Below are 57,671 nucleotides of genomic sequence, written 5' to 3'. Positions count from 1 at the left end.
TGAACCCGCCCCCGCCGCCCTGCCCCCGGTGCGGGAGCTGAAGGTGACGGAAGCGGCGGCGCTTGATGCGCTGCTCGCCAGCGAAGAAACGCCCTTCGTCGTGCGCGGGCTGGTCGCCGACTGGCCGCTCGTGAAGGCGGCGCGGCAGGGTGATCGGGCGGTGCGCGCCTATCTGGCGGACAAGGCCCGTCCGATCGACTTCACCGTCTCGATGGCTGGCCCCGACATTGGCGGCCGGCTATTCTATGACGATGCGATGGGCGTCAATTTCCGCATGGGCAAGGGGCGCCTGCCCGACATTTTCGCTGGTTTCGACAAGGCGGAAAATCTGCCGGCCGATCAGGTGCCGACCGTCTATTTGGGCTCGGTCGACGTCCATCAGTTTTTCGACGGCGTCGCGCAGGATAACGGGCTCGATTTGGGCGCACGCACGCCCCTCCTGTCGCTATGGATCGGCAATGCGACGCGGATCGCGGCGCATAATGATTTTCCCGGCAATCTGGCGTGCGTAGTGGCGGGGCGGCGGCGCTTTACCCTGTTCCCGCCCGATCAGTTCGCCAATCTCTATCTTGGTCCCATTGACATCACCCCGGCCGGGCGGCCCATTTCGATGGTGGATTTCGCCGCGCCCGACTTCACCCTTCATCCGGGATTTCGCGACGCGATCGCCCATGCGCAGGTCGCCGAGTTGGAGCCCGGCGACGCGCTCTTCATCCCATCTCTCTGGTATCATCATGTCGAAGGGCTGGCGCGCTTCAACATATTGATGAACTATTGGTGGCGCGACAGCCCACGCTATCTGGGCCAGCCCAACAACGCGCTGCACCATGCGATCATGACGATCCGCGATTTGCCCGACCATGAACGCGCCGTGTGGCGGGCCATGTTCGACCATTATGTCTTTTCCGGCGGCGCGGACGCGCGCGACCATGTTCCCGCGCAGGGTCAAGGCGTGCTCGCCCCGCTCGATGCGCAATCTGCCGCCCGCATGCACCAGTTTCTGCTGAGGAGCCTGTCGCAATGACACAGCCGTCCCTCCCCCGCCGCATCGTCGTTGCCGGTGGTGGCACCGCCGGCTGGATGACCGCCGCCGCGCTCGCCCGCACGCTGGGTCCGGTGGCGCAGGTGACGCTCATTGAAAGCGAACAGATCGGCACGATCGGCGTAGGCGAAAGCACCATCCCACCCCTCGTCGCCTATAACCGCATCCTGGGCATCGACGAAGCCGATTTCATGCGCGCGACCCAGGCGACCTTCAAGCTGGGCATCCAGTTCGAAAACTGGCGCGTGCCGGGCGAAAGCTATTTCCACAGCTTCGGCGGCACCGGCAAGGATCACTGGTCGGCGGGCTTTCAGCATTTCTGGATGCACGGCGCGGCGCAGGGCCATGACGCGCCCTATGATGAGTATTGCCTGGAATTGAAGGCGGCGATGGCGGGGCGCTTTGCTCACCTGCCCGACGACCGAATGAATTATGCCTATCATCTCGATTCCGGCCTCTATGCCAAGTTCCTGCGCGCCATGGCCGAAGGCGACGGCGCGACCCGGATCGAAGGGCGCATCGTCGCGGTCGACCTTGATGGCGCAAGCGGCGATATCGCGGCGCTGCGGCTGGACGGCGACCGGCGGATCGAAGGCGACCTGTTCATCGACTGCACCGGATTTCGCGCGCTGCTGATCGAAGGGGCGCTCCATGCCGGCTATGACGACTGGACCCACTGGCTGCCCTGCGACGGCGCGGTCGCAGTCCAGACCGCCAGCGTGCGCGCGCCCGTGCCCTATACCCGCGCGATCGCGCATGACGCGGGCTGGCAATGGCGCATCCCGCTCCAGCACCGGCAAGGCAACGGCATCGTCTATTGCAGCGCCTTCATGGAGCCGCAGGCCGCGCAGGATCAGCTGCTCGCAACGGTCGAGGGCGACCGGTTGGTGCAGCCCAACCCCATCCGCTTCCGCACGGGCGCGCGGCGGCGGCAATGGCATCGCAACTGCGTCGCGGTGGGCCTTTCAGGCGGTTTCATGGAACCGCTCGAATCCACCTCCATCCACCTTATCCAGCGCGCAGTGCTGCGCATTCTGCGCATGCTGCCCGCCGGCGCCATCAGCCCGCGCGACATTGCCGAATTCAATGATCAGCAGATGGCGGACATGGAACAGATACGCGACTTCCTGATCCTGCATTACAAGGCGACCGACCGCCGCGACACGCCCTTCTGGCGGCATTGCGCGTCCATGTCCGTGCCCGACAGCCTGACGCACAAGATGGAGCTGTTCCGCGAAACCGGCCGCGTCTTCCGCAAGAATGAAGAATTGTTCGCCGAAAACAGCTGGGTGCAGGTCATGATGGGACAGGGGATCACGCCGCAAAGCTATCATCCCGTCGCCGCAAAGCTGCGCCCGCAGGAACTGAAGCATCTGCTTACCGCGCTGCGCGATCAGGTATCCCGGACCGTCTCCGCCCTCCCCGACCATGGCGCCTATGTCGCGCGCTATTGCGGTGCTCAGGATGTGGCGGCGGCATGATGATGCGCGCGCTCCTCCTCGCCGCCACGCTGATGGCCAGTTCCGCCGCCGCGGCCCAGGCACCCAGGGAGGGCGCCGGCTGGTCGCTCGTCTGGTCGGACGAATTTGACGGCGCGTCACTTGACGCCGCCAAATGGAACCTTGCCGACAATTGCTGGGGCGGCGGCAATGCGGAACGGCAATGCTACACCCCCGCCCCCGCCAATCATCGCGTCGCAGATGGCCTGCTGTCGATCATCGCCCGGCGCGAAACGCATAGCGGCCCCGCCTTTCCGCCCGACCAGCGCACCACGCCGGAAAAACGGCAGGCGACCAACACAAAGCCGTTCACCTCTGCGCGCCTGTCCACCGATGGCAAGGCCGGCTGGCTCTATGGCAAGGTGCAGGTGCGCGCAAAATTGCCGCAGGGTCAGGGGACATGGCCCGCCATCTGGATGCTGCCGGAAGGCTGGGACTATGGCGCCTGGGCGGCCTCGGGCGAAATCGACATCATGGAGGCGGTCAATCTTGGCACGCCCTGCCCCTCCTGTTCCGGCGGGACCGAAAACCGCGTACTCGGCACCATTCATTTCGGCGGGCAGCCGCCGCGCAACCGCTATATCGGCGATGAAACCGCCATGCCGGGCGCGCTCGATGGCTTCCATGTCTATGAGGTCGAATGGGACGCCGATGGCATGACTTGGCGCATCGATGGCGTCGATTATGCCCGGCGCGCGCCGCATGAGTGGCACAGTCTTGGTTCCGACGCCCCCGGCGCGCCCTTTGACCGGCCTTTCCACCTGATCCTCAATCTTGCCATTGGCGGTCACTTGCCCGAAGGACGCAATGACGGGGGCGTCGACAGCGGCGGCTTCCCCAAGATGATGCAGGTCGATTGGGTGCGCGTGTGGCAAAAGGACGCGCGCGCCAAGGCGCCGAGCGGGGGGCGATAAGGCATTTATGGCGCGGCGGCGGCTGGCGGTCACGATCAAGCATGTTGCTGCCGATGCCCAGGTGTCGTTGCAGACGGTCAGCCGCGTCATCAACAATGAACCCAATGTCCGCCCCGAAATGCGCGAACGGGTGCAGGCGTCGATCGACCGGCTGGGCTATGTTCCCTCGATCGCCGCCCAGCGGATGAGCGGATCGCGATCCTATCTGATCCTGGCGCTCAACGACCGGGAACGCACCATTGCCGACTGGCGCGCACGACAAGGCACCGACTGGGTCGATCAGATGCTGCTGGGCGGGATGCTGGAATGCGCGGAGCATGGCTATCGCCTGATCTTCGAACTCGTTGACACGCATGAGGATCATCTGGAACGCGAACTGGGCGCCGCGCTCGCCGCGCTTCAGCCCGACGGCGCGATCCTGACGCCGCCCCATAGCGACAATCAGGAAATATTGCGCATCCTCACCCGCCACCATGTCCCCTATGCCCGCATCGGCGCACTGGGGGATGAAGACGGCCATTGCCCTCCAGGCGTGCGGGTATCGATGGATGACGAAGGCGCCGCGCGGCTAGCGACGGGGCACCTGCTGGCGCTTGGCCATCGCCGCATCGGCTTTATCGCCGGGCCGGCGGAATATCGGCTGGCGGGCTGGCGCGTCGATGGCTGGCGCGCGGAAATGACGGCGGCGGACCTCTCCTGCGACGGGCTGCTGGAAGCGGGGGATTTCAGCTATGCCTCGGGGGCGCGGGCGGCGCGCGCGTTGTTGGAACGCGAAGCACCGCCCACCGCCATCATCGCCAGCAATGACCAGATGGCGCTCGCCACCATCGAAGCGGCGCGCGACGCCGGGCTGGACATCCCCCGCGACCTGTCCGTGGTCAGTTTCGACAATACCCCGCTCGTCCGCTTCACCACGCCACCGCTCACTGCCGTGGATCAACCGATTTCAGAAACCACCGCCACGGCGGTCCGCCTGCTCATCCAGGCCCAGCGTGATGGCGCGCCCCCCCCGCCGCCGGTCCTGCTGCCCATGTCCCTCGTCGAGCGCGGATCGACCGCCGCACCGCGTGACTGATCGCGTGCCGCTCGTCAGCGGCCGGGGCTTTCTGCCGCTTTACGCTTTGGCTTGGGCGGGCGCGGCGATCGCCTACACGCCTTTCCTCACCATCCTGCTGCCCGTCCGCATTGAATTGATCGCCGGCCCCGCCAGCGTCCACTGGCTCGCCGTCACGACATTCATCGGCGCGATCGCCGCCAGCATCGCCAACATCCTGTTCGGATGGGCCAGCGACCGCAGCGGCACGCGGCGTCCTTGGGTGCTGGCCGGACTGCTTCTGTCGGGCGGGCTGCTGATGCTGGTGCCGCACGCCACCACCTTGCCTGTCCTCACCGCGCTCATCATTGGATGGCAGGTGGCGCTCAACATGATGCTGGGTCCGCTCGCCGCCTGGGCTGGCGATGTCGTGCCTGACCGGCATAAGGGATTGCTAGGCGGGCTGCTTGCCTTCGCGCCGGCGTGCGGCGCGCTGACCGGCGCGCTGGTGACGATCCCCGGCTTTGCCGATCCGTCCGCGCGGCTGACATGGGTCACCGCCATCACCGCCGCCTGCATCGCGCCGATCATCCTCTTTGGCGCAGGCCGCGCGCCGGGACATGAAACGCAAAGCCCGGCCCAAGCCGCAGCCCCCATTCCGATGTTGCGCGCGATGGCCACCCGCATGTGGTTCGCGCGGCTGCTCATCCAGATTTCCGAAGCCGCGCTCTTTGCCTATCTCTATGTCTGGCTGCGCGGCATTGACGCCGGGTTCGGCGACGCCGGCGTCGCCCGGTTGCTCGCGATCGTCCTGCTGCTCGCCGCGCCGGCGGCTCTTGCGGCTGGCTACGCCGCCGACGCCAGGCGCCGTCCGACGTCACCCTTGCAAATCTCCGCGGTGGTGGGCGCGGTCGGGCTGGCGCTGATGGCGCTCGCCACGACAGGCGGGGCGGCCGCAACGGGCTTCCTGGTCTTTGGCGTATCGACCAATATCTTCCTTGCCCTGCACAGCGCGCAAACCCTGCGCGTCCTGCCCGATGCGCGCTATCGCGGGCGGGACCTTGGCCTCTTCAATCTCACCAACACGGTGCCTTCTCTCATCATGCCTTCGCTGACGTTGGGGCTGGTGCCGCTGCTGGGTTTCCCGGCGCTCTTTGCCGTCATGGCGCTGCTGGCGCTGGGCGCGGCCTGGCTGTTGCGCGGTGTGTCTATCGGCGCGTCTGATCGGCAGGCTTGATTTTCCTGCGTTGAGGTGACAGGACTTAATATTGAGAACGTTCACAAGATAAAGTCAGGAAGGATGTCCATGCGCCTTGCCGCTCTGTTCCTCACCAGCGCCCTTGCGCTCACCGGCGCGGCATCCGCGCAGCAGGCGCCCGCCGTAGCTGCGGCGGCCCGTGCCAATCCGGCCGCTTGGCCTCAGGCGCACAGCCCCGCCGCCATCACCGACCCCGCCACGGAAAAGGCGATCGACGCGCTGCTTGCGCGCATGACCATCGAACAGAAGGTCGGCCAGGTGGTGCAGGGTGACATCAGTTCGGTCACACCAGCCGACCTCGCCCGCTATCCGCTCGGCTCTATCCTCGCCGGCGGCAATAGCGGGCCCTATGGCGATGAACGCGCTGACGCCGCCACCTGGGCCAGGATGGTGAACGACTATCGCGCCGCCTCAATGAAGGCAGGCGCGGGCGTCCCCATCCTCTTTGGCGTGGACGCCGTGCACGGCCATAGCAATGTGCCGGGTGCGACCATCTTTCCGCACAATATCGGCCTTGGCGCGACCCACGACCCCGATCTCATCCACCGCATCGGACAGGCGACCGCCGCCGAAATCGCCGGGTCGGGGATCGAATGGACCTTCGCGCCCACGCTCGCCGTGCCGCAGGATCTGCGCTGGGGTCGCAGCTATGAAGGCTATGCCGCCGATCCAGCACTGGTGAAGTCCTATGCCACTGCCATGGTGGACGGGCTTCAGGGCAAGCTGGTGTCAGGCAAACCGCTTGGGTCCCTGCGCGTCGCTGCCACCGCCAAGCATTTTCTGGCCGATGGCGGGACGAAGAATGGCAAGGATCAGGGCGACGCCCAGATTTCCGAAACCGAACTGATCCGCACCCATGCGCAGGGCTATCCCGCCGCGATCGACGCGGGCGCGCTCACCGTCATGGCCAGTTTCTCCAGTTGGAACGGCGTCAAGAACCATGGCAATGCCACCCTGCTGACCGATGTGCTGAAAGGGCGCATGGGGTTTGAAGGGCTGATCGTGGGCGACTGGAACGGCCATGGCCAGATTCCCGGCTGCACCGTCACCGATTGCGCCGCCGCGCTCAACGCTGGGCTGGACCTCTATATGGCGCCCGACAGCTGGAAGGGTCTGTTCGACAGCCTGGTGCGCGACGTGCGCGCGGGCAAGGTTTCGCAGGCGCGGCTCGACGACGCCGTCCGGCGCAACCTGCGCGTCAAGTACAAGCTCGGCCTGATGGGCAAGACGCAGGTCGAACGCGGCGACCCGGCGCAGCTGGGCGCGCCCGATCACCTCGCCATCGCGCGCGAAGCCGTGGCAAAATCGCTGGTGCTGCTCAAGAATGAAGGGTCGGTCCTGCCGATCAAGCCTGGCGCGAAGGTTCTGGTGGCAGGCGCTGGCGCGGACAATATGGCGATGCAGGCGGGCGGCTGGACCATCACTTGGCAGGGGACCGACACGACCGCCGCCGACTTCCCGCGCGGCCAGACGATCGGGCGGGCGATTGCGGACGCAGTGAAGGCGGCTGGCGGCAGCGCGCAAATCAACGCAGCCGGCGACGCGCAGGGCACGCCTGACGTCGCCATCATCGTCTTTGGCGAACATCCCTATGCCGAATTCCAGGGCGACGCCGAAAATCTGCTGTTCAAAAATGGCGACAAGGAATTGGCGTTGCTTAAAGCCATGAAGGCGCGCGGCATCCCGACCGTGGCCGTCTTCCTGTCAGGCCGCCCGCTGTTCATGGGGCCGCAGATCAACGCCGCCGACGCCTTCGTCGCCGCCTGGCTGCCCGGCACGCAGGGGCAGGGCGTCGCCGACGTGCTGGTCGCGGGCAAGGATGGCAAGAGCGCGCGCGACTTCACCGGCCGCCTGCCCTTCGCCTGGCCTGCGGACGCGCGCTCACCCGTCGCCGCGCCGCTTTTCCCGATGGGTTATGGCCTCGACTATGCCCACCCCCATGCGCAAGGTCCGGTCAACGAAGACCCGAAGGTCAAGCAAGGCCCCGCCGCCAGCGACAGCCTGTTCCTGCGCACCGGCAAGGTGGTCGATCCCTGGCGGCTCGGCATCGACAGCAGCGTGTCGGCCCGCGCCGTGGACATCTCCGCGCAGGAGGATGCGCGCCAGTTCGTCTGGACAGGTCCCGGCGCCATCGCGATCGACGGCCCACCGGTCGACATGACCCGGCAGCTGAACGGCGCCTTTGCCCTGCGCATCGACTGGCGCGTCGACGCGGCCAAGGGCGTGCCGGTCACGCTGAGCCTGGGCGGCGCGCGCCTCGACATCAGCGACAAGGTGGCGGCGCTGCCGGTTGGCCAGCCATCCAGCCTGATCGTCCCCCTGCGCTGCTTCGCGGACGCCGGCGCGACCTTCGACGCGGTCGGCACGCCGCTGCGTCTGTCGGCGAACGCAGGCCTGTCGGTCAGCATCCGCTCGATCCTGACCGAAGGCGTCGGCGAAACCCCCACTTGCCCGCCGGTCGCCAAATAGGCGCGAACCTTATAGTCGCTCGCGCATCGCGTGGGCGACGGTGTCCAGCCAGTCGACCACCGCGCGCACGCGCGGCAGGCGTTGCAGGTCGGCATGGATGACCAGCCAGTAGCTGCGCCACACCTCCGCCTCGCCCGGCAGCAACCGGACGAGGCGGTCGTCGGCGTCGGCGGCAAACAGGTGGAGCACGCCCAGTCCCAGTCCCGCCGCTACCGCCGATTGCTGCGCGGCGCTCGAACTGGCGCGAAAGGCAATGGGGGCGCCCGACACGATCTGGTCCAGCGCCATCATCTCGGGGAAACCGGCCAACTCCTCGATATAGGACACGAAAACGTGACGGCTGAGGTCCGCGCGGCTTTCGGGCAGGCCGTGGCGGGCGACATAATCGCGCGAAGCATAGAGCCCCAGCCGATAGTCGGTCAGCTTGCGCGCCACCAACCGCCCGCGCGGCGGCGGCTTCAACATGACGGCAATGTCGGCCTCCCGCTTGGACAGGCTGGCGGCGCGGCTTTCCGACGCCAGCTCCAGCGTCAACCGGCCATGCGCGTCGCGCAACGAGCCGACATGAGGCGCGGCGAAATAGGCGGCAAAGGCTTCGGGTGTGGCCAGTCGCACCACGCCTTCGACATCGCGGTCCCGCCCCGCCACGCTCGCGGCGGCGGCCAGCAATTCGCTTTCCACCCGCTCGGCATGGGGAACCAGCGCAAAAGCCGCAGGCGTGGGCGTGACGCCGCGGGGCGAGCGGTCGAACAGGCGCGCGGCCAGCACGGTTTCCAGCGCGTTGATCCGCCGCGCCACCGTGCTGTGGTCGATTCCCGCCCGCCGCGCCGCCGCCAGCATATTGCCTTCGCGCATCACCGCCAGGAACAGGCGCAGGTCATCGGAATTGAGCATGGGCATTTCCGCACAATCAATGTGTTCCCATACCGGTATCGCTGCCAAACGGGAAAGTCTATCATCGCCGCGAGACATAAGGAGAGGAACAGCCATGCGCTCCATCACCCATTTCATTCACGGCTCGGCCGCGTCGTCCACCGGCGGGCGTGCGTCCGACGTGCTCGATCCCTCGACCGGCGCGGTGCAGGCGCAGGTCCATCTGGGCGACGCCGCCCTGCTCGACCAGGCGATCGAGTCCGCGAAAAAGGCGCAGCCCGACTGGGCCGCCGTCAATCCCCAGCGCCGCGCACGCGTGCTGTTCCGCTACAAGGAACTGATCGAAGCGCATATGGACGAACTCGCCGCGCTCCTGTCGTCCGAACATGGCAAGGTGATCGCCGACGCGAAGGGCGATGTGCAGCGCGGGCTGGAAGTCGTCGAATTCGCCTGCGGCATCCCGCATCTGCTCAAGGGCGACTATACCCAGGGCGCGGGTCCGGGCATCGACGTTTATTCGATGCGCCAGCCGCTCGGCATCGTCGCGGGCATCACCCCGTTCAACTTCCCTGCGATGATCCCGCTGTGGATGGGCGCGATGGCGATCGCCTGCGGCAACGCCTTCATCCTCAAGCCCTCCGAACGCGATCCGTCGGTCCCGGTGCGCCTGGCGGAACTGGCGCTGGAAGCGGGCCTTCCCGAAGGCATTTTCAACGTCGTTCATGGCGACAAGGTCATGGTCGACGCGATCCTCGACCATCCCGATGTCAAAGCGGTCAGCTTCGTCGGGTCGTCCGACATCGCCAATTATGTCTATCAGCGCGCCGCCGCCAACGGCAAGCGCGCCCAATGCATGGGCGGGGCCAAGAATCATGGCATCATCCTGCCCGACGCGGACATGGACCAGGCCGTCGCCGATATCGTCGGCGCGGCCTATGGCTCGGCGGGCGAACGCTGCATGGCGCTGCCGGTGGTGACGCCGGTCGGCGAAGCGACCGCGCAGGCATTCCGCGAGAAACTCGTTGCCGCGATCGAAACGCTGCGCCCCGGCATCCCCAGCGACCCGCAGGCGCAATATGGCCCGCTCGTCACCGCCCAGCACAAGGCGCGCGTCGAAAACTATATCCAGATGGCGGCGGACGAAGGCGCGGAAATCGTGGTCGATGGACGCGGCTTCTCGCTCCAGGGCTATGAAGAGGGCTTCTACCTCGCCCCGACGCTGATCGACCGGGTCACGCCGCAGATGAAAAGCTATCAGGACGAAATCTTCGGCCCCGTGCTTCAGATCCTGCGCGCGGAAACCTTTGAGGAAGCGCTTAGCTATCCGTCCAAGCATCAATATGGCAATGGCGTCGCCATCTTCACCCGCAATGGCGATTATGCCCGCCGCTTCGCCGCCGATGTCGAAGTCGGCATGGTCGGCATCAACGTGCCGATCCCGGTGCCGGTCGCCTATCACAGCTTTGGCGGCTGGAAACGGTCGGGCTTTGGCGATCTCGACCAATATGGCGAAGATGGCGTGCGCTTCTACACCCGCACCAAGAAGATCACGCAACGCTGGCCCTCGGGCGGCGCGGTGATCGACCAGAGCTTCGTCATTCCGACGATGAAGTAAGGCGGCAAAGGGGGTGCGCGCCGCTGGCCGCGCCCCTTCGATCCGTTTGACGCGGCCGGCGACGCGCCGTAACGGCCATCGCATGATCGCGCTGCTCTCCCCCGCCAAGACGCTCGATTTCGAGCGCACCCTGCCTCCACTCGAACCGACCACGCCGCAATTTGCGGATGAAGCGCAGAGCCTTGCCCGTTCGGCCGCGCGATTGAGCCAGAAACGGCTGGCGGAGCTGATGCACATCTCGCCCAAGCTGGCCAAGCTCAACGCCGACCGCTTTCGCGACTTCCCCGACCTGCCGCAGCGCCCTGCCCTCTTCGCCTTTGCCGGCGACGTCTATACCGGGTTCGAAGTCGATACGCTGGAAGAAGCGGGCGTCGCCTTCGCGCAGGATCATGTCCGCATCCTGTCGGGACTTTATGGCCTGCTTCGCCCGCTCGACGCGATCCGCCCCTATCGGCTGGAAATGGGCACGCGCTGGGCGCCCCGGCACAAGGCGCTGACCGACTGGTGGGACGATCGCATCGCCAACTATCTGCGCGACGAAATTTCGGCGGAGGGGTCAGGGGTGGTCCTCAATCTCGCCAGCCAGGAATATTTCGCAGCCGTCAAGGGTCGCCTGCCCGACGTGCGCATCGTCGACGTCGATTTTCGCGAACCCGGCCCCGATGGCCCGCGCTTCGTCAGCTTCCACGCCAAGAAGGCGCGCGGCATGATGGCGCGCTGGATGTGCGAACATCATGTCACCGACCTAGACGCGATGCGCGGCTTCGACAGCGATGGCTATCGCTTCGATGCCGCCGAAAGCAGCGCCGACCAATGGCGGTTCGTGCGGTCATGAGCGGCGCTGCGGTCATCATCGGCGCATCCGGCGGCATCGGCGGAGCCTTCCGCGCGCTGCTGGAAGAGGAAGGCGCCTTTGACCAGGTCCATGGTTTTGCCCGCTCCTTTAACGGCGCAAACCATGTCGACCTGCTCGACGAAGCCAGCATCGCCGCGGCGGCGGCGCAGATCGCCTCCGGCCCCGCGCCCACGCTGGTGCTTGTCGCTACCGGCCTGCTGCATGAAGGGGATCATGGGCCGGAAAAGGCGCTAAGGGAGCTTGATCCGCAGTGGCTGGCGCGCAGCTACGCCGTCAACGCCATCGGGCCGATGCTGGTTGCCAAGCATGTCCTGCCACTGATGCCGCGCACCGGGCGCACCGTCTTCGCCGCCCTGTCGGCGCGGGTGGGGTCGATCAGCGACAATCGCCTGGGCGGCTGGCACGGCTATCGCGCGTCGAAGGCCGCGCTCAACATGATGATGCGGAACGTCGCTATAGAGGAAAAGCGTCGCAACGACCGCTCGATCGTCGTGACCCTGCATCCCGGCACCGTCGATACCGGGCTTTCCCGTCCGTTTCAGGCCAATGTCCCCGACGGTCGCCTGTTCGATCCCGAACGCGCCGCAATGCAGTTGCTCGACGTGGTCGAAGGGCTGAAAGCCGCCGACAGCGGCAAGCTGTTCGACTATCAGGGGGAAGAAATCCCGTTCTGACCGCCCTATCCCCGCTGGACGGTTCGCGCGCCGCGCGGTAGGCGATGAAACCGGCGTTGCAGACTGACGTCTGACCGGCGACCGGCTTTATGGGGCATGGCATGGAACAGGCGGAATTGCTGCGGCGCATGTGGGGCCGGGTCGAGTTGTGCCGTCGGCTCGCCATGACTACCACCGATCCGCACACTGCCGACGCGCTTATCGAAATGGCGAATGAGGGCGAGGCAGATATCCGGCGATTGATGGCCGAGCCGGACCATCATCCCCCCATGGCGTCGCCGCCCGCGCGATAGGCGATGCACCATCGTCGCATCAGTCCTGGTCGGTAAGGGGCGGGGCATCCTGCGCCTTTTCCGGCCGGATATAAATGGACGCCAGTTGCGGCATCGCTGCCTTCAATTGTGTCTCGATCGTTTCGATCAGCGCTTCGCCTTCGCCCATCGACAGATCATCGGCGAAATCGGCGCTGATCGCAACGAACACGGCGTCGGGCGCGGTATGGATGGTGCGGACATGATTGACGGACTGGATGGCGTCATAGCCTTCCAGCAGCGCGCGGACCTGTGCGATGATGGCCGGGTCGGCGCTTTCGCCGATCAGCAGCCCCTTGGCCTCGCGCGCCAATAGCAGCGCGACCAGCGCCAATATGCCGCCAATCACGATAGACGCCAGCCCATCGATGCGCGCATCGCCGACATAGTGGCTGACCGACACGCCGATGCCGGCGACGACCAGCCCCAGCAGGGCGGCGCTGTCCTCGAACAGGACGATGAAACCCGCCGGATCCTTCGACCGCCGCACCGCCGTCCACCAGGGCGTATCGCCCCGCTTGGCGTCGAATTCACGCACCGCGATTGTCCAGGATGCGCCTTCCAGCAACAGGGCAACGCCCAACACGACATAGTTGATCGTCGGATCTCGCAGCGGTTCTGGCTCGCGGATATGGACGAAGCCTTCGTAGATCGACACGCCTGCGCCCAGCGCAAAGATCAATATGGCGACGATGAACGCCCAGAAATACAACTCGCGGCCATAGCCGAAGGGATGGGCGTGGTCCGGCCCCTTGCGCGCCCGGCGCTGCCCGTAAAGCAACAGCAGCTGATTACCGGAATCGACCAGCGAATGGACGCCCTCGGTCAGCATGGAGGACGAACCACTGATCCCGGCTGCCACGAATTTGGCGATAGCAATGCCGACATTGGCGGCCAGAGCGCCGTAGAGGACGATATTCTCGCGCATGCCGCCCCCCTTCGCCATGGATCAGCGCCGATGGCCGGGAACGGGCGTGAACGGGATCGCAACCATCGGGATCATCATGGCGACGGCAATGATCCGGCATGGCAAAGGGTTCCGCTCTCTGGCGTCCAAATCCTGGCTCACTGCGCCGCGGGGTCGGCATAGGGCGCGCCGCAGCCGCTTAATCCTTGGACTTATGCTCAGGCTTGCCCTTACGCTTGGTCGAGGCCATGTCTTCCAGTTCCTTCTCGCTCATGGATTCCACCATGGACCGGGACGCGCCCTGAAGCTCGCTCTTGGGTGTGTCGCCACGCTTGGCCGAAAGCGCTGCGCCGGCGGCTTTTTGTTGTGCGGCTGATTTCGCTGGCATGAACCATCTCCTTCGATCGCCCCGCTCCCACCACATCAATGGACGAACCGCCGCCTTGTTCACTTCGGCTAGACAAAAGCCCACGCTATCCCAAAATGAGATAAATATTGTTAGTTAGCTAACGAACTAACTCGGCAATTTTTCTTTTGTCGCCTTTGCTGTCCGCGTTCGTCAGCATGCCATTATGGATCGAAAGCCCCTGCCTCTGGTTTGGCAATCAATGGACATCTCGATCAACCCGGAATGGCAGCGGCTTCTTCCCTATGCGCTGGGCGGGGCGGTCGTCCTGTTACTCCTCTTCAACATCCCCTTCATTGGCCGCATCCTGCGCGCACTGCTTTCCATTGGCCTGCTCGCCATCGGCCTACTCATCCTCGCCCAGCGCGCGCCTTTCGATCCCGCCCTGTCGCAAATCCAGTCGCGCCTGGGTTGGGCCGATCAGGAGACGCAGGGAAACACCGTCCGCATCCGCATGTCCCCGGACGGCCACTTCTGGGCGAGAGCGACCGTCAACGGCGTCCCGCGCCGCATGCTCATCGACAGCGGCGCGACCGTGACCGCAATTTCTCAGGATACCGCCCGCGCCGCGTCAGTGGCCCCGCAAAGCGGGATCGTCCCCGTCCTGATGCGCACCGCCAACGGCACCGTGCGTGTCGAAACAGGAACGATCGACCGGCTTGAAATCGGCGGCCTGAAAGCACGGGATCTCAGCGCCGTCATCTCGCCAGCCCTGGGTGACGTGGACATATTGGGCATGAACTTCCTCACCCAACTCGCATCCTGGCGCGTCGAGGGTCGCACCCTCATCTTGGAGCCTTCCGCGCCCGCCGCCGGTTGACACACCGCTCGCCGTCCATGATGTCCTCTGACCCGATGCCTGCCACCGGGAAATGTTGCGCCAGATTAAGGTGATTTCAATGCTGATTCGTTCGCCAGGCTGATATGGGTGGCTCATGACTACCGATGCCTCGCGCAGCCCCGTTGCCTCCCCCCCTTCCTGGAGCGAGGCGGAGCGTATGGCGGCACTCGACAGCTATGCCATTCTCGACACCCCGGCCGAACCTGATTTCGACGATCTGGTGCTGCTCGCCGCTCAGGCACTTGATGTGCCGATCGCGGTCATCAACCTGATTGCCAGCGACCGGCAATGGTTCAAGGCGCAAATCGGGCTTGCCGCCCGCGAAATGCCGCTCGAAGTGTCGATCTGCACGCATGCGCTCGCGCAGGATGATGTCCTGGTCGTGCCCGATACCAGGTTGGACGACCGGTTTGCCGACAACCCGCTTGTGACGGCTGACGATGGCCTGCGCTTCTACGCAGGGGCCTTGCTGCGCACGCCCGAAGGCATTCCCATCGGCACGTTGTGCGTTCTTGACCGAAAACCCCGGCCTGGCGGGATCACGGACCAACAACGCCATCTGCTCAACCTGCTGGCGCGGCAAGCCACGACCCAGATGGAATTACGCCGGATCGTTGCCCTCACCGATCGGCGCGCCGACGATTTGCGCAGTATCGAAGAGCGGTATCGGCTGGCTGGCCGTGCCACCAACGACGCCATCTGGGACTGGAATCTCGGCACCGATCATGTCGAATGGAACGAGGCGTTAGAACGGGCTTACGGGTTCGACCGGGCTGAGGTTGAACCGTCCGGCGCGTGGTGGATCGCGCATATCCATCCCGACGACCAGGATCGTATTGCCACAGCCATACATGACGCCATCCACAGCAAGGCCATTCATTGGTCGGACGAATATCGCTTCGGCCGCGCCGATGGCAGCTACGCGCCGGTGCTGGATCGCGGCTTCATCATTCGGGATGCGTCAGGCCGGGCGACCCGAATGATCGGCGCGATGCTGGACCTGAGCGAACGCCGCGATCGCGAGGTTGCGCTCAAAACCAGCAATGAACGGTTCGAGGCTGCGGTCGCAGCCATCGACGGCTATCTGTGGACCAACAGCGCGGACGGAAAAATGCGCGGTCCCCAGCCGGGCTGGGCCCAACTGACCGGGCAAAGCCAGGAGGCCTATCAGGGCTATGGCTGGGCTGAGGCTGTCCATCCCGACGATGCCCAACCCACGATTGACGCCTGGAACGAAGCGGTCGCCGCGCGCAAGATGTTCATTTTCGAACATCGCGTCCTGTGCGCCGACGGCCAATGGCGGCGTTTCTACATTCGCGCGGTGCCGATGTTCGATCCGGACGGCAATCTGCGCGAATGGGTGGGCATCCATACGGACGTGACATTACAGCGCGAGCAGGAAGACAGCCTGGCCGCCAACGAAATGCGCCTGCGCTTCCTGGACGATCTCAGCCGGGAAATCACGGTCGCCGATGATGCTGACACGGTCATGGCCATCACGACCCGGATGGTCGCGACCCATCTGGGCGTGTCCAATTGCGCCTATGCCGACATGGATGAGGATGAAGACGGGTTCACCATCCGCGGTGATTGGGCGGCGACCGGCTCCTCTTCGATCGTGGGCCGTTATCGGTTGAGGGATTTCGGCGCGATGGCGCTGGAACGGCTTCATGCCGGGCTGCCGCTGATCATCAACGACAATGCCCGCGATCTGCCCGCGCACGAAGCCAGGACATTCCAGGATATGGGGATCGCGTCGACGATCTGTCTTCCGCTGATCAAAGGCAACCAGTTGACCGCGCTCATGGCCGTCCACGATGCCCGGCCGCATGACTGGACTCCATCGGAACTGCGCCTTATCGCATCGGTGGCGGAAAGATCCTGGGCGCATATCGAGCGGGTGCGCACCACCGTCGCCCTGGCGGAACTCAATGCCAGTCTGGAGCAGCGGGTCGAGGAACGATCCCGTCAACTTCTCGCGACGGAAGAAGCGTTGCGGCAGGCGCAGAAAATGGAAGCCGTCGGCCAGTTGACCGGTGGCATCGCGCATGATTTCAACAATATGTTGACGGGCGTGATCGGTTCGCTGGACTTGCTTCAACGGCATCTGGCCGCCGGGCGCCAGGATCGCATCGATCGCTATATCGACACGGCGATGACGTCGGCGCAGCGTGCAGCCTCCCTGACGCAGCGCCTGCTCGCTTTTTCCCGCCGCCAGTCTCTCGACGTGACAGCCGTGAATGTCGGTGACCTCGTCACCGGCATGGAAGACATGCTGCGGCGAACGATGGACGAGAATATCCGGTTGGAAGTGCACCTGCCCGAAGCGACATGGCTGGCCAAAACCGATCACAATCAGCTGGAAAGCGCGTTGCTGAACCTCGCCATCAACGCCCGCGACGCCATGCCCCATGGCGGCACGCTGACCATCGCTGCGCGCAACACGCCTTCGAACGAGGCGACGGGCCTCGACGCGGACGACATGCAGGCGGATGACTTCGTGGAAATCAGCGTCTCCGACACCGGCACGGGCATGAGCGAGGACGTGCTGGCCAAGGCCTTCGATCCCTTCTTCACGACCAAGCCGATTGGCGCGGGTACGGGCCTTGGCCTTTCGATGGTCTATGGTTTCGCCCGCCAGTCGGGGGGCCAGGTCCACATCACGTCCGCTCCGGAAGAAGGGACCACGATACGGCTCCTGCTTCCCCGTCACGTCGGCGAGAAGGAAGAAGCTGGGAGTGAGACAGTCGAGGTGCGCCCGGCAGAGCCGGGCGAGTGCGTGCTGCTGGTCGAGGATGATCCATCGGTCCGGCTGCTGGTCTGCGACGTGCTCGATGATCTGGGATATGAAGTGTGGCAGGCGCCCGATGGTCAGACGGCCATCACGCTGGCCCAGACCATGCCGCGTATGGATCTGCTGATCAGCGATGTGGGCCTACCCGGCATGAATGGCCGCCAGCTCGCCGATATTTTACGAGGCGACCGCCCTGACCTGCGCATCCTGTTCATCACCGGCTATGCCGAACGGGCAACGGTGCGTAGCGAATTTCTGGGCCAGGGCATGGAGATGATCGCCAAGCCCTTCGCGATCGACGTCCTGTCCGCCAAGATTCGCGAAATGATTGAGGCACCCGCGCCTGCGGCTTGACCGCCGGTGAACCTATGGTCGTGGTTTCGGGTTTAGAGGGAATGCCCGGCCTTTCCTCCCCCGAACCCTATATCCTGTGGCTTACCGGCGCAGGCATATTGATAACCCTCGTCGCATGGTTGCCGCTGGCCTTGAAGCGACTTCCGCTGTCGCTGCCCATCATCTGCATGGCCGCTGGCGCCGCAATATTCCTTATCCCCCCCATCACCTTCAGACCTTTGCCGACTATCCTGCCCGATGTCGCAGAACGGCTGACCGAGTTCGTGGTCATCATTGCGTTGATGGGGGCTGGGCTGAAGCTCGACCGGCTTTTCAGCTGGCGACGCTGGAACGTCACCTGGCGGCTATTGGGCATCACGATGCCGCTTTCGATCGCAGCGATCACGCTCATCGGCGTTTACGGGCTCGGCATGTCGCTGGCCATGGCCCTGCTGCTGGGCGCCTGCCTCGCGCCGACCGATCCGGTACTGGCGGCCGACGTACAGGTTGGACCGCCCAAAAGCGGCGAAGAGGACGAGGTCCGCTTCGGGCTGACATCTGAAGCCGGGTTAAATGATGGCCTGGCCTTCCCTTTCGTCAATCTCGCCATTGCGCTGGCGGCCGTGGCCGCTGGTTCGGACGAGCCGTGGTTCCGCAACTGGCTGCTCCACGACGTCCTCTGGGAGATCGGCGTCGGATTGATCGCCGGCTGGGTCATCGGCCGCCTGTTTGGCTGGCTGACATTCCATGTGCCCGCGAAAAATCGCTTGGCGCAAACCGGCGACGGGCTGATCGCGCTAGCCGCGACGCTCATATCCTATGGCGCTGCCGAAATGGTGGACAGCTACGGATTTCTCGCGGTGTTTGTTACCGCCTTGACCCTGCGCCGTTCGCATCGGGACCATGATTTCCAGCGCGAGATGCATGCCCTGACCGAACAGGTTGAGCGGCTGGCGATGATGGTGGTGCTAATCCTCTTTGGCGGTGCGCTTGTCAGCGGGGTGCTGGCGTCGCTCCAATGGGTGGACCTGATGGCCGCGATCGCGATCATCCTTCTGGTGCGCCCCGCCGCGGGTCTTGTCGGTTTGATCGGCCTGCCGGCCGAAAGGAGCGAGAAGATGACGCTCGCCTTCTTCGGCATCAGGGGGGTGGGGTCCTTCTATTATCTTGCGTATGCGATCAACGCGGGCGGCTTTGGATCGGGCGAGCGTCTATGGGCGATCGTCAGCTTGGTCGTCCTGCTTTCCATCCTGCTGCACGGCCTGAGCGTCACGCCGATCATGCGGGCCATGGATCGGCAGCAGGGCCGCGATCCGGACGGACCTTCTGCCTGCCCGGAAAGTGTCTAACCTAAGTTTGATAGCGCATATCTGTCCGGAACGCGGTTTTCAGGCGGGGTGTTTACGAAATTCAGGAGATCAGCATGAAACTGGATTTCGACCCATTCCTGGGAGCGACCGCCGCCCCATTTGCCATGACGCGAACGCCCTATTCGATCCGGGGCGAAACCGATCGCCTGACCGACGTGCTGATGTGCCCGCCGCATTTCCTGGCGCCTGTTCCCTGCTGCGCGGTGACGCGTCACAATATTGCGCAAGGGTTCGTTGCCAGTATTGACGAGGCGCAACGTCAGCATGCCGAACTTGTCCGCCTGCTCGAGACTTCCGGCGTACGGTGTCATATGCTGACGGCCGATCCGGCCCTCCCGGATATGTGCTTTACACGCGATGTCGGCGTATCCACGCCCTGGGGTATGGTGGCGCTCAATCCGGCCATGCCTCACCGCCAGCTTGAAATCGACCGGTTGATTCAGTTTCTTGGCGCCTCTGACACGCCGGTGCGAAGCGTTCGAGCAGGCACGATCGAAGGCGGCGACATTTGCGTCGCTCGCGACGGTCTCCTGCTGATCGGCATGTCAGGTGAACGCAGCACGGCTGCGGGGATCTTTGATTTTTCTGCCCCATTTCAGGCTGCGGGCTGGGACGTGCTCATTTGCCCCTTTCATGCCGACAATCTGCACCTCGACACCATATTCTGCATGGTCGACCAGAATGAAGCGATTGCCTGCATCGACCTTTTGGACCCTGAATTTCTGGCCGCCGTAAAGGCGCGGGGCATTTCCATCATATCTTTGCCAGACAGCGCGGCATCGACGCTGGACTGCAATATTCTTTCGCTGGGCGACAGACGCATTGTTGCGCGCATGGATGGTGTGGTCGCGCCCATCTTGCGCGGCGCTGGCTATGAGGTGTCCGAAGTCGATATTTCCCAGTTCGCAGCCTGCGGCGGCGGCATCCATTGTCTTACGCAGCCGCTGCGCCGTGTGACGCAATGACAGCGGGAACGTTCGGGTTGAAGCGACGTTTTCCTTAGAACGAAACAGGAACAATGGAGCCGTGGCCGTGACCCAACCTTTAGACAATCCGAAACTCGACGAACATCCCGGCTCGAATGCCGAAAAGGATCCCGATGACTGGGTATCGGGCGATGACCCCATGACCGGTGCGCAGGCGTCCTATCTGACGACCCTGTGCGAAGAGGCGGGGGTCGAGCCGCCTGCCGCCACGCTCAGCAAGGCGGACGCCTCGAAACGGATCGACGCGTTGAAAGCGCAACTCGGCCGAGACTGAGGGATCTTCATATCAGGAACCGACTATCATTTTGCAGCATCGCAGCGAGACCGCCCTGAGGTGTCCGATGCTTGGGGCTCCTTCCCGAACATTGCGCGATGCTGCCTCTATGCCTAGGGTCGGCGAATGATCTCTTTCTGTTTGCTCGGGCACATGGGGACGCTGACGGCCGCCTCTGCCTCAATTACACTGGCAGGTCTTGTTGAACTGAACCCAAAGGGGCGCTGGTTTGACTAAGTGCGCCGCGCCGCCTTTTGCCACGCGACGATATGCCGGGATCGAGCTTGGCGGCACCAAATGCATCTGCACCCTCGCGTCGGGACCAGACGACATATTGGACCAACGCACGATCCCCACCCGGCGGCCTGAAGACACGTTGTCGGCGATAGTAGCTGTCCTGCAAGAATGGCATGATGGCAAAGGATTTGACGCGCTGGGGATCGGGGCATTCGGTCCGATCGATATCGACCCTGGTTCGCTCAGCTACGGACATGTTCTGGCGACACCGAAACCTGGATGGCCAGGCACTGACCTTATTGAGGCGCTGGCGAGGCCCTTCAACATCCCCTGCGCCTTCGATACCGATGTCAACGGCGCGGCCATGGCTGAAATTCGCTGGGGCAGCGGGCAGGGCTTGCGCGACTTTGCCTATGTCACGGTCGGAACCGGTATCGGCGTTGGCTTGGTCGTTCATGGTTTCCCTACGCGCGGCATAGGTCATAGCGAAGCGGGTCATATTCGCGTTCCGCCTATGGCCGGCGACGACTTTTCCAGTCTTTGTCCTTATCATGACGATTGCGTCGAAGGGCTCGCCGCTGGTCCCGCCGTCATCGCCCGGCTCCAAGGTCGCTCCCCTGAAAATATTGCGCGCGACGATCCTGTGTGGGATCCTATTGTCGACAGTCTGGCCAAAATGGTTCATGCTCTTGTCTGCACCGCAGGACCTGTGCGCATCGCCATGGGGGGCGGGGTGCTGGCGCACCAGCCCCATCTGCTTGAAAGGATCGAGGGGCGCTGCGCGACAGCCTGAATGGCTATATGGCTCTTCCGATGGACCAGCCCTATATCGTCGCACCGGCACTGGGAAACCAGGCGGGACCATTGGGGACCATCGCCCTGGCCATAGCGGCGCAGGAAAAGGCTTTCATGTGACATCCCATCGACTGACTCCTCATATCGTCGAGAAGCCTTGGGGCCGGAAGGATATTCCCGCGCTCTATGAAGCGGCTGCCGGCCAGCGCATTGGCGAGGTTTGGTTTATCGGCCCGGAGGATCGCGACCAGCCCCTGCTGGTCAAATATTTGTTCACCAGCGAACGGCTTTCGATCCAGGTTCATCCCGATGATGATCAAGCCCGCGCCCGAAACCTGAGCAGCGGAAAATCCGAATGCTGGTACGTGCTCGAAACGCAAGGGGACGCCCGGCTGGGAATAGGCCTGGTGCGTCCTGTCAGCCATGATGTTTTGCGGTCCGCGGCCCTGGATGGATCGATCGAGGATCTGATCGATTGGAAGCCGGTAAGGCCCGGCAGTTTCTACTATATCCCGGCTGGCACCATTCATGCGATCGGCAGCGGCATTACCCTTGTTGAAATTCAGCAGAATAGCGACGTCACCTACCGCCTATATGATTATGGCCGGCCAAGGGCTCTGCATCTGGATGACGGAATTTCGGTGAGCCGGCCGGAACCCTATATCCTGAATGAGCAGCATGTCGCGCCGACGGCGGACCTCGTCCTCCTCGACCGTTTCGTCGCCCCCTTCGCTGTAGAGAGCAGGATTGGCAAGGCGGGCGACACCCTCCAGTTCGAGCAAGCCGAAACCTGGTTTACGCCGATTTCCGGATCTGGTTTAATCGATGGCCGGCCATGGCGCGCCGGCGAGTGTTGGTTGATCGATGGCCCTGCGCAGGTCAGGCTTGATACGGATATGCACGCCTTGATCGCCAGACTCTGATGCTGAGTTTCGGCGGCAGTATGATGATGTCGCTTTCATAGACGAACAGCCCACTCTGCTTATCCCGCGCGATCGGGGTAATCCTCCGGCTTTACCTTGCTGACCATCGGACGATGCTCGACCTTTTCAGGCGGCTGGCCACCCGATGTCCGGGTGTCGGCCTTTTCATGGCCGGGGAGCGCCTCTTTCAGGGGACCTTCCGGCGTGTTCGCCCTGTCCCCATCTGTGACTTTTTCTCCGTCATCATATCTTCTCCTACGCCTCTTCGGCGCTGCCCGGCTCTGCCATGTTCCGGTGTTGGCCCGCGAGGATCGATGCGGGCGTCACATGCGCTGCTGCTGCCTGCACCTTGTTCTTCCAACCGGAAACGATATGCGCCTTGCCCGCCATCAGCGCGTCCCAACCATCCTGCGCCACCTTGGCCGGATCCGCTTTTTCGCGGGTGCCGACATCGGTATCGAGCATATCGGCGCGAGCGAAGAATTGGGTATCGGTCGCGCCAGGCATCAGCGTCGTGATCGTCACGCCATCCGCATCCTTGATTTCATCACGGATCGCATCGGCGAAATTGTTGATGAAGGACTTTGTGCTATTGTACACTGCATTGAAGCTGCCGGGGATAAAGCCGGCGATCGATCCAGTGATGAGGACCTTGCCGGCGTTCCGCTGGACCATTGGGCGCAGCATCCTCTGTAACAGATACACAGTGCCGGTGATATTGGTGTCGATCGAACGTCGCCACAAAGCGACGTCCTGTTCCAAAAAAGCGTGTCCCGTGCCCATTCCCGCATTGGCGCAAAGCAGATCCACCGAACGGTCGCCCGCTGCCTCCAGCAATTGGTCGACGCCGTCCAGGGTGGCGAGGTCGGCCTGAAGCGAACGGACGTAGCCACCATGTTGCCGAAGCGCGTCGGCAGCAGCGTCGATCCGCGGTTCGTCCGCGACGACAAGCAGGTCATAGCCCTCCCGCGCCGCGATTTGCGCCAGTTCCAAACCGATGCCGGTCGATGCGCCAGTGATGATCGCGAAGGGTTTCATGGTCAGCGTCACGCGGCGGGCAGGCTGGCAAGACGGTCGATATGCGCCTGCACCACCTTGGCGACGGCACCGGCGGTCTGCTTGAGCGCTGGCGTGTCCCCATCGCGGGCATAGCCCTGATGCAGCGCCAAAGCGGCGTCATGAGCCATTCGCTGGTTCCGCACATAGACGCTGTCGAAGCGCCCAGCGTCCGCAGCCTTGATCTCCTCGAGCATCTGCTGCTGGTTGGCCATCAGCTTGGGGGGCTGTACGGTCACGCCTGCCTTCTGGGCCGCGGCCTTGATGTCGGCGGTCGACTTTTGATGCTGGTCGATCATCATCTGGGCGAAATCGCGCACCGCCTTATTCTGGCTCTTTTCGAGCGCGGCCTTCGACGACTCGATCTCGAACAGGTCGGCCGCGCCCGCTTGTGCGACATAGCCAGCCGCATCAATAGGCACGGCCACGGGGGCGTTCGGCATCATCGCGCTGGCATTGTTGCCGGCCATCGTCATAGCGTTGCCACCCGGCATCGCCGCATTGCCAGTGGCAGCGGTTTCGTCGGCGGGCTGCTGCTGACACGCAGCCAGCGCAAGGGCCGGCAGCGTCAGGATCAGGGGTGTCATCTTCATCCTGCTTCTCCTTCTCTTTTTCAGGCAGCCTGAGACAGGTCCATGCCCGGTTTCAACACGACCTTGGTCACTTCATCCTGCTTGTCATGAAACATGCGATAGCCCTCGGCCGCCTGTTCCAGCGGCATGCGGTGTGAGATGAGGAAGGTGGTGTCGATCTTGCCTTCCATGATCGCGTTGAGGAGCCCGGGCAGATAATGCTGCACATGTGTCTGACCGGTCTTGAGCGTCAGTCCTTTTTCCATGAACGCGCCAAGTGGAAACTTATCGACGAAGCCGCCATAGACGGCGGGCATGGACACCCGCCCGCCCTTGCGGCAGGCGAGGATCGCCTGCCGGATGGAATGGGTGCGATCCGTGCCGGTGAAGGTCGAGACCTTGATCTGGTCCCATATATTGTCGGCGAAGAAACCATGCGCTTCCAGGCCGACCGCGTCTATGCAGGCATCGGGACCGATGCCGCCGGTCATTTCCAGCAGCGCTTCATAGGTCTTTACCTCTTCAAAATTGATCGTGTCCGCGCCGAAGCGCTTCGCCAATTCAAGCCGGTGCGGGAAATGATCAATCGCGATCACGCGTTCTGCGCCCATGAGGAAGGCGGACTGGACGGCAAACAGTCCGACCGGGCCGCAACCCCAGACCGCCACCGTGTCGCCCGGCTCGATCTGCGCATATTCGGCCGCCTGCCATCCGGTGGGCAGAATATCGGAGAGGAAAAGGACCTTGTCGTCCTCCACCCCGTCCGGGATGACGATGGGCCCGACATCAGAGAAAGGCACCCGGACATATTCGGCCTGCCCACCGGCATAGCCACCGGTCATGTGACTGTAACCAAACAGGCCTGCCATCGGCTGTCCATAGGCCGCCTGGGCAATATCCTGATTGTCGGCGGGCAAGCCATTGTCGCAGGCGGAATATTGGTGCTTCGAACAATGAAAGCAGGACCCGCAGGAGATGGTGAAGGGCACTACGACGCGCTGCCCTTTACGCAAGGTGGAGCCAGAGCCGGTTTCCACCACCTCGCCCATGAACTCGTGACCCAATATATCCCCCGCCTTCATTGACGGAATATAGCCATCGTAGAGATGCAGGTCGGAACCGCAGATAGCCGTTGAGGTAATGCGGATTATCGCATCGCGCGGATTCACGATCTCTGGATCGGGCACGGTATCGACCCGGACATCATGCTTGCCATGCCATGTTAGTGCACGCATCAGTTCATCTCCTCGGCCCGTTGCGCCCTGGTCCAGGCGCCGGTTGCCACCTCCCCTGTTTCCATCAATTGCTTGAAGCGGCGGAGATCGCGGCGAACCTGAATTGCCGGCTCGCGCTGAAACAGCTTGGCAATTACCTTGCCCACGATGCCCGCAGGCGGATCGTAGAGAAGCGTCGCAGTAACCCAGGTGCCGCGACCGCCCGGCGCATCGCGAAATTCGACGCGGCCGCTGTTGGCGACGTCTGCACCCTCTTCCGAAGTCCAGCCGATGACTTCACCCGGCCTGTCCTCCGTGACGGCGGCAACCCATTCCACGGTGCGGCCAGCCGGCGCTTTCACCGTCCAGCGGTAGCGATTGCCGCCCATCGGTTCGACCCGCTCCACATTCTCCATGAATTGAGGCAGCCGCTCCAGCGTGCGCCAATAGTCGTAAAGCGCCTGACGCGGGCGATTGATCGTAACGGTCTTGCCGACCAAGCTGTCGCCCTTGGGCGCGCTCATTTCCTCTGCGGCTACCGCAGCCCGACCTGAATCTTTCGATGTGGTGACGGGTGCATCCTGACGGTGAATATCTGTAAGGCCCGTGCCCATGCTTCCGGCTCCTTGCTCAATGCGATGGCAGTCAAGCGGCCAAAGGCGCGGGCCTGTTCCTTGCCGACGCGATAAAAGCCCAGAAAGCGAAACATCGTTAACATGCCTTAGTGGGCCAGGACGTCAGGCTGCGAACGGGGCCGTCCAAGCCTTCTTTTTTTTTGGAGAGAAGTGCGTCATGATCTGATGCGATGATGACGGACGGTGTTAGTTTGGTATCGAGCAGGCCCACATCTGGTCATCGGCATTTCAGCCTGTTCCGACTGGCAAACCACCATGGCGGTTGTGTCGTGGGCACAGGCGCGTTGAGCGAACTGGCGTTGGGCTGAAGCACTTATGGTCGGCGACGTTAGGGCATGGCGCGGTCATCGACCTTACGGCTGGTCCAGGGCAGCGGGCGAAATTCGGCAATCCGGGTGAGGGCGCGCCAGTCGGGAATATGGATATTGCGGCGGTGGCGACGGATGAGCCCTTGCATCTGCATTGCACGCAGCGTGCGATTGACGTGAACCGTGGTTATGCCGGTGGCGTCCGCAATGTCCACCTGCGACATTGGCAAGGTGATCGAACAGCCATCCGCGCCCCCGCCAGGATGGCTGCGCATCACCAGTTCACACAAGAGATAGGCTATCCGCGCCCGTGCTTCCCGCCGCCCAACGTTGGATATCCAGGCCCTGTAAATAGAAATATCCGCTGCTATTTCACCGCAGATAGCCCGTAAGATGCTGAACCGTTCCTGACTGAGCGCCAGAATGGCCTCCGTTTGCACAATTGCGACGCGAACGCGCGTGAGCGCCTGAACGAAATCCTCCGATGTCGCAGGCGGGGTTATCGGCAGGTTCAGAAAGTCGCCGGGTCCGTGCATGCCCACTATATGGCGCAACCCATCAGCCGAAATGCGATGGCGGTGTGCGACCCCAGACAGCTGGACATGCCAGCCCATGATCAACTCGCCTTCCTCGACGACATAGCCACCCGGACCGACCAACCGTTCCTGATAGGGTAGCGCCAGCAAAGCTCTCTGATCGTCCGCTGAAAGCTGCGCGCGTGCCCCCAGCCGCTCGACAAGCGGCGCCAGAGCGTGATTATCCGCCATCATTCAGCAGCGGTTGCGCAGTGGCAGGTCGCAACAAAGGATATGGGGTCGGCTTGCGAGATGCGCGCCCCGCTATCATGCGAAAGCACTGGACCGAACCCATATATCGATGTTCAGACCATCCCAGTGGCCCCTTGTGGCATCCATTCCCTGTTATTGTCATGCCCTGTCATCTTGGTCGCGCTGATCACTGACGCCTCTGCCGACGGGGATCCAAAGCTCCGGCGACAATAAGCGCATCACCTTGCGTCAGGCCGGGCCGCACCGACGCTAACATAAGCTAAATCACTGGAAATATTTACGTCCGCGGTTACACAGGGTCATGAGGTCCCAGTGCCGCAAGGTCGCGCAACGCGCCCAGGTCAGGAATACGAAGCCATTTGGAATGGAATTCCAACACACCCTTGGCGCGCATGGCTTGAAGCGTCCGGTTGACGTGAACCGCCGTCAAACCCGTGGCATCGGCAATGTCGGTTTGCGTCAATGGAAGCGCGCATTGCTGCCCATAGGCTAGCCCTGCCCGGCGCATGCGCTCGAACAATTCCAGCAAGAGATGCGCGAGCCTTTCGACCGCAGTCTTGCGTCCCAAGCTGACGAGCCAGCCCGATTGCCTCTCAATAGATTCCGCTAACCGCAATCCGGCGCCTCTGGACCGATCCAGAGGCTGCATGTCGCCCAGCGGCCGTCGCACGGCACGAACATTGGTGAGGGCAACCACGGCATCATGACACACACCCGATAGCGGCCATATTGGATCGCAAAGATCTCCAGGCAGGTAAAGTGCGGTGATCTGGCGCCGACCATCTGACAGCAGGCGATGGCGACAGGCCCAGCCCTCCAAAATATCGTAAAAAGCCTCCGGTCGCTCATTTTCCCGTGCTAAAAACTGATGCGGACGGAAGAAGGCCAGATCATCGCTCGGCGCTACTTGGCTCAACATGGGCTTCCCCTGAAAAGCCCCCCAAGCCGACACCCTATCTAACGAGCCGCGACACTGGATTCACATATGTTTCAAAGTAGCGAAAATGCGCTCGGTCGTGCCTCAGGATGCTTGAACCGACATTTACCGACTTGTTAAAGAATACTCTTCTTCCACCCAGGTTAATTATGGAAGGAACAGCAAGCGCTCTGAAATCGCTATCCCAGCAAGAGGTGCGATATGGACGACGACAAAAAATCCAGGGATAAACATTCCGATCCGCTGCGCAAGCAGGATGCCGACGAGGTTCAGGAAGTAGCCGAGGACGTCAATCCGTTGGCACCCCCGGTTAACATCAAACCGGGAAGCTGAACGATGACGTTCACGACATCCGAAGACAAGGCGCAACAGCCTTTCTTACCGCGAGACATGAAGCATGTCCGTTGCGAACGCGCAGCCGACACCCAATATTGGACGCATCGCTTGGGCACCAGCAGAGCGGCGCTTGAAGAAGCGGTTGAGCGAGTGGGACATAATATAGGTGCGGTCAAGGCCTATCTCGACCGGCACCGGGGCAAGCCTGCCTAATCCGCCCGCAGCCCTCTTCAGCCCTGAACATTGTGGATAGCCATGACCGTCTATCACCTTCATCTCTTTAACGACGACGATGTCTTGGATGAAGAGGGACAGGACTTTGCTGATCTTGATATGGCCGAGCGGGAAGCGATCCGCAACGCGCGCGATGTCATCGCCGAACATGTGCGACATGGCCACCCTATCAACCTCAATCATCGCGTAGAGATCGCCGATGCGAATGGAACCATATTGAAAGTCGTGCAATTTGGCGATTGTGTCTGTTTTGCGCGCTGACTCCGCTATGTCGGTCTCGTTCAAAGTGATGTAGCCCCTGCGGTAACACCAGCCCTCGGAGCCACATCTATGTCTGCCCATCAAGCGCTTCAGCTATTCGTGCGGAAACTATCCGAACGCTCCTGCCTCAACCAGGAAGAACGGCGCACGGTGTTGGAACTAGAGGGACAGGAGGTCGAATATGCTCCCCATCGCGATATTGTGCGACCAGGGGAACTAACGGATTTCTGCTGCTTGATCATATCGGGTATGGCGGCACGGTTCGGCCAATTGCCTGATGGGACGCGCCAGATTACCGCCGTTTATATTGCCGGAGATATGTGCGACCTATATTCGCTGATGCTTCCCAAGGTCGAATGGGCTTTGCAGGCCTTGTCCAGCCGACTCGTCCTGCTGAAGGTGCCCCATCGCAAGATGCAGGACATTGTTCATGCCTATCCAGCCGTCGCTGAAGCCTTTTGGCGCGACTGCGTGGCTGACGCGTCCATCCTGTCGCAATGGGTGGTGAATATCGGGCGGCGCGACGCCCTGATGCGCACAGCACATCTATTCTGCGAGCTGGGGTTGCGGATTGAGATCGCCGGATTGGGGCGCCGCACGGCGTTCCAGTTGCCCGTTATTCAGTCTCAGATGGCCGACGCCCTGGGCATCACGCCGGTGCATATGAACCGCGTCATCCGCGCACTACGGCAGCAAGGCCTGTTGACGGTGCAAGGCCGCGACGTCCAGGTCCCAGATTGGAACGCACTCGCCCATGCAGGCGGATTCGAAAGCGGTTACCTGGCGATCGACCAGCGATGGCGCACGCTTGCCTAAGCCTTCCGCCGTCAGCGAAGCGGACACAAGAACAGAATTAGTCCAGACCCGCGCGAGCCAGCAGCTTGCGCGCCTGAAGGAGATGGGGGGCATCGATCATGCGGCCGTCCAGCAACAAAACCCCCGCATCAGGGGATTGGGCAAACGCATCAATAACCGCACGGGCATGCTGTATCTGCTCTGCTGATGGCGTGAAGGCGGCATTGATGATCGGCACCTGCGCGGGATGGAGAGCCATCATTCCGGTGAAGCCATCATATGCGCCGCGTGCGGCATAAGCCTTTAGCCCCAAGTCGTCTCGGATCGCGGGATAGACGGTTTCGATCGCGGCGACACCGGCTGCATGCGCACCGAACAGGATGAGATTGCGCGCCATCTCGTAGGGACTGGTATAGCGGCCATCATCATGGCGACTGCTGACCGCACCAATCGCGGCCGGCAGGTCCTCCGCGCCCCACGTAAGACCACAGAGGCGGTCGGCCACTTCGCCATAGCCGCCAAGACCGAACAGTGCGCGCGGTGTTTCCGTGGCGATGGGCAGGATTTTGACATTTGGTGCAAGGCGCGCCGCCAGCGCGTGGACCGTTTCGGCACCCTCGCTCTTGGGCAGCATGAGGGCATCGCAACCTGCTGCACATGCCAAGTCGTCTGTCAGCATCACGCTATCCACGGGATTGATACGGACAAGCCGAAGAATCGGGGCTGGCGTCGACAGATATTCAGCGACCGCCGCGCGCGCCTCATCCTTGGCTCCGGGCGCGACGCTGTCTTCCAGATCGAGAATGATGGCGTCCGCTCCGCTGGCCGCCGCCTTGGCAAAACGCTCCGGGCGGTCGCCCGGGACGAACAGCAGCGAGCGCATCCTCATGCCGGCCGCCGTTTAAGAAGCGCAGTGCGCAGGCATTGGCAAACGATTTCGTCACGCTGATTGAGCAGTTCGTGACGGAACGTCACCAGCCCCGCATCAGGCCGGGATTTGCTGTCGCGCAGTTCTACGATGTCGCTGGTCGCGCGCATCGTGTCGCCAATGAAGACGGGTTTGGGCATGACGAGCTTGTCATAGCCCAGATTGGCGACCAGCGTGCCGAGCGTCGTTTCGCCGACCGACAAGCCGATCATCAGCGAAAAGGTGAAGGTGCCGTTGACGAGAATCTGACCAAATTCGCTCGCCCGTGCCGCTTCTGCATCGATGTGCAGCGGCTGCGGATTGTGCGTCATGGTCGAGAACAGAAGATTGTCGGTTTCCGTCACGGTGCGACGAATAGGATGTTCTATACGGTCACCCACCTGCCACTCATCAAAATAGCGCCGGCTCATGCTGCATCCTCCCTGGGCAAGATGCGGACCAGCAAGGTGCCCTCCTGCACCTGCGCGCCTTCGTCATGCGGCAGGTCCTCGACCGTGCCGTCGAAGGGGGCGGTAAGGCCATGTTCCATCTTCATTGCTTCGAGTGTGACGAGCTTCTGCCCCTTCATCACCCTGTCGCCACGGGTGACGTCAACGGCGATGATGCGACCGGGCATGGGGGCAAGGATTGCGCCGTCGCCCCCCGCCGCAGCGCCATCGCCCGCGGCGCGCCAAGGCGTCACCTGCCAACTGCGCCCATGTTCGGTGACGAGGAAATGCGCCAACGGTGGTTGCGATGGCATTGTCCCTGACGCGCGCACGTCTGCTTCGACCGATTGTCCCTCCACCAGAATGCGGGCGGTGCGGCGCGATGGGGCATTGACGCGGAAGCCGGCGAGTGCGCCAGCGCCACCCACGCACGCGGCGGCCCGCGACAGGGCGGCGGCGCCAGGCAAGGCGCTGGGCATCAGCCCCTCCCCTTCGCGCGCGATCAGGCCAGTGTCGATGTCACCGGCGGCAAAATCGGCGTGATTAAGCGCCTTGACGAGAAAGCCGGCGTTGGTGCGCAGCGGCCAGACCACCGACCGGTCGAGCGCCTGCGCCAGTGCCCCACGGGCATCATCGCGCGTGTCGCCATGCGCGATCATCTTGGCGATCATCGGATCATAAAAGGGTGATATGGTGGCGCCCCGCACCACGCCGGTGTCGATCCGGACGCTCTCACCCAGATCAAACGCATCGAGGCGCCCGATGGACGGCAGAAAACCCTTGGCCGGATCTTCGGCATAGAGGCGCGCCTCCATCGCCCAACCGGTGATGGACAATTGATCCTGCGTGCAGGGGAGTGGTTCGCCCGATGCCACACGCAACTGCCATTCGACCAGGTCCTGACCGGTAATGGCTTCGGTCACGGGATGCTCGACCTGAAGCCGGGTATTCATTTCCATGAACCAGATGCGGTCGGCGCGCAGCCCTTCGGACGCATCGGCGATAAATTCAATGGTGCCAGCGCCGACATAATCCACCGCCTTGGCCGCGCGAACCGCTGCGGCGCACAAAGCCTCACGCGTGTCCGGGTCCATACCGGGGGCGGGCGCTTCCTCGATCACCTTCTGGTGGCGGCGCTGGAGCGAGCAGTCGCGTTCGAACAAATGGACAATGTTGCCATGACGATCGGCGAATATCTGCACCTCGATATGACGGGGGCGCTGGATATATTTTTCGATGAGCACATGGTCGTTGCCGAAGGAGGAGGCCGCTTCGCGCTGACATGACAGCAGCGCATCGGCAAAGTCTTGCGGCTGTTCGACCAGCCGCATCCCCTTGCCGCCGCCGCCGGCCACGGCCTTGATAAGAACCGGATAGCCGATCTGCGCGGCTTCGCTTGCCAGACGATCAGGATCCTGATCCTCGCCCAGATAGCCCGGCGTCACGGGGACGCCGGCATCGGCCATCAGCGCCTTGGCCGCGTCTTTCAGACCCATGGCGGTAATGCTGGAGGGATCGGGGCCAATCCAGACAAGGCCCGCATCCATCACGGCCTGCGCGAAGGCAGCATTTTCCGAAAGGAAGCCATAGCCCGGATGGATCGCATCCGCTCCGGCGTCGCGCGCTGCCGCGATGATGCGATCGCCCAGCAAATAGCTTTCCCGCACGGGTGCGGGGCCGATGCGCACGGCCTCATCCGCCATGGCGACGTGGAGTGCCTGTGCGTCTGCATCCGAATAGACCGCAATGGTGCGGATGCCGAGCCGCCGCGCGGTGCGGATGATGCGGCAGGCGATTTCGCCTCGATTGGCGATCAGAAGGGAGCGGATCATGGCCATTACATCCGGAACACGCCGAACGAGGGGCGTTCGGCCATGGGAGCGTTAAGCGCGGCGGCGAAGGCGAGGCCGAGGACGTCCCGCGTCTGGGCAGGGTCGATGATGCCATCGTCCCATAGCCGCGCGGTCGCATACCAGGGATTGCCTTCATCCTCATAGGTGCGACGAATAGGATCCTTGAAGGCTTCGGCCTCCTCCGGCGTCCACCGGCCTGCATCGCGGTGAACGGTGGCCAAGACCGACGCCGCCTGTTCGCCGCCCATGACCGAAATGCGGCTATTGGGCCAGGTGAACAGGAAACGCGGACCATAGGCACGGCCGCACATGCCGTAATTGCCCGCGCCGAAGCTGCCGCCGATCAGCACCGTGATCTTGGGCACGCTGGCGGTGGCGACGGCCGTGACGAGCTTGGCGCCATGTTTGGCGATGCCTTCCGCTTCATATTTGCCGCCGACCATGAAGCCCGAAATATTCTGGAGGAACAGCAGTGGGATGCGGCGCTGACAGGCCAGTTCGATGAAATGCGCGCCCTTGACCGCGCTTTCGCTGAACAGCACGCCATTATTGGCGAGGATCGCGACCGGCATGCCCCAGATATGGGCAAAGCCGCACACCAGGGTCGTGCCGTAGAGCGCCTTGAATTCATGAAATTCGCTGCCGTCGACGATACGGGCGATGACTTCGCGCACATCATAGGGCGCGCGCACGTCCTGTGGAACGATGCCATAGAGTTCGGCGGGATCATGGAGCGGAGGCACGGGATCACGTAGATTGACCGCCGGCGTCGGCTGCGGCGCCAAGGTCGAGACAATGTCGCGCACGATGCTGAGCGCATGGTCGTCATCATCGGCGACATGATCGACGACGCCAGACTTGCGACCATGGAGGTCGCCGCCGCCCAAATCCTCCGCGCTGATGACTTCGCCTGTCGCCGCTTGCACCAGCGGCGGGCCGGCGAGGAAGATCGTGCCCTGATTGCGGACGATGACGCTTTCGTCGCACATGGCGGGGACATAGGCGCCCCCTGCGGTGCAGCTGCCCATTACGCAGGCGATTTGCGGGATGCCGCGCGCCGACATTTGCGCTTGATTGTAGAAGATGCGTCCGAAATGGTCGCGGTCGGGAAATACCTCCGCCTGGTGCGGCAGGTTCGCGCCACCGCTGTCGACCAGATAGATACAAGGAAGGTTGTTTTCGAGCGCGATTTCCTGCGCTCGCAAATGCTTCTTCACGGTGAGCGGGAAGTATGTGCCTCCCTTTACGGTTGCGTCATTGGCGGCGATCATCACCTGCCGCCCGTGGACCCGGCCGATGCCCGCGACGATACCCGCCCCAGCTACGCCGCCGCCATAAAGACCGTTCGCGGCGAGCTGACCAATCTCGAGAAAAGGGCTGCCCGCATCGAGCAGATTTTCGACGCGGTCGCGCGGCAAGAGCTTGCCGCGGCTTCTATGCCTGTCCCGCGCGGCGTCGCCTCCTCCCATGGCCGCGGCCGCGACATCGGCGCGCAGCTTCTCGGCTAGCGCACGATTATGCGCCGCATTATCTCGAAAGGCCTGGCTGTCGGGCGACAGCGCGGTGTCAAGGACAGGCCCGCTCACAGGCCGCTGCCGATCAGTTCGCGCCCAATCAGCATGCGACGCACCTCATTGGTGCCAGCGCCGATATCAAGCAGCTTGGCGTCCCGCATATAGCGTTCGACCGGCCAATCCCTGGTATAGCCCGCGCCGCCGAGCGCCTGCACGGCTTCAAGCGCGACGCGGACCGCATTTTCACTCGCCAGCAGGATCGCGCCGGCCGCATCGAAGCGGGTGGTCTTTCCCGCGTCGCAGCTTCTGGCGACAGCATAGACATAGGCGCGGGCGGAATTGAGCGCGACATACATGTCCGCAACCTTCGCCTGCATCAGCTGGAAGCTGCCGATCGGCTGGCCGAACTGCTTGCGTTCGCGGACATAGGGGATGACCGTGTCAAGACAGGCCTGCATGATGCCAAGCTGAATACCGGCCAGAACCGCGCGCTCATAATCGAGACCGCTCATCAGCACGCCGACGCCGCCATTGAGCGGACCCATGACGTTTTCGCGCGGGACTTCACAGCCATCGAACACCAGCTCGGCGGTCGGCGACCCGCGCATGCCGACCTTGTCGATCTTTTGCCCGATCGAGAAGCCGGCCATGCCCTTTTCGATCAGGAAGGCGGTGATGCCGCGACTGCCTTCGCCAGTCTTGGCATAGACAACAAGCGTATCGGCATAGGGCGCGTTGGTGATCCAATATTTGGTGCCGTCCAGGACATAGCCCTTGTCGGTTTCACGCGCCTTGAGCTTCATCGAGACGACGTCGGACCCGGCTCCAGCCTCCGACATGGCGAGGCTGCCGACATGCTCGCCGGAAATGAGCTTGGGCAGATATCTGGCCTTCTGGTCCTCATTGCCCCAGCGCCGGATCTGATTGACGCACAGATTGGAATGCGCGCCATAGCTCAGGCCGATGGAGGCCGATGCGCGGCTTACTTCCTCACATGCGATCACATGCTCCAGATAACCAAGACCCAGGCCGCCCCATTCTTCCTCGACCGTGATGCCGTGCAGCCCAAGCGCGCCCATGGCGGCCCAGAGTTCGTCGCGTGGAAACCAGTCGTCCGCGTCGATGCGCGCGGCAAGCGGCGCGATCTTGTCGGTAGCGAAACGCGCGGTGGTGTCGCGGATCATGTCGGCATTATCGCCGAGCGCGAAATCGAAATTGGGCGTCACATGCCTCTCCCAGCTGTCTGCTTTGAACGCCGATATAGCATCAGGCGATCCTGGTGAAAAATTGACCACGCCATATGCACATCATAGACGGTGTCTATGATCGAGCGCTATCTGATCCAGTATTTCCTTGCCGTGACGGATAATGGCAATTTTTCGCGCGCGGCCCAGCAATGCCGGGTGTCGCAGCCGACCCTGTCGGTCGGCATCGCCAAGCTGGAATCGCTGGTCGGCCATGTCCTGTTTCACCGCACCAACCGGCGGGTCGAGCTGACCAGCGCAGGCGCGGCGTTTTCAGTCCATGCCAGACGGATCGAGACGGAGTTTTCCCGCGCGGCGCAAACGATGGCGATTGAACAGGCCGGCAAGCTGGTACGGATCGGCCTTCTGGCGACTTTGCCCGATCACTGGGTGGAGGCTGCAATCCGGGCGGCTTGTTCCGTCCGGGGCGAACGCATCGAGATCGTCGAAGGACGCATGCGCGATCTGATACCCCGTCTAGAGCGCGGGCGGATCGACGTGATCCTGGGCATAGTGGACGAGGCGGCGGATCGGTCCGACATTCTTTTCGAAGAGGGCTATGCGCTCGCGATGGCTGCCGATCATCCGCTTGCCGGGCACGCCGCGTTGGAGGCCGAGCAGGTCGCCAGCGCCGAAATGATCGTCCGGCGCAATTGCGAGGCCTTGCCCCATGTCAGCCGGTTTTTCACCCGCCGAGGCGTGCGCCCGTTTTTTTCGGCGCGCACCGCCGATGATGCGCGGGCCGTCGCTTTCATCAAGGCGGGGCTTGGCATCACCGTGATGCCGTGCTGCTTTGCGCAGGCCGGCATGGCGATGCCTACGCTCATCGGGTTCGAACAGAAGCGGCGCATCGGCATGATCACCGATCCTGCCGGGCGCAGACGGATTGAGGAGAGTGAGGGGCTGAAGCGCTTGACCCGGACTATCCGCGCCCTCGCGGACCAGAGGGCTTGAGACGTCACAACAAAACCCCGCCTGCGCACTGCCCATAATTGAAATGGGCTCGATCAGCGAAAAGGGCGAACGAACCAAAAAGGCGCGGGCCTTTTGCTTCCAGGCGCGGACAGGCGCCTCATACGAATTCGCTTGGGCAAGAGGCTGTCCTGACCCACAAGGAAAGGGGGCAACCGTGAAGGAGGATGGCATGAACGACTTTGATGTGACGGCGGCCAAGAAGGCGGCGGACTATCCGCGCAAGGTGCTGGACCTGTTCGATGCCTATGTCCATGGCGCGCTGGACCGGCGGGGGTTTCTAAACCAGTGCGCCACCCATGTCGGCGGCATGATATCGGCGACGGCAGTGCTGGCGGCGCTCAGCCCCGATTTCGCGCGCGCTCAGGTCATAGCGGCGGACGATGCCCGGATCGAATCCCGCTGGATCGAGGTTCCGTCACCTCAAGGCTATGGCATGATCCGGGCCTATGTCGCCCGACCGGCGGACATGGGAAGCGCCGCGCTGCCCGTCGTCATCGTCGCGCATGAAAATCGTGGGCTGAACCCGCATATCGAGGATATCGCAAGGCGACTGGCGCTGGAAGGATTCATGGCTGTCGCCCCCGACGCCTTGACGACGCTTGGTGGCTATCCGGGAGACGAAGACAAGGCGCGGGAAATGTTCGCGACGTTGGATCGCGAAAAGATCGGCGAGGATTTTGTCGCGGCGGCCAACTATGCGCGGACGATGTCGGGCGGCAATGGTCAACTGGCGACGATCGGCTTCTGCTTCGGCGGCGGCATCGCCAATTTGCTCGCGACGCGCCTGCCCGACCTTAAGGCCGCGATCCCCTTCTACGGTAGCCCCCCGCCCCTGGCGGATGTGCCGAACATCAAGGCGGAATTGTTGATCCATTATGCCGGTAATGATGCGCGGATCAATGCGACATGGCCCGACTATAAGGCGGCGCTGGACAAAGCAGGCGTGCGCTATCAGGCCTTTGTCTATGACAGCGTAGAACATGGTTTCAATAATGATACGACGCCCCGTTTCGACAAGGCCGCCGCCGATCTGGCCTGGGCTCGTTCGCTGACGTTATTGCGCCAGTCCACCCGGTGACGGGATCGGCTGCGGACGATGGATCGCCCCTGATATCGCCACGATCGCTCATGTTCGCCCAGGTGCCAGGCGCGGTCCGCCTGTCCGCTTCGCAGTCTTGAATATCGCGGAGTGACGGGGCAGGAACCCGAAGGCGCAGCCGATGATTGTAGGTGCGTCACGACAAAGGGATTTCAGGTGCACGAGGAACGGACAGATCAGAATGCGTCGCAAGCGTCCGGCGAGCCTGCCGGCGATCTGCCGGATCCCACCTCCTTCAGCCCCACAGGCAACCGGCCGACCCATCATTGGAAGCGGTCCACGATAGCCGAACCGGGGCTGGAACAGCGCGGCACCGTATTTTTCGCGGCATTGCAAATGACTAGGATGCCGATGATCCTGACCGATCCGCGGCAGGACGACAATCCAATCGTGTTCGCCAACAAAGCGTTTCTAGACCTGACGGGCTATGAGGAAAGCGAGATTGTCGGGCGCAACTGCCGGTTCCTGCAAGGGGCCGACACAGATCGCGGCGCGGTGTCCGACCTGCGGGAGGCGGTGAAGCATCGCGAGGCGATTTCGCTCGAGATCCTGAATTACAAGCGCGATGGCACCGCCTTTTGGAATGCGGTCTTCATCGCGCCGGTATTTGACGACCATGGGGAACTGATCTACTTTTTCGCCAGCCAGTTGGACGTCACCCGACGTCGGTCATCCGAACAATCCTTCCGCCAGGCCCAGAAAATGGAAGCGATCGGCCAGCTTACCGCAGGCTTGGCGCACGACTTCAACAATTTGCTTCAGATCGTCACGGGCAATATCGAGCTAGTCCTGACGGGCGATCTGGACGATCGGCAGCGCCGACTGCTGACCAACGCCGCGCGCGCGACCGACCGCGGCACGAAGCTGACGCGGCAATTGCTGGCCTTTGCACGCAAGACGCGGCTGGAGCCGAAGCGGATCAACCTCAACGATCTGATCCATGATTTTGGCGACCTGATCGACAACACGGTCGGGGCGCAAATCCGACTTGTAACCGCGTTAGAACGGCGACTGCCCGACGTCCAGATCGACCCGTCGCATTTGGAAATGGCGCTGCTCAACGTGTTGCTCAACGCCCGCGATGCAATGCCAGAGGGCGGCACTGTCACCATCGCGACAGAATTGTGGAAATTGAACGGCAATGCAGCGGCGCACCAGCTGCCCGAGGGCGACTATGTCGTGCTCAGCATCAGCGACGAAGGCAGCGGTATGAGCGAAGATGTGCGCCGGCGCGCGACCGAGCCCTTCTTCACGACCAAGGGGCAGGATCGCGGCACCGGCCTTGGACTGGCGATGGTGCATGGCTTTGTGCAGCAATCGCTCGGCCGACTGGAACTGGAATCCGTCGCTGGCGAGGGGACGACCATCCGAATGCTGTTTCCCGCGGCCATCGGTGATGCCGGCCGTTTGTCACCCCCTGCCCTGCCAAGCGCCATGCGGCGCGTGTCGGCCCAGGGGACGGAGACCATTTTGCTGGTTGAAGACAGTGACGATGTCCGCGCGCTGGCGGCTGAACAACTCAGTGCACTCGGCTACAAACTTGTCTTGGCGAGCAGTGGCGAGGAGGCTTTGGAACTGTGGGATAAGCAGAAGATCGACCTGCTATTCACCGATATCGTCATGCCCGGCGGCATGAGCGGTCTGGAATTGGTCGAAAGATTTGTCGACCTGGCGCCGGACATCCCTGTGCTCATGACTACGGGCTATAATGAGGATCTGGTCGCCGACATACCGCGCGGTACGTCGCTGGACGTTATCGGCAAGCCATATCGCCGGGAGGAATTGGCAGACCGAATTCGCATGGCCCTAGACCGGCACTTAGACGGCCCGCGAACCCGACCGCGCGATTTTTCGCATAAAGAAGGGTGAGGCGCGCCGTGCTGCACCACCGGCCGTCCGCCGCTGATTGCGTTTCGACTTTGTGAGATTATGTTGCAGCGCAGCGTTGACTATTGCGCTGGGCTGCGGTCGTTCTAAGACCGGTCGCCACGGAATCTCGAGAGGTTGAATTTGGCTGGGGAGCGTCTTGGTCTGCGGCAGGCGGCCGCGTGGCTCGCAGAAATCATCGGGCCTGACAAAGGCTATATCAATGTCGGGATCGTCTATACATTGGCGATCACGCTATTGTCGTTGGCGACGCCGATCTCGGTACAGTTGCTCATCAATTCCGTGGCGCGCACGGCATTGGTCGCACCGTTGTGGATTCTTTCCGGCGTCCTGCTGGCCCTATTGCTGCTGGTAGCAGGTTTGAGCGCATTGCGCGTCTATCTGCTCGCAATGTTCGAGCGCCGCATCTTTGCCCGGGTCGTCGCCGAGGTGACGGTACGTGCCGTCCATGCGCAAAACCCCTTTTTCGCCGATGAAAGCCGCGGCAGCCTGTTCAACCGCTATTTCGACATGGTTGTGGTGCAGAAGGCGGTACCCAGCCTGGTCATCGGCGCCTTCACCATCATCCTGCAAGGCGGGGTCGGGCTGATCGTCACCAGTTTTTACCACCCGTTTTTCCTGGCGTTCAATATCATCCTGGTGGGGGTGTGCCTGCTGATTTGGCTGGTCTGGCGCCATGGCGCGATTACCGGCGCGGTCGGCGTTTCCCATGCCAAGCATGAGGCAGCACACTGGCTGGAAAGCGTGGGCGCTTCGAACGGCTTCTACAAATCCGCGCGCCACCTCGACTTTGCGATGGATCGTTCCGAAACGGTCACCGCCAACTATATCCGCGCGCATCGCCATTATTTCCGCTACAGTTTCGCGCAGGCGCTTGGATATTTCCTGGTTTATGCTTTCGCGGCGGCCGCGCTGCTGGCGCTGGGCGGGAACCTGATTTTAGCGGGGCAGCTGTCGATCGGGCAGCTGGTGGCGGCGGAACTGATATTGTCCGGGGTCTTCTACGGCATCTCCCAGCTCGGCTGGTATCTCGACACATTCTACGATCTGGTCGCGAGTTCAGAAGAATTATCGCAGATTTTCGCCATTCCGCAGGAGGCCGCTGGACTGAGCGGTCAAGCTCCGCCCGACGGATCGCTTCGATTTCGCGACGTGGTGCTCGATCGCTCGCACTTTGATTTTGCGATCGGCAGCGGCGAACAGGCCGTCATCGTGGCGGAGCCAGGTGTCGAGAGCCAGATCGCCCTGCTGCTCAAGCGGCACGCCAATCCTGACCGGGGGCTGGTGTCGATCGGCGGCAGCGAGTTGGGTAGCTTCGACATGTATCTGCTGCGTTCGGCAGTCGTCGTGCTCAATCGTCCGACGATCGTGGACGTAACGATCCGGGAATATCTGAACCTCGCCACCGGTGGGATCGCCGAAGGGTCGCGCATCATGGGGACGCTGGAACTGGTGGGCCTTGCCGCGCGGATTTCCAGCCTGCCAGACGGGCTGGACACGCACTTGGCCAGTTCCGGCTCGCCCTTGTCGATCGTCGAAGTGATGCAATTGAAGCTGGCCATGGCGTTGCTGAGCGGACCCAAGGTTCTGCTCTTGTCGCAACTTTATGACATGATGCCGACCGAGCCGCTGCGCGCGACCCTGGACATGCTGCGCCAGCATGACACGACCGTCCTGTTGTTCACCGAACGGCCCGAGGCGCTCAATCTCGACTGCTGCTATTGGCTGGGCGCGGATGCGCAGCACCGCTTTCCCGGGCAGGCGGCGCTGGCCCGCTTCAGAGCCGACAGGGAGCAGCGCCCATGACCATCCAGCCGGCGCAACTGGCGCATTTTCGATCGCTCGCGACCTTAAAGCCCCCGCGCGCGGCCGTCGTCATCGCACGGTTGATCCTGCTTGGCATCCTGCTGGTGGTCGCCATCCTGTTCGTGCCCTGGCAACAGACGGCGCAAGGCGCCGGACAGGTGACCTCGCTCGACCCCGACGACCGGCCGCGCCAGGTATCCTCGCTGGTTGACGGTCGGGTCGATCGTTTCTTCGTGCGAGACGGGCAACTGGTACAGGCGGGCGACCCGATCGTCCAGGTGGTGGATGTCGACCCCAATTTCCTGGAGCGCCTTGCGGCCGAGAAGGCCGAAGTGGAAGCGCAGATCGCTGCAATCGAGCAGTCACGCGCGGTTGCATCGATCGACGTGGGACGGACAGGGCAGCTTTTTGCCGAAGGACTGGCCGCGCGCCGGGATTATGAACAGACCCAGATCAAGGTCGCCGAAGCCAATGCCAAGCTGGCCGAGGCCAAGGCAAAGCTGAAGCAGATCGAGGTCCGCCAACAGCGCCAGTCTGCGCAGATCGTCACTGCGCCGCGTGACGGGCGGGTACAAAATCTGAACGCCGCAGCAGGTGGTGCGCTCATCTCGGCTGGCACGGTGCTGGCGATGATCGCGCCGGAGAAGATCGAGCGCGCTGTGGAATTGTACGTCGATGGGCGGGACATTCCCTTGGTCAATCAGGGCCGCCCGGTCCGGTTGGAGTTCGAGGGGTTCCCGGCCTTCCAGTTCAGCGGCTGGCCAGCCTTTGCAGTGGGCATCTACGACGGACAGGTGCGCTCGGTCGATCCGACGCCACGCGCCGACGGACTGTTTCGCATTCTTGTCGAGCCGCGACCTGACAAGACCCCATGGCCCGAGCAGCGCTTCGTGCGCCAAGGCGGCAAGGCGCTAGGCTGGGTTCAGGGCGATGTTGTCACCGTGGGTTATGAATTGTGGCGTCAGCTCAACGACTTTCCTCTCAACTTCGGCCAGGATCAGGTCGCCCAGAAGGGGGAGGCCAAGGCAGAGAAAAGCTCGATCGAGAAGAAAAAGAAATGAAGATGCGATGCCGCGTCGGTATGGGTGCTTTGCTAATTGCCGGGACAGCCTGTCCGGCCTTGGCGCAGAGCGGGCATAACACGGCACAGCTATCGTCCCGATCGACCAGCGCCGACCCGTTGACGCTGGAGGAAGTGCTCCAGTCGTCCGCGCGATCGGCCCCCGACATCATCGCCGCCCTGGCGCGCAACCGGCAGGCGGAGGCCCGAGCACTGACAGCGCAGGGCGCCTTCGACACCGTATTCGCGGTGGACGGGCGCAGCCGGGTCGAAGGCTATTATGACGGGACGGAATTCGCCGGAAAGGCCGAACAGCCGTTGATGACCAATGGCGGCTATGTCTATGGCCAATATCGTGTTTCGCGGGGCGATTTCCCGATCTATGAAGACAAGGCCTATACCAACAAGCTGGGCGAGTTGAAGGTCGGCGCGCTATATTCGCTCTTGCGTGACCGTCTGATTGACGCGCGCCGGTCGGAATTTCGCCTTTCCGCCAACGATATCGACATTGCGCGGTTCGAAACCAAGGCGACGAGCATCGGCGTTCAGGCGCGCGCGATCGATGCCTACCAGAAATGGGCCGCCGCTGGATTGAAGCTGAAGGCCTATCAGGCGCTGATGGCATTGGCGCAGGACCGCACGCAAGGCATTCAGCGCCAGGTTGATCTGGGCGCCAAGCCCGACATATTGCTGACCGAGAATGAGGCCAATCTGGTCAAGCGTCAGGCGCTAGTGGTTGAGGCGCGCCAGGATTTTCGCGCGGCCGCCGTGAAATTGTCGCTTTATTATCGCGATGATCAAGGCCTGCCGGTCGTGGTCGACGAAGCGCGCCTGCCGGACGCGGCCAGCGCCTTTGGGGCGTTGCGGGTGGACCCCGCCTTCAATCTGGAAGGCAGGCCGGATTTCGCGATCCTGCTGGAGGAAATCGACAAGGCGACGATCAAGCTGGCGCTGGCGCGCAATGACATGAAGCCCAGGCTGGACCTGAATGGCGAAGTGGCCAAGGATGTGGGACCGGTGGGACTTGGCGGGTCAAACCGCACGCCGCTGGAAGTGATTGTCGGCGTGACGTTCAAGGTGCCGCTTCAGAACCGTAAGGCAAAGGGCAAGCTCGCGGAAACGCAGGCCAAGATCGATGAACTGTCCATCAAGCAACGGTTCCTGGCCGAAAAAATTCGTGCTGAAGTGACAGCCATCGGCATAGAGGTGGAGACCGCCAACCAGTTGGTCGACACCACGGAACGCGAACGCACGCTCGCCGAGCGGCTGGCAAGCGCAGAGCGGCGCCGGTTCGAATTGGGATCGAGCGACTTTTTCCTGGTCAATCAGCGTGAGGAAAGCGCAACGAACGCCGCTGTGAAGCTGATTGAGGCGCGCGCACGGATCGCGGCGGCGCGCGCGGAACTCGCCGCAGCAACGGCTGATGAGGATGCGCTTGGGCTTAACCTTGCCCCTACCCTACCCTGACCAGCGACCGCCGACGGCAACATCGGCTTTTAGCAAAGGCCAAGACACCGCGCAGCTTGTGCCGCAATCGAAACGCATAGAAATAGCGCACGCCCTCATGCTGTCTGACCGGCGCAAAAAGGTCGCGAGACAATAGCCGGACATCGTCTCCTATCGCCCGCCATATGCGGCGATCGGACAGACAATGTTTCGCGTATAGCGCGCCGTCGCCAAAACTATAGGACGCCAGCAACGCCTTTTCCTCTGAACCATGACGTCTGCCATGATGATGATCGACGGCAAAACTCGGATCGTAACGAATGTCGCACCCCAGCCCGGCTGCTCTGAAGAGATAATCAGTATCCTCGGCGGCCTGAAAGCACGCCCCCGACCCGAAACGATCATCGAAGAAACCGACGCGATCGACGACGGTCGCGGTCAGCGCCAGATTCGCTCCCATTACGAAGCCGCCCGGGAATGCGCCAGGGTGCAGGATCATCGGATGATCTTCGATCTTGATCGTCACGGGTAGATCCAGCGGATTGCCAAGCAATATCCGCCCGCCGACAATCACATCCTTGCCAAGGCGCGCGAAGCAGCACGCCAGCGCATCAAAATAGTCGGCGTGCAGAACGCAATCATCGTCCGTCATCGCAATGACGCGGCCGCGGCAGTGGCGCAGGCCGGTATTGCGCGCGCGGGCCAGGCCGGCCTGGGGCTCTTCCACTAGATGCACGGAAAATGGCTGGCAGCGCGCCCAGCGTGCCAGCATCGTGGGCGTATCGTCGGTCGATCCGTTATCGACGATGACAACGTCTATATCCGTCCCTGCGGCATGACCGATCGCAACGGATACCGAGCGCAGCAAATTCGACAATGCAGCATCGCGGTTGCGCGTGCACACGAGCAGGCTGATGTCCGACATGGTGTCAGGCCGCTTCTGACGATAGCATCGGATCCGTCTTCCAACTGCTGGCATAGGCGCTCAGCTTTCCATAGCTGTTGTCGCGGATCTCATGGGACAGGCCCATCAGCAGGGCGAGGATATGGCCGTGGAGACGATCGGTGATGAGGTGTTGTGCCTGGGAAAGCAGAGCAACCCCTCTGTTGATGCGAGCGAGAGCCTGACCTTCACGGGCAGCGGCGTCACGACCAGCGGGCAGCCCATCATCGTCAACGAGCCAGTCGACCATCTTTGCCCCGGCTGGCAAATCAGGCACGTGTTTCGCCCGCTCCGCGTCCGTGCGCATCAGCGCCAGTAGCGGCTCGGATGCAGCGCCCTGCCGTTCGAGGTCCAGCATCATCGCGGAATCGGGCGCCAGTCTTGCCGGCAATCTCAACGACGACTGGGCAAAGCGCAGGCTTACCCGGTCACGCACGTAAAGGGTGAAATCAGGATGTCGGCTCGCCATGTCGGCAAAGTCATCCGCCGCGCCGCCATCGCGGAAGAAGATCGACTGCGGCAGCTGGACGATCGTCCGATCGGGAAAGGCCGTCAGCAGTGATTCTCTGAACCGCTGGTGGTGAGACCAGAGGTCACCAAGATTACCGCCGCCGTGGATCAGCACCGGGCCATCGGGACAAGAATGCAGAAAAGCGTCTCGATCAAAATCATGCCATGCCGACACATAGGACGGATCCCTGCCCGTGATAGCACGGAGAAGGACCAATTCTCCAAGCCAGATGGCGCTGTCGCCCACATTGGCATGATCAGGGAAATCGACCAGCGCATAAGGGCTGCCCCAGCGAAGATGCTCGGCATAGATTTGCCGGAGACAGTCCCGATGCGTGGATATGAGGGTGGCGTTCATGCGGCTGCGGCCACGGAAGCGCTGCACAGCTGCGCATACAGGTCTTCGCATCTTGCGAGCCAAACATCCTGCGAAAACATCTCGACCGCGCGCCTTCTGGCGATTGTCCGGTCGATAAGGCAGGCATCCTGTACTGCCCTGGCCAAGCCATCGACGTCACCCGGCTTTGCCAGCTTGCCCGCGCCACCGATAACTTCGCCCGCAGCCCCCATGTCGAATGCCGCGACAGGCAGCCCGCAGGCCATCGCCTCGGCGGCGACGAGGCCGAACGGCTCGTCCCAGCAAGGCGTGAAGAGACATATCGACGCTTTCGCCATTTCCTTGGCCAGCTGGCCGGAATCGAGATGGCCACCGTAGCGGATGTCGGCACTCAGCAACGGAACCACCTTTGCCGCCCAATAGTCGGGATCCTCTATCGCTCCGTAGATGATGAGCGACATTCCCGCCTTCCTCGCAGCCAGCGCCGCAAAGTGGGTGCCCTTGTTCGGCGTAATCCGACCGCTCCAGATCGCGGTCCCGTTCCCCTTTGCTCCAAAGCGCCACTGCTCGACGTCTATTCCGTTATGCAGCACCGAGACTTCGGACGGGGTGTCGTTTGGCCACCATGCCTTGAGTTGGCGGGACGATGTAACCGTCAGGCGATGGCGCGATGACGGGCTCTGCCGCACAAATCCATGCAGGGCGTCATAGGGCGGGACGTGGAGGGACGTGACTGTGGGAGTGCGATCCGTCCAGCGTCGTTCCAGGGGAAAGCGATGCAGGCTGTTATTATGCACGACATCGAACGCGCCATCGGCGATCCGTTCGCAGGCGGCTGCGTAGGCGGCATCAAGATGGTTGACGAGCACCGCCGATCCGCGATGCTCGGCCCAGGGAAAGACCTCCTCATAATGCATGTCGACGACTGGATCGATAGTGAAGACCGGATCGCTATCGCCAGAAGCAAAGAGGGTGACATCATGGCCCCGCCGGCTGAGGCCAGTCGCCAGCTGCCATGCATGGGCTTCCATCCCGCCGGCAAAAGGTTGGCGGATGCGCTGGCGCACATGCGCCAGAAGAGCGATCCTCACGCCGCCGCAGTGGTGACTGTGGGCGTCTGGGCGGCTTGCTTTTGCCTTGCCTCCAACAGGCGCAGGACGGTGGCCGTATTTGCGTAGGGTTGATGGCTCTGTTGGCCGGTAAGGGCCAGGTCGTCCTGATCAGGCGTACGGAGAATTCGGATGGGACGACCCGGCGCATCGTCTATCAGGTCCATCAAGCGAAAGGCATGCAGCCAGTGGCCCATCGTCCTGTAGCCCCATTTTGCCTCGAACAACTGGGCGTTGCGGACCACGCTTTCGACATGATGTACTGGTGGCATGTGGTGCGGATGATATTGGTGGTACGCTCGCGCGCCCTTTGCCCAGGCAATGGCGATGCCGGCCATGCTGAGCGTCTTGCCATAATCAGTGTCTTCGCCGCCATATCCCACATAGCGTTCGTCAAAGCCGCCCGAACGCTGGAATGTCTGCGCTTGCACGGCGAAGTTCAATGACCAGAAACAGCGATAATCCGCGCAAATTTCGATGCCATGAGAAGGCGGCCCTCGCCGGTCGGAATGTTTTTCAGCGATCCCCTCAAAGCCTTCGCATGACCAGTCGCCCTGTGTGGCCGCACGTGGCAGATACAGCACCTCACCCATCAGCAAGCCATCGAAACCACTGGCATGACCGGCATAGTCGGCAACCAGGTCGGGTGAAGGAATGCAATCGATATCAAGGAATATCAGTATGTCTCCGGTCGCGCTGGCGGCGGCGGCGTTGCGCGCTGCTGCAAGTGGCAGGGCCTCGCCGGCGACATGAATCTGGCGCACCGGGAACAATGTTTCAGGCAAATGATAGGGTTCATCCTGCATCGCCCCGATAATGAGTTCGGTTGGCAGCATCGTCTGGCGGTTGAGGCCATGAACAACATTGACGAGATGTTCGGCCCGTCCGCGCGCCAATGTGATGACGGAAACCTTGTTCATGACGGACGGAGCTCCTTAAATGATGATGAAGTAAGGGCGGGTTGCGGCGACCAAAGCCTATCGACTAGCGCCTCGAGCCATTGCGCACTATGAAGGGCGGGGGCTTCGTCGATCATCGCGCGCTGACGATCCGGTCGATGACGGGTCCAGGTTTCGCTGATGGCGGACGTCCAGCCATGGGCTGATGAAGGAAGATGGGGCAGGGTCGTCGCCACGCCTGCCGCTGCGAGCGCGTCTGCCTTGCGATGTTGTTCATCGAAATAGCGCCATTCGGGAATGGCAAGCCAGGGCTTGGCAGCCGCCAATATTTGCTGGCAGGTCGTATTGCCGGTGGAGGATATGACAAGGTCCGCCGCAGCGACATAGTCATCGGCATTATCGACCCAGCCTCGATGTTCGATATTGCCCGGTTCGGTTGCATGCCAGTCCCGCTGTACCTTTCCGATCGTGATCCATCGGGCAGATGGACGCGTGCGCGCGCCAACCCCAAGCGGAGCCTGGCCGAAGCCTTCACCACCGCCGCCGGAAAGAATGAGGATAAGCTCCTCGTCTGGATCGATGCCTATTCGCTGGCGGGCGACCTCCCGCTCCGCCACGCGCAGATCGACCCCCAGCCCACCGGCGAAGAACGTCTTCGACCGCATCGCGTCGTCCCATTCGGGCTGGGCGAGGTCGGAATGAAAGGGCGCCAGCAACCCTGCCGCCCCGTCATAGGCGGCGCGATGTCCCGGATCGCTGCGATCACCATGTTGGAGGATTTTGACATGAGGGACCGAGCAGATGCGGGCAAGCTGTGCAACTTCAGCGGACACGTCGCAGATGAGGAGAGCCGGGTCGGCCCGATGAAACCAGGACGTCATCTGATGCATGGCCGAGCGGATGCCAGGCCATCCTAAGGGCGCGCAATGCAGGGTTGAAGGCGTCGACACCCAATCCATGGATGCCGCCTCCTCGCCGGTCGGTTCGAAAAGAGACGGAATCGTGATGATGTCGGCATTGGCTGGCAATGCCGGGAATATATCATCACGCGCGCAGAATATCGTCAGGGGCCGGGACGGCGGCAGAGCATGGGCTATCGCCGCGCAACGCTCGGCATGGCCCCTCCCCTGATGGTGGACGAAATATCCGATCGGGCGCGTCATGCCGCTGCCGCCACGGCGGGGGCGACCCCGTCACAAAGGTCAAGCAGCGCCAGCCCTTCCAGCACGCCGGCGGCATGATGCTTGGCAACGCGGATCAGGCCCTTGCGGTCGGGAAGATCATCCAGTTCGGCCGCGGCATTCCCCACCACAATCGCATGCCCGCAGGCAGCCAGCATATCGGCATCATTGCCGCTATCGCCGGCAGCGACGCAATCGGACAATGATAGCCCGAATTTCCGGGCATAGGCTGCAATCGCCTCTGCCTTGCCGCCATTTGGCGCCAATATGTCGATCAGGCGGCCGTGGGAGAAAATGACTTTCGCGGCAACGCCATTTGCACTCAGAATTTCGCGGATGTTGGCAGCGTCACGGGCGGTGCCGAAAAAGCTGATCTTGTGCGGCCCTTCGGTGACGCGTGGCTGGGCCTTGAGACGGAGGGGCGCTATTATACGAGTTACAGCAGCGCGGTCCCAGCCTTCATCGAGATAGGCCGCAAATTCAGCGCATTCCTTCCATTCGCCATGGCCGTCGGGAAAGACGATGCGCGTGCCGACATCGACGATATAGGCATCGGGATCGGGAAGCTGCCAGCGACGCAGGATCATTTTGGTGGCATGGAGGCTACGGCCGGTCGCCACGACAAACTGCATCGAGGACGAGGACCGCCAAGCGCGGAACGCCCCTGCCGCATCCCGGCATCCGGTCAGCGTATTGTCCATGTCGCACGCCAGCAATTGCGGCCGGGCCACTGAGCGATAAATGTCGATCGAAGCGCTGGCATAGCTATCCCAGCAATAGCGCCTGACACCTGCATGCGCCTTTGCCGACAGCACGGCATGACGCGCGGCATTGCCGACGATAGCTTTGATGGAGCGACTGATCCCCCGCGTGTCACGTGGGTCGATCAACTCCCCATGTCCAATTGCAGCCACGATTTCCGCCGGTCCGCCATTTTGTGTCGCCACGACAGGGGTTCCAAAAGCCGCCGCTTCGATCAAGGTAAGGCCGAAAGGCTCGTGCAACGCGGGGTTGACGAACACGCCACCCTGCGCTGCATAGGCATAGAGCGCCGCCACATCGTGCGCGTCATGCGCGGGGGGCAGCGCGACCCGACCGCCCAGGGCGCTGGCCGCGATCAGACCGAAGAGTTGGTCAATATTGGCGCGCTCCTCGCCGGTGGCATGACCATGCTGGCCCGCCAGAATGACGAGATTGGCCTGACGTTGCAGCGTTGCGTCCTGCGCATAGGCCATTAGCAGCGATGCCAGATTTTTCTTCGTCACCGGCCTGGATACGGCAAGAATGATAGGAAGGCGGGGACGTTCGAACCAGGCTTCCAGCAATACGCTGGCCTGGGATTTATCGACCGGCATAGGCAGACGCGGCACGCCCGGAGGAACCACATGGATTTTACGCTTCGCGGACTGACAATAGGCTCCGATCTGCCGGTCGGCTTCCTCGGCAGTCGATACGATGATTGCGCTGGCGTCGGCAATCGCCGAACGTTCGCTTTCAATCCTCTGATCAAGGCCATCACAGGTGACGCCCTGGGCTTGCTTGTCGATACCCAAAGAATGCGGCGTAAAGACGAAGGCTATTCCGAAACGTCTCTGAATGACGGAAGCCACCTGCGCTGCGTCCGCAAAATGTGCATGAATGACGTCGGGGCGCCGTTGACAATTGGAAAGATACTCTATCAATCCTTTTGTAAAGGACGGCAGTTCGGCTGCAAGCTCTTCCTTTTCGAGATAATATTTTCTGTCAGTACCGATCCGGACTATGTGAAGATTTTCATCAATATTTTCGGTTTGCATATTATGAATCGGATCGAACCGACGATCATCGAATCTGCGCGTGACAATGATGACGTTGGATACATCATCTCTACGAATCTGATGAGACGCAGCCTCTAATATATAAGCTATATGACCGCCGGTATCGGGCGTTATACCGTAGCTGACAGGAGGCGCTTTCAAACAGCCTCCAAGAGCAAGATGCATGATGATCAATTACGTGCCCCCGTGTAGGAAACGCCATAACGTCTCATGTCAGCGTGCGTTCCTGATCACGAATAAATCACAATTTTCAGATCTATTTGTTGGCAGACGACCCTTAAATATTAATCTATGTTATTTTTCATCTTCAAGAACAAATGCGATCTGTGATCGCGGGCCAATGGCGCGGGCGCGAAAAGGCGGCAAACTTTTAGTGGGTTTGCGTATTGCACCGACGAGCCATGGTTTCGATTTCTTAGTCGTACGCGCACCCAAGCGGCGAAAGACTGGAATGGAAAGGTCACGATCAGGGCAAGCTGGAGCGGACAACGGGACCAGATCGTGTCCCGGGGGATGGTGTAACAGCGGGTATCCTCGGTAGAGGATCGGACTGGATCAGGCTGCCACGCCGGGCAAACTGATGAGGGGATTGTCGCTGACGGTGGCGAGACTTTCAAGTGTCATATATCGGCGAGCCACGGCCCATTCGTCCTGCTGTTCGAGCATGAGGGCTCCGACGAGGCGTACAATGGCCGCGTCATTGGGAAAGATGCCGACAACGTCGGACCTTCGTTTAATCTCTCCGTTGAGACGTTCCAGGGGATTTGTGCTGGAAATCTGCGGCCAATGTTCTTTCGGGAAGGCTGTGTAAGCGAGGACGTCTTCGCGGGAGCCATCCATCATCTCAGCAAGTTTGGGAGCGCGATCACGCAGGGCATCGGCGACTGTTTGCCATTGCTTATGAGCCTCCTGAGCAGTTTCCTGCGCGAAAATTGTCTTGATCATGGCGGTGACGGCAGCACGCTGCTTAGTGGAAACATGGGCGAGCGCATTGCGCATCCAATGAATCCGACAGCGTTGCTGGGTTGCGTGGAAAACCTTGCTGGCAGCGGCGCGTAGGCCCTTGTGATCGTCTGCAATGACAAGCTTGACGCCCCGGAGCCCGCGATCGGCAAGAGAGCGCAAGAAGCCCTTCCAGAAGGTTTCGGCCTCGGTTGGCCCGGTGTCGACGCCCAGTATCTCGCGGCGGCCATCGTTGCTGACACCGACAGCTATTATCGTCGCGGTCGACACAATCCGGCCACCCTGGCGCGATTTGATGTAGGTCGCATCGAGCCACAGATAAGGGAATTCGCCCTCGATTGGCCTGTTGAGGAAAGCGTTAACCCGTTCGTCAATCTCTTGGATCAGTCGGCTGACGGCGCTCTTGGAGATGCCCGTAGCGCCCATGGCCTTCACGAGATTATCGACCGATCGCGTCGAAATGCCCTGGACATAGGCTTCCTGGATCACCGCCGTCAGCGCCTTCTCGGCAGTCCGACGGGGTTCAAGGAAGGATGGGAAATACGATCCCTTGCGTAGCCGCGGGATCTCCAGTTCGATGTGGCCGGCCCTGGTCTCCCAGGAACGCTCTCGATAGCCGTTGCGCTGGACCTGTCGCCCGGCAGGGTCGCGAGCGCCATGCGCGGCGCCAGTCAGCACCTGCACTTCAGCTTCCATCATTCGCTCAGCGGCAAATGCCAACATCTCGCGAACGAGATCCGCATCAGCGCCCTTTTCAACCAGCTCAATAAGGGCCATTCTGTCTGTGGTCATCGTCGTCTCCGATAGGTTCATTGGTTTCGCAACCCGAACTCTACCGAAGATTGGCGATGGCCGCCTAGACAGAAGCCATGCCACCGTTGGGGCATGAAGCTCCGGTCGCTACGCTCCCTCCGCTTCACGCCCCAACGGTGACGCTGTTACACCACTTAACGGGACACGGCCACGGGACCAAAGCCTTCACCTCAAACTTGGCGGCAGCGTCGCACAGAAAATGTGAAATTGATCCGAATTGCAGTGGAAAAGCCTTGATCCAACTGCGCGATTCAACGCCAAGATTTGCGCTTGAGTAATTCTGGCATGATTTTTGGATTGGGATATGGGACGGCAAAGAGCCCACCAGGCTTTTGCTCGATGGGATGATTTTGCCGTTATGTTGGTTGCGGGGACAGGATTTGAACCTGTGACCTTCAGGTTATGAGCCTGACGAGCTACCGGACTGCTCCACCCCGCGGCACCAGAGGTTTGTTGTTCAGGGCGACGGAGACGCAGTCTCCGCGAGCCTGTCCTGAGCGCCTGCTGCAAGCAGGCAGTCGAAGGGGCCGACCGGCCGTCGCGCCTTATGGCGGGGAAGCCAAGGCCACGGATGTGGCTGCCGGCGCCTGAGGCCAACAAACAAAGTGAATGGGTTTTATGTATCAAAAGCGCGAGCTTCAATGCCTGGCGACGCCCTACTCTTCCGGGGCTTGAGCCACAGTACCATCGGCGCAGTCAGGTTTCACGTCCGAGTTCGGGATGGGATCGGGTGGGTCACTGACGCTATGGTCACCAAGCAATGGAGCTGGCGCTTTTGAATTGGGTTTAATCGATGCCCGTGCGTTTGGGTAATCTGGTATCTGGCTTATGTTTTCTGACCACCATGGCAAGGACAGTTTTATCAGGACTGTCGTTGATGGTGGGGCTCTGCGGTTCAATGAAGAACCGTTTAAGCGCGAACAGAGCAATTAGGACCGGTTAGCTCCATGCGTTACCGCACTTCCACATCCGGCCTATCAACGTGATGGTCTATCACGGCTCGATGAAATCTTATCTTGAGGGAGGCTTCCCGCTTAGATGCTTTCAGCGGTTATCCCGTCCATACATAGCTACCCTGCTGCGCCGTTGGCACGACGACAGGTACACCAGAGGTATGTTCAACCCGGTCCTCTCGTACTAGGGTCAACTCCTCTCAAATTTCGACGCCCACGGCAGATAGGGACCAAACTGTCTCGCGACGTTCTGAACCCAGCTCACGTACCACTTTAATTGGCGAACAGCCAAACCCTTGGGACCTGCTCCAGCCCCAGGATGTGATGAGCCGACATCGAGGTGCCAAACGATTCCGTCGATATGAGCTCTTGGGAATCATCAGCCTGTTATCCCCGGCGTACCTTTTATCCGTTGAGCGATGGCCCTTCCACGAGGGACCACCGGATCACTATGACCGACTTTCGTCTCTGCTCGACTTGTCAGTCTCGCAGTCAGGCGGGCTTATGCCATTGCACTCTAACAGACGGTTTCCAACCGTCCTGAGCCCACCATCGCGCGCCTCCGTTACTCTTTAGGAGGCGACCGCCCCAGTCAAACTACCCGCCACAGAGGGTCCCTGCACCGGATAACGGTGCGAGGTTAGACATCAGAAAACAACAGGGTGGTATTTCACCTATGGCTCCACGACAACTGGCGTCATCGCTTCAAAGCCTCCCACCTATGCTACACAGTTCTTTCCTAATGCCACTCTGAAGCTGCAGTAAAGGTGCACGGGGTCTTTCCGTCTAACCGCGGGTACTCCGCATCTTCACGGAGAATTCAATTTCGCTGAGCATATCCTGGAGACAGTGGGGAAGTCGTTACGCCATTCGTGCAGGTCGGAACTTACCCGACAAGGAATTTCGCTACCTTAGGACCGTTATAGTTACGGCCGCCGTTTACCTGGGCTCAATCAGAGCTTGCACTCCTCCTCTTAACCTTCAGGCACCGGGCAGGCGTCAGGCCCTATACGTCGTCTTGAAGCCGACTTAGCAGAGCCCTGTGTTTTTGCTAAACAGTCGCTACCCCCTGGCCTGTGCCCCCCACAAGAGCTTGCGCTTATGTGGGGCCTCCTTCTTCCGAAGGTACGGAGGCAATTTGCCGAGTTCCTTCAGGATACTTCTCTCAAACGCCTTGGTATACTCTACCATTCCACCTGTGTCGGTTTAGGGTACGGTCTATACGGTGGGGCTATTTCCTGGGACAACTTCCCTGCCCGGACCAATCCAATAAGGCCGAACAAGTTACGCCATCCGTCACACACCACCAGGCCCACGAATATTAACGTGGTTCCCATCGACTACCCCCTTCGGGCTCGTCTTAGGGGCCGGCTTACCCTGCTCAGATTAGCTTTAAGCAGGAACCCTTGGAATTTCGGCGAGAGGGCATCTCACCCTCTTAATCGCTACTCATGTCTGCATTCGCACTTCCGATACCTCCACGGTCGGTTACCCTCCCGCTTCAACGGCCTACGGAACGCTCCGCTACCGCTCAGTCCAAAGGACTGAACCCTAAGCTTCGGTGCACGTCTTGAGCCCCGTTACATCTTCGCCGCAGGATCTCTTATTTAGACCAGTGAGCTGTTACGCTTTCTTTAAAGGATGGCTGCTTCTAAGCCAACCTCCTGGTTGTTTTGGAAATCCCACATGCTTTCCCACTTAGACGTGACTTGGGGACCTTAGCTGTAGGTTAGGGCTGTTTCCCTTTTGACGACGGACCTTAGCACCCGCCGTCTGTCTGCCGGACTAGACTCGTTGGTATTCGGAGTTTGGTTAGAATTGGTAGATCTCGCGACCCCCGCATCCATCCAGTGCTCTACCCCCAACGGCAATCATCCGACGCTCTACCTCAATAGATTTCGCGGAGAACCAGCTATTTCCCGGCTTGATTGGCCTTTCACCCCTAAACACAACTCATCCGATAATTTTTCAACATTAAACGGTTCGGCCCTCCAGTGCGTGTTACCGCACCTTCAGCCTGGTCATGCCTAGATCGCCGGGTTTCGGGTCTAATGCATCATACTCATGGGCGCCCTATTCAGACTCGCTTTCGCTGCGCCTACACCTAACGGCTTAAGCTTGCATGATACACTAAGTCACAGACCCATTATGCAAGAGGTACGCGGTCAGGTCTCAAGGACCCTCCCACTGCTTGTAGGCATCCGGTTTCAGGTACTGTTTCACTCCCCTCATCGGGGTGCTTTTCACCTTTCCCTCACGGTACTGGTTCGCTATCGGTCATGTACGAGTATTTAGGCTTGGAGGGTGGTCCCCCCATGTTCAGACAGAGTTTCACGTGCTCCGCCCTACTCAAGTCCTGATATTTCGCTTTCACATACGGGGCTGTCACCCGCTATGGCCGAACTTTCCAGATCGTTCTGCTAACTAAATATCAGGCGCTGGCCTGGTCCGCGTTCGCTCGCCACTACTAACGGAATCTCGGTTGATGTCTTTTCCTCCGGGTACTGAGATGTTTCAGTTCTCCGGGTTCGCTTCACCAAAGCCTATTTTATTCAGCTTAGTGATACCTCTCCCATTTAACACGGGGCCAGCCAGAAGGCTGGACCAGTCTTAAATGGTGAAGGTGGGTTGTCCCATTCGGAAATCGCGGGATCAAAGCTTGCTCACAGCTCCCCCACGCTTATCGCAGCGTGCCACGTCCTTCATCGCCTGTACATGCCAAGGCATTCACCAGATGCCCTTACCTCACGCTTGAGAGCCCACACCACCAACGACAATCCTGACGGATCGTCCCGGCGCATGTGGTCATTAACTCAGCCAGATATATTTGTGATTACGAACACCTGTCGATCTTGAGGATCTTTCGATCCCCACCATCAACCGGCGCCGCACCACGGCATCGATTAAAAAACCCATTCACAATGTCAAAGAGGCCCGCCTTGCGAGCCATATCGCCACCCCATCGCTGGAGCGGCAAACCGCTACTCTTCATCTCTAGAGATACTGATGGCCAACCCGTCGTCAGCGCTCCAACGAACCCGAAGGGTTCGCAAGCCTGTCCTGAGCGACTGACTTGTCAGTCAGTCGAAGGGCGCGAACGCGCGCCGCGCCTTGTGGCGCGCAAGCCAAGAAACGCGGATGCGTTTCGGCGGCGCTTGAGCACCCATCAAAAGACCATTCGCCAAAGGCGAATGGTGGAGCCTATCGGGATCGAACCGATGACCTGATGCTTGCAAAGCAACCGCTCTCCCAGCTGAGCTAAGGCCCCTTGAAGCCCCGCGAGAATGGTGGGCTTGGGTGGACTCGAACCACCGGCCTCACCCTTATCAGGGGTGTGCTCTAACCAACTGAGCTACAAGCCCACTCTCGTGCGCGGCCAAAGCCGCAGACGGCGTAAGCCAGCTCAAGGCTCAACAGCATCAAGCTGTTGATCTCTAGTGATGAAGGGACATGAGGACGGCGGCTAATGTTCTGCGGAAATGACGAAGCTCTTCCAACGTCAAGCGTTGGCGCTTTCGTCACGATCCTTAGAAAGGAGGTGATCCAGCCGCAGGTTCCCCTACGGCTACCTTGTTACGACTTCACCCCAGTCGCTAAACCCACTGTGGTCGCCTGCCTCTCTTGCGAGTTAGCTCAACGCCTTCGAGTGAATCCAACTCCCATGGTGTGACGGGCGGTGTGTACAAGGCCTGGGAACGTATTCACCGCGGCATGCTGATCCGCGATTACTAGCGATTCCGCCTTCACGCTCTCGAGTTGCAGAGAACGATCCGAACTGAGACGACTTTTGGAGATTAGCTCCCCCTCGCGAGGTCGCTGCCCACTGTAGTCGCCATTGTAGCACGTGTGTAGCCCAGCGCGTAAGGGCCATGAGGACTTGACGTCATCCCCACCTTCCTCCGGCTTATCACCGGCGGTTCCTTTAGAGTACCCAACTAAATGCTGGCAACTAAAGGCGAGGGTTGCGCTCGTTGCGGGACTTAACCCAACATCTCACGACACGAGCTGACGACAGCCATGCAGCACCTGTCACTCATCCAGCCGAACTGAAGAAATCCATCTCTGGAAATCGCGATGAGGATGTCAAACGCTGGTAAGGTTCTGCGCGTTGCTTCGAATTAAACCACATGCTCCACCGCTTGTGCAGGCCCCCGTCAATTCCTTTGAGTTTTAATCTTGCGACCGTACTCCCCAGGCGGATAACTTAATGCGTTAGCTGCGCCACCGAAACACCATGTGCCCCGGCAGCTAGTTATCATCGTTTACGGCGTGGACTACCAGGGTATCTAATCCTGTTTGCTCCCCCACGCTTTCGCACCTCAGCGTCAATGCCGGTCCAGTGAGCCGCCTTCGCCACTGG

At 61.7% G+C, this 57,671-nt stretch carries 49 protein-coding genes, 3 tRNA genes and 3 rRNA genes (3 of these 55 running past the window's edge); 28 read left to right on the top strand and 27 right to left on the bottom strand.

The annotated features are described in order from the left end of the window. Positions 1 to 3, top strand: partial view of a SapC family protein gene (locus tag SKA58_RS16025; RefSeq protein WP_009823515.1) — the end only. Its footprint begins 720 nt before the window's first position; 3 of the gene's 723 nt are visible here — the last part of the coding sequence; its start codon lies off the left edge, out of view; it ends in the stop codon at positions 1 to 3. Next, on the top strand, positions 1 to 1,024 hold the 3' portion of the coding sequence (locus tag SKA58_RS16020) for a cupin-like domain-containing protein (protein ID WP_009823514.1). It extends 5 nt beyond the left edge of the window; 1,024 of the gene's 1,029 nt are visible here — the last part of the coding sequence; the start codon falls outside the window, past its left edge; it ends in the stop codon at positions 1,022 to 1,024. The genes SKA58_RS16025 and SKA58_RS16020 overlap by 8 nt, the downstream gene beginning before the upstream one ends. Continuing rightward, the gene (locus SKA58_RS16015) at positions 1,021 to 2,523 is read left to right on the top strand and encodes a tryptophan halogenase family protein (protein WP_009823513.1); all 1,503 of its coding nucleotides are present in this window, start codon (positions 1,021 to 1,023) and stop codon (positions 2,521 to 2,523) included. The genes SKA58_RS16020 and SKA58_RS16015 overlap by 4 nt, the downstream gene beginning before the upstream one ends. Further along, on the top strand, positions 2,520 to 3,455 hold the full coding sequence (locus tag SKA58_RS16010) for a glycoside hydrolase family 16 protein (protein WP_009823512.1): 936 nt from the start codon (positions 2,520 to 2,522) through the stop codon (positions 3,453 to 3,455). Before SKA58_RS16015 ends, SKA58_RS16010 begins: the two co-directional genes overlap by 4 nt. A 7-nt stretch (positions 3,456 to 3,462) precedes the next feature. Further along, positions 3,463 to 4,530, top strand: a complete 1,068-nt coding sequence (locus SKA58_RS16005) for a LacI family DNA-binding transcriptional regulator (RefSeq protein ID WP_009823511.1) — start codon at positions 3,463 to 3,465, stop codon at positions 4,528 to 4,530. Then, entirely contained in the window at positions 4,523 to 5,725 is a 1,203-nt protein-coding gene (locus SKA58_RS16000; protein ID WP_009823510.1) for an MFS transporter, read from the top strand. The genes SKA58_RS16005 and SKA58_RS16000 overlap by 8 nt, the downstream gene beginning before the upstream one ends. Positions 5,726 to 5,794: 69 nt before the next feature. Beyond that, complete coding sequence (locus tag SKA58_RS15995; RefSeq protein ID WP_156784246.1) at positions 5,795 to 8,215, top strand: glycoside hydrolase family 3 protein; 2,421 nt, start codon at positions 5,795 to 5,797, stop codon at positions 8,213 to 8,215. Positions 8,216 to 8,224: 9 nt separating this feature from the next. Here the strand turns inward: SKA58_RS15995 and SKA58_RS15990 are convergent, their stop codons facing one another. Continuing rightward, positions 8,225 to 9,109: a LysR family transcriptional regulator gene (locus tag SKA58_RS15990; RefSeq protein WP_037543922.1), complete on the bottom strand. Its 885-nt coding sequence runs from the start codon at positions 9,107 to 9,109 to the stop codon at positions 8,225 to 8,227. Between the two features lie 94 nt (positions 9,110 to 9,203). Here SKA58_RS15990 and SKA58_RS15985 point away from each other — a divergent pair, with 94 nt between their 5' ends. From SKA58_RS15985 to SKA58_RS15970, 4 genes are all read left to right on the top strand, one after another. After that, entirely contained in the window at positions 9,204 to 10,703 is a 1,500-nt protein-coding gene (locus tag SKA58_RS15985; RefSeq protein ID WP_009823507.1) for a CoA-acylating methylmalonate-semialdehyde dehydrogenase, read from the top strand. A gap of 82 nt (positions 10,704 to 10,785) precedes the next feature. After that, positions 10,786 to 11,538, top strand: coding sequence for a peroxide stress protein YaaA (yaaA, locus tag SKA58_RS15980; RefSeq protein ID WP_037543920.1), 753 nt, complete (start codon positions 10,786 to 10,788; stop codon positions 11,536 to 11,538). Next, the gene (locus tag SKA58_RS15975; RefSeq protein WP_037543918.1) at positions 11,535 to 12,233 is read left to right on the top strand and encodes an SDR family NAD(P)-dependent oxidoreductase; all 699 of its coding nucleotides are present in this window, start codon (positions 11,535 to 11,537) and stop codon (positions 12,231 to 12,233) included. Before yaaA ends, SKA58_RS15975 begins: the two co-directional genes overlap by 4 nt. 101 nt (positions 12,234 to 12,334) lie before the next feature. Next, on the top strand, positions 12,335 to 12,526 hold the full coding sequence (locus SKA58_RS15970) for a hypothetical protein (RefSeq protein WP_156784245.1): 192 nt from the start codon (positions 12,335 to 12,337) through the stop codon (positions 12,524 to 12,526). A 19-nt stretch (positions 12,527 to 12,545) separates the two neighbouring features. Here the strand turns inward: SKA58_RS15970 and SKA58_RS15965 are convergent, their stop codons facing one another. Beyond that, on the bottom strand, positions 12,546 to 13,472 hold the full coding sequence (locus tag SKA58_RS15965) for a cation diffusion facilitator family transporter (RefSeq protein WP_232209453.1): 927 nt from the start codon (positions 13,470 to 13,472) through the stop codon (positions 12,546 to 12,548). Between the two features lie 178 nt (positions 13,473 to 13,650). After that, positions 13,651 to 13,839 (bottom strand): DUF3008 family protein, encoded by a 189-nt coding sequence (locus SKA58_RS15960; RefSeq protein ID WP_009823502.1) that lies wholly within the window; start codon positions 13,837 to 13,839, stop codon positions 13,651 to 13,653. Between the two features lie 220 nt (positions 13,840 to 14,059). Here SKA58_RS15960 and SKA58_RS15955 point away from each other — a divergent pair, with 220 nt between their 5' ends. From SKA58_RS15955 to SKA58_RS15925, 7 genes are all read left to right on the top strand, one after another. Then, the gene (locus tag SKA58_RS15955; RefSeq protein WP_037543917.1) at positions 14,060 to 14,677 is read left to right on the top strand and encodes a retropepsin-like aspartic protease family protein; all 618 of its coding nucleotides are present in this window, start codon (positions 14,060 to 14,062) and stop codon (positions 14,675 to 14,677) included. Between the two features lie 115 nt (positions 14,678 to 14,792). Further along, a complete protein-coding gene (locus tag SKA58_RS15950) occupies positions 14,793 to 17,846 on the top strand; it encodes a PAS domain-containing protein (protein WP_083784926.1) in 3,054 nt (1,017 codons plus the stop codon). 41 nt (positions 17,847 to 17,887) lie between these two features. After that, positions 17,888 to 19,174 (top strand): cation:proton antiporter, encoded by a 1,287-nt coding sequence (locus tag SKA58_RS15945; protein ID WP_009823499.1) that lies wholly within the window; start codon positions 17,888 to 17,890, stop codon positions 19,172 to 19,174. Positions 19,175 to 19,248: 74 nt separating this feature from the next. After that, entirely contained in the window at positions 19,249 to 20,160 is a 912-nt protein-coding gene (locus SKA58_RS15940) for a dimethylarginine dimethylaminohydrolase family protein (RefSeq protein WP_009823498.1), read from the top strand. Positions 20,161 to 20,227: 67 nt separating this feature from the next. Continuing rightward, a complete protein-coding gene (locus SKA58_RS15935) occupies positions 20,228 to 20,455 on the top strand; it encodes a DUF3072 domain-containing protein (protein WP_037543911.1) in 228 nt (75 codons plus the stop codon). A gap of 229 nt (positions 20,456 to 20,684) precedes the next feature. Then, entirely contained in the window at positions 20,685 to 21,485 is an 801-nt protein-coding gene (locus SKA58_RS15930) for an ROK family protein (RefSeq protein ID WP_332249878.1), read from the top strand. A gap of 118 nt (positions 21,486 to 21,603) precedes the next feature. Further along, positions 21,604 to 22,410 carry a class I mannose-6-phosphate isomerase gene (locus tag SKA58_RS15925; protein ID WP_009823494.1) on the top strand — a complete coding sequence of 269 codons (807 nt, stop codon included), beginning with the start codon at positions 21,604 to 21,606 and terminating at the stop codon, positions 22,408 to 22,410. Between the two features lie 255 nt (positions 22,411 to 22,665). Here the strand turns inward: SKA58_RS15925 and SKA58_RS15920 are convergent, their stop codons facing one another. From SKA58_RS15920 to SKA58_RS15895, 6 genes are all read right to left on the bottom strand, one after another. Further along, positions 22,666 to 23,448, bottom strand: a complete 783-nt coding sequence (locus SKA58_RS15920; RefSeq protein ID WP_037543909.1) for an SDR family NAD(P)-dependent oxidoreductase — start codon at positions 23,446 to 23,448, stop codon at positions 22,666 to 22,668. A gap of 8 nt (positions 23,449 to 23,456) precedes the next feature. Further along, complete coding sequence (locus SKA58_RS15915; RefSeq protein ID WP_009823492.1) at positions 23,457 to 24,059, bottom strand: DUF4142 domain-containing protein; 603 nt, start codon at positions 24,057 to 24,059, stop codon at positions 23,457 to 23,459. Between the two features lie 20 nt (positions 24,060 to 24,079). Then, the gene (locus tag SKA58_RS15910) at positions 24,080 to 25,273 is read right to left on the bottom strand and encodes a zinc-dependent alcohol dehydrogenase (RefSeq protein ID WP_009823491.1); all 1,194 of its coding nucleotides are present in this window, start codon (positions 25,271 to 25,273) and stop codon (positions 24,080 to 24,082) included. After that, positions 25,273 to 25,866, bottom strand: coding sequence for an SRPBCC family protein (locus SKA58_RS15905; RefSeq protein WP_037543806.1), 594 nt, complete (start codon positions 25,864 to 25,866; stop codon positions 25,273 to 25,275). Before SKA58_RS15905 ends, SKA58_RS15910 begins: the two co-directional genes overlap by 1 nt. A 349-nt stretch (positions 25,867 to 26,215) precedes the next feature. Continuing rightward, positions 26,216 to 26,962 (bottom strand): Crp/Fnr family transcriptional regulator, encoded by a 747-nt coding sequence (locus SKA58_RS15900; protein WP_232209451.1) that lies wholly within the window; start codon positions 26,960 to 26,962, stop codon positions 26,216 to 26,218. A gap of 310 nt (positions 26,963 to 27,272) precedes the next feature. Continuing rightward, positions 27,273 to 27,902, bottom strand: a complete 630-nt coding sequence (locus SKA58_RS15895) for a Crp/Fnr family transcriptional regulator (protein ID WP_009823487.1) — start codon at positions 27,900 to 27,902, stop codon at positions 27,273 to 27,275. A 219-nt stretch (positions 27,903 to 28,121) separates the two neighbouring features. On the opposite strand from SKA58_RS15895, the gene SKA58_RS20515 reads away from it, so the two are divergent. The 4 genes from SKA58_RS20515 (at position 28,122) to SKA58_RS15885 (ending at position 29,567) form a co-directional block, all read left to right on the top strand. Next, the gene (locus SKA58_RS20515; protein WP_009823486.1) at positions 28,122 to 28,253 is read left to right on the top strand and encodes a hypothetical protein; all 132 of its coding nucleotides are present in this window, start codon (positions 28,122 to 28,124) and stop codon (positions 28,251 to 28,253) included. A gap of 3 nt (positions 28,254 to 28,256) precedes the next feature. Next, the gene (locus SKA58_RS19570) at positions 28,257 to 28,469 is read left to right on the top strand and encodes a DUF3606 domain-containing protein (protein ID WP_083784925.1); all 213 of its coding nucleotides are present in this window, start codon (positions 28,257 to 28,259) and stop codon (positions 28,467 to 28,469) included. A gap of 42 nt (positions 28,470 to 28,511) precedes the next feature. Further along, entirely contained in the window at positions 28,512 to 28,751 is a 240-nt protein-coding gene (locus tag SKA58_RS19565; protein WP_083784924.1) for a DUF6894 family protein, read from the top strand. Positions 28,752 to 28,820: 69 nt separating this feature from the next. Then, positions 28,821 to 29,567 (top strand): Crp/Fnr family transcriptional regulator, encoded by a 747-nt coding sequence (locus SKA58_RS15885; RefSeq protein WP_037543804.1) that lies wholly within the window; start codon positions 28,821 to 28,823, stop codon positions 29,565 to 29,567. A gap of 37 nt (positions 29,568 to 29,604) precedes the next feature. Here the strand turns inward: SKA58_RS15885 and SKA58_RS15880 are convergent, their stop codons facing one another. The 5 genes from SKA58_RS15880 to SKA58_RS15860 are packed head-to-tail and all read right to left on the bottom strand — an operon-like array spanning position 29,605 to position 35,453. Continuing rightward, on the bottom strand, positions 29,605 to 30,435 hold the full coding sequence (locus SKA58_RS15880) for an HpcH/HpaI aldolase/citrate lyase family protein (protein ID WP_037543802.1): 831 nt from the start codon (positions 30,433 to 30,435) through the stop codon (positions 29,605 to 29,607). Beyond that, positions 30,432 to 30,884: a MaoC family dehydratase gene (locus SKA58_RS15875; RefSeq protein WP_009823482.1), complete on the bottom strand. Its 453-nt coding sequence runs from the start codon at positions 30,882 to 30,884 to the stop codon at positions 30,432 to 30,434. The genes SKA58_RS15880 and SKA58_RS15875 overlap by 4 nt, the downstream gene beginning before the upstream one ends. Beyond that, complete coding sequence (locus tag SKA58_RS15870) at positions 30,881 to 32,734, bottom strand: acetyl/propionyl/methylcrotonyl-CoA carboxylase subunit alpha (RefSeq protein ID WP_037543902.1); 1,854 nt, start codon at positions 32,732 to 32,734, stop codon at positions 30,881 to 30,883. Before SKA58_RS15870 ends, SKA58_RS15875 begins: the two co-directional genes overlap by 4 nt. A 5-nt stretch (positions 32,735 to 32,739) precedes the next feature. Further along, a complete protein-coding gene (locus SKA58_RS15865; RefSeq protein ID WP_009823480.1) occupies positions 32,740 to 34,341 on the bottom strand; it encodes a carboxyl transferase domain-containing protein in 1,602 nt (533 codons plus the stop codon). After that, positions 34,338 to 35,453: an acyl-CoA dehydrogenase family protein gene (locus tag SKA58_RS15860; RefSeq protein WP_050763074.1), complete on the bottom strand. Its 1,116-nt coding sequence runs from the start codon at positions 35,451 to 35,453 to the stop codon at positions 34,338 to 34,340. Before SKA58_RS15860 ends, SKA58_RS15865 begins: the two co-directional genes overlap by 4 nt. Positions 35,454 to 35,591: 138 nt before the next feature. Here SKA58_RS15860 and SKA58_RS15855 point away from each other — a divergent pair, with 138 nt between their 5' ends. The 6 genes from SKA58_RS15855 (at position 35,592) to SKA58_RS15830 (ending at position 43,807) form a co-directional block, all read left to right on the top strand. Then, positions 35,592 to 36,467, top strand: coding sequence for a LysR family transcriptional regulator (locus tag SKA58_RS15855; protein WP_009823478.1), 876 nt, complete (start codon positions 35,592 to 35,594; stop codon positions 36,465 to 36,467). A gap of 190 nt (positions 36,468 to 36,657) precedes the next feature. Further along, complete coding sequence (locus tag SKA58_RS15850) at positions 36,658 to 37,566, top strand: dienelactone hydrolase family protein (RefSeq protein ID WP_037543901.1); 909 nt, start codon at positions 36,658 to 36,660, stop codon at positions 37,564 to 37,566. Between the two features lie 177 nt (positions 37,567 to 37,743). After that, positions 37,744 to 39,456: a histidine kinase famiy protein gene (locus tag SKA58_RS15845; protein WP_009823476.1), complete on the top strand. Its 1,713-nt coding sequence runs from the start codon at positions 37,744 to 37,746 to the stop codon at positions 39,454 to 39,456. A 141-nt stretch (positions 39,457 to 39,597) separates the two neighbouring features. Next, positions 39,598 to 41,280: an ABC transporter ATP-binding protein gene (locus SKA58_RS15840; RefSeq protein ID WP_037543900.1), complete on the top strand. Its 1,683-nt coding sequence runs from the start codon at positions 39,598 to 39,600 to the stop codon at positions 41,278 to 41,280. Further along, positions 41,277 to 42,341 (top strand): efflux RND transporter periplasmic adaptor subunit, encoded by a 1,065-nt coding sequence (locus tag SKA58_RS15835; RefSeq protein ID WP_009823474.1) that lies wholly within the window; start codon positions 41,277 to 41,279, stop codon positions 42,339 to 42,341. Before SKA58_RS15840 ends, SKA58_RS15835 begins: the two co-directional genes overlap by 4 nt. A gap of 20 nt (positions 42,342 to 42,361) precedes the next feature. After that, on the top strand, positions 42,362 to 43,807 hold the full coding sequence (locus SKA58_RS15830) for a TolC family protein (protein WP_232209449.1): 1,446 nt from the start codon (positions 42,362 to 42,364) through the stop codon (positions 43,805 to 43,807). On the opposite strand, the gene SKA58_RS15825 is transcribed toward SKA58_RS15830, so the two are convergent. The 13 genes from SKA58_RS15825 to SKA58_RS15765 all read right to left on the bottom strand — a co-directional run. Continuing rightward, positions 43,794 to 44,711 (bottom strand): glycosyltransferase family 2 protein, encoded by a 918-nt coding sequence (locus tag SKA58_RS15825; RefSeq protein ID WP_009823472.1) that lies wholly within the window; start codon positions 44,709 to 44,711, stop codon positions 43,794 to 43,796. The two genes, SKA58_RS15830 and SKA58_RS15825, sit on opposite strands and share 14 nt — an antisense overlap. Before the next feature lie 4 nt (positions 44,712 to 44,715). After that, positions 44,716 to 45,486 (bottom strand): polysaccharide pyruvyl transferase family protein, encoded by a 771-nt coding sequence (locus SKA58_RS15820; protein ID WP_198005990.1) that lies wholly within the window; start codon positions 45,484 to 45,486, stop codon positions 44,716 to 44,718. A 107-nt stretch (positions 45,487 to 45,593) separates the two neighbouring features. After that, on the bottom strand, positions 45,594 to 46,667 hold the full coding sequence (locus SKA58_RS15815) for a glycosyltransferase (RefSeq protein WP_037543798.1): 1,074 nt from the start codon (positions 46,665 to 46,667) through the stop codon (positions 45,594 to 45,596). Then, on the bottom strand, positions 46,664 to 47,605 hold the full coding sequence (locus SKA58_RS15810; RefSeq protein WP_009823469.1) for a galactosyltransferase-related protein: 942 nt from the start codon (positions 47,603 to 47,605) through the stop codon (positions 46,664 to 46,666). Before SKA58_RS15810 ends, SKA58_RS15815 begins: the two co-directional genes overlap by 4 nt. Next, a complete protein-coding gene (locus tag SKA58_RS15805; protein WP_009823468.1) occupies positions 47,602 to 48,747 on the bottom strand; it encodes a glycosyltransferase in 1,146 nt (381 codons plus the stop codon). The genes SKA58_RS15810 and SKA58_RS15805 overlap by 4 nt, the downstream gene beginning before the upstream one ends. Beyond that, the gene (locus SKA58_RS20510) at positions 48,744 to 50,747 is read right to left on the bottom strand and encodes an HAD-IIB family hydrolase (RefSeq protein ID WP_269572091.1); all 2,004 of its coding nucleotides are present in this window, start codon (positions 50,745 to 50,747) and stop codon (positions 48,744 to 48,746) included. The genes SKA58_RS15805 and SKA58_RS20510 overlap by 4 nt, the downstream gene beginning before the upstream one ends. Before the next feature lie 390 nt (positions 50,748 to 51,137). Beyond that, on the bottom strand, positions 51,138 to 52,337 hold the full coding sequence (locus SKA58_RS15795; protein ID WP_037542386.1) for an IS256 family transposase: 1,200 nt from the start codon (positions 52,335 to 52,337) through the stop codon (positions 51,138 to 51,140). A 383-nt stretch (positions 52,338 to 52,720) separates the two neighbouring features. Then, a tRNA-Met gene (locus SKA58_RS15790) sits at positions 52,721 to 52,797 on the bottom strand. Positions 52,798 to 53,001: 204 nt separating this feature from the next. After that, positions 53,002 to 53,116, bottom strand: a 5S ribosomal RNA gene (gene rrf / locus SKA58_RS15785). A gap of 152 nt (positions 53,117 to 53,268) precedes the next feature. After that, a 23S ribosomal RNA gene (locus SKA58_RS15780) occupies positions 53,269 to 56,064 on the bottom strand. 439 nt (positions 56,065 to 56,503) lie between these two features. Then, positions 56,504 to 56,579: transfer RNA gene (locus SKA58_RS15775), tRNA-Ala, on the bottom strand. Positions 56,580 to 56,596: 17 nt separating this feature from the next. Continuing rightward, positions 56,597 to 56,673, bottom strand: a tRNA-Ile gene (locus SKA58_RS15770). A gap of 169 nt (positions 56,674 to 56,842) precedes the next feature. Then, a 16S ribosomal RNA gene (locus SKA58_RS15765) occupies positions 56,843 to 57,671 on the bottom strand (it continues 621 nt past the right edge of the window). The 16S, 23S and 5S rRNA genes sit together here with 3 tRNA genes alongside, the layout of an rRNA operon.

The organism is Sphingomonas sp. SKA58 (assembly GCF_000153545.1).
Taxonomy (GTDB): domain Bacteria; phylum Pseudomonadota; class Alphaproteobacteria; order Sphingomonadales; family Sphingomonadaceae; genus Sphingobium; species Sphingobium soli.
Note: the sequence above shows the minus strand (reverse complement) of the source record. Positions and strands in the feature narration are given on the sequence as shown.

Bases quoted from the DNA above. Each gene is read 5' to 3' on its own strand.
- SKA58_RS16005 (WP_009823511.1), top strand. From the start codon at position 3,463: ATGGCGCGGCGGCGGCTGGCGGTCACGATCAAGCATGTTGCTGCCGAT.
- SKA58_RS15895 (WP_009823487.1), bottom strand. From the start codon at position 27,902: ATGTTGAGCCAAGTAGCGCCGAGCGATGATCTGGCCTTCTTCCGTCCG.
- SKA58_RS15830 (WP_232209449.1), top strand. From the start codon at position 42,362: ATGGGTGCTTTGCTAATTGCCGGGACAGCCTGTCCGGCCTTGGCGCAG.
- SKA58_RS15970 (WP_156784245.1), top strand. From the start codon at position 12,335: ATGGAACAGGCGGAATTGCTGCGGCGCATGTGGGGCCGGGTCGAGTTG.
- SKA58_RS15880 (WP_037543802.1), bottom strand. From the start codon at position 30,435: ATGAGGATGCGCTCGCTGCTGTTCGTCCCGGGCGACCGCCCGGAGCGT.
- SKA58_RS15945 (WP_009823499.1), top strand. From the start codon at position 17,888: ATGCCCGGCCTTTCCTCCCCCGAACCCTATATCCTGTGGCTTACCGGC.
- SKA58_RS15975 (WP_037543918.1), top strand. From the start codon at position 11,535: ATGAGCGGCGCTGCGGTCATCATCGGCGCATCCGGCGGCATCGGCGGA.
- SKA58_RS15810 (WP_009823469.1), bottom strand. From the start codon at position 47,605: ATGAACAAGGTTTCCGTCATCACATTGGCGCGCGGACGGGCCGAACAT.
- SKA58_RS15900 (WP_232209451.1), bottom strand. From the start codon at position 26,962: ATGGCGGATAATCACGCTCTGGCGCCGCTTGTCGAGCGGCTGGGGGCA.
- SKA58_RS20510 (WP_269572091.1), bottom strand. From the start codon at position 50,747: ATGCATCTTGCTCTTGGAGGCTGTTTGAAAGCGCCTCCTGTCAGCTAC.
- SKA58_RS15960 (WP_009823502.1), bottom strand. From the start codon at position 13,839: ATGCCAGCGAAATCAGCCGCACAACAAAAAGCCGCCGGCGCAGCGCTT.
- SKA58_RS15990 (WP_037543922.1), bottom strand. From the start codon at position 9,109: ATGCTCAATTCCGATGACCTGCGCCTGTTCCTGGCGGTGATGCGCGAA.
- SKA58_RS20515 (WP_009823486.1), top strand. From the start codon at position 28,122: ATGGACGACGACAAAAAATCCAGGGATAAACATTCCGATCCGCTGCGC.
- SKA58_RS15995 (WP_156784246.1), top strand. From the start codon at position 5,795: ATGCGCCTTGCCGCTCTGTTCCTCACCAGCGCCCTTGCGCTCACCGGC.
- SKA58_RS15855 (WP_009823478.1), top strand. From the start codon at position 35,592: ATGATCGAGCGCTATCTGATCCAGTATTTCCTTGCCGTGACGGATAAT.
- SKA58_RS15950 (WP_083784926.1), top strand. From the start codon at position 14,793: ATGACTACCGATGCCTCGCGCAGCCCCGTTGCCTCCCCCCCTTCCTGG.
- SKA58_RS15860 (WP_050763074.1), bottom strand. From the start codon at position 35,453: ATGATCCGCGACACCACCGCGCGTTTCGCTACCGACAAGATCGCGCCG.
- SKA58_RS15920 (WP_037543909.1), bottom strand. From the start codon at position 23,448: ATGAAACCCTTCGCGATCATCACTGGCGCATCGACCGGCATCGGTTTG.
- SKA58_RS15825 (WP_009823472.1), bottom strand. From the start codon at position 44,711: ATGTCGGACATCAGCCTGCTCGTGTGCACGCGCAACCGCGATGCTGCA.
- SKA58_RS15835 (WP_009823474.1), top strand. From the start codon at position 41,277: ATGACCATCCAGCCGGCGCAACTGGCGCATTTTCGATCGCTCGCGACC.
- SKA58_RS15905 (WP_037543806.1), bottom strand. From the start codon at position 25,866: ATGGGCACGGGCCTTACAGATATTCACCGTCAGGATGCACCCGTCACC.
- yaaA (WP_037543920.1), top strand. From the start codon at position 10,786: ATGATCGCGCTGCTCTCCCCCGCCAAGACGCTCGATTTCGAGCGCACC.
- SKA58_RS19570 (WP_083784925.1), top strand. From the start codon at position 28,257: ATGACGTTCACGACATCCGAAGACAAGGCGCAACAGCCTTTCTTACCG.
- SKA58_RS15910 (WP_009823491.1), bottom strand. From the start codon at position 25,273: ATGCGTGCACTAACATGGCATGGCAAGCATGATGTCCGGGTCGATACC.
- SKA58_RS19565 (WP_083784924.1), top strand. From the start codon at position 28,512: ATGACCGTCTATCACCTTCATCTCTTTAACGACGACGATGTCTTGGAT.
- SKA58_RS15885 (WP_037543804.1), top strand. From the start codon at position 28,821: ATGTCTGCCCATCAAGCGCTTCAGCTATTCGTGCGGAAACTATCCGAA.
- SKA58_RS16010 (WP_009823512.1), top strand. From the start codon at position 2,520: ATGATGATGCGCGCGCTCCTCCTCGCCGCCACGCTGATGGCCAGTTCC.
- SKA58_RS15805 (WP_009823468.1), bottom strand. From the start codon at position 48,747: ATGACGCGCCCGATCGGATATTTCGTCCACCATCAGGGGAGGGGCCAT.
- SKA58_RS16015 (WP_009823513.1), top strand. From the start codon at position 1,021: ATGACACAGCCGTCCCTCCCCCGCCGCATCGTCGTTGCCGGTGGTGGC.
- SKA58_RS15965 (WP_232209453.1), bottom strand. From the start codon at position 13,472: ATGCGCGAGAATATCGTCCTCTACGGCGCTCTGGCCGCCAATGTCGGC.
- SKA58_RS15875 (WP_009823482.1), bottom strand. From the start codon at position 30,884: ATGAGCCGGCGCTATTTTGATGAGTGGCAGGTGGGTGACCGTATAGAA.
- SKA58_RS15795 (WP_037542386.1), bottom strand. From the start codon at position 52,337: ATGACCACAGACAGAATGGCCCTTATTGAGCTGGTTGAAAAGGGCGCT.
- SKA58_RS15940 (WP_009823498.1), top strand. From the start codon at position 19,249: ATGAAACTGGATTTCGACCCATTCCTGGGAGCGACCGCCGCCCCATTT.
- SKA58_RS15955 (WP_037543917.1), top strand. From the start codon at position 14,060: ATGGACATCTCGATCAACCCGGAATGGCAGCGGCTTCTTCCCTATGCG.
- SKA58_RS15985 (WP_009823507.1), top strand. From the start codon at position 9,204: ATGCGCTCCATCACCCATTTCATTCACGGCTCGGCCGCGTCGTCCACC.
- SKA58_RS15850 (WP_037543901.1), top strand. From the start codon at position 36,658: ATGAACGACTTTGATGTGACGGCGGCCAAGAAGGCGGCGGACTATCCG.
- SKA58_RS15870 (WP_037543902.1), bottom strand. From the start codon at position 32,734: ATGATCCGCTCCCTTCTGATCGCCAATCGAGGCGAAATCGCCTGCCGC.
- SKA58_RS15915 (WP_009823492.1), bottom strand. From the start codon at position 24,059: ATGAAGATGACACCCCTGATCCTGACGCTGCCGGCCCTTGCGCTGGCT.